General features: G+C 40.7%; 59 protein-coding genes and 2 other annotated features (2 of these 61 cut by a window edge). Of the genes, 52 read left to right on the top strand and 7 right to left on the bottom strand.

Annotation, left to right across the window (positions count from 1 at the left end):
* Positions 1 to 139: the start of a LiaI-LiaF-like domain-containing protein gene (locus FBF83_RS13875; protein ID WP_136947726.1), read on the bottom strand. Its footprint begins 338 nt before the window's first position; 139 of the gene's 477 nt are visible here — the first part of the coding sequence; its start codon is at positions 137 to 139; the stop codon falls past the left edge of the window.
* A gap of 235 nt (positions 140 to 374) precedes the next feature.
* Between FBF83_RS13875 and hemA the strand changes: the two genes are divergently transcribed.
* The 9 genes from hemA to FBF83_RS13830 all read left to right on the top strand — a co-directional run bounded on the left by hemA (position 375) and on the right by FBF83_RS13830 (position 9,689).
* On the top strand, positions 375 to 1,748 hold the full coding sequence (gene hemA, locus FBF83_RS13870; protein ID WP_136947725.1) for a glutamyl-tRNA reductase: 1,374 nt from the start codon (positions 375 to 377) through the stop codon (positions 1,746 to 1,748).
* A 17-nt stretch (positions 1,749 to 1,765) separates the two neighbouring features.
* A complete protein-coding gene (gene ccsA, locus FBF83_RS13865) occupies positions 1,766 to 2,593 on the top strand; it encodes a cytochrome c biogenesis protein CcsA (RefSeq protein WP_136947724.1) in 828 nt (275 codons plus the stop codon).
* Positions 2,594 to 2,621: 28 nt separating this feature from the next.
* Entirely contained in the window at positions 2,622 to 3,554 is a 933-nt protein-coding gene (gene hemC / locus FBF83_RS13860; protein ID WP_136947723.1) for a hydroxymethylbilane synthase, read from the top strand.
* Complete coding sequence (locus tag FBF83_RS13855) at positions 3,551 to 4,306, top strand: uroporphyrinogen-III synthase (RefSeq protein ID WP_136947722.1); 756 nt, start codon at positions 3,551 to 3,553, stop codon at positions 4,304 to 4,306. The genes hemC and FBF83_RS13855 overlap by 4 nt, the downstream gene beginning before the upstream one ends.
* Positions 4,307 to 4,311: 5 nt before the next feature.
* Positions 4,312 to 5,289 carry a porphobilinogen synthase gene (gene hemB, locus FBF83_RS13850; protein WP_136947721.1) on the top strand — a complete coding sequence of 326 codons (978 nt, stop codon included), beginning with the start codon at positions 4,312 to 4,314 and terminating at the stop codon, positions 5,287 to 5,289.
* A 24-nt stretch (positions 5,290 to 5,313) separates the two neighbouring features.
* Positions 5,314 to 6,600, top strand: coding sequence for a glutamate-1-semialdehyde 2,1-aminomutase (hemL, locus tag FBF83_RS13845; protein ID WP_136947720.1), 1,287 nt, complete (start codon positions 5,314 to 5,316; stop codon positions 6,598 to 6,600).
* A 156-nt stretch (positions 6,601 to 6,756) separates the two neighbouring features.
* Complete coding sequence (gene spoVID / locus FBF83_RS13840) at positions 6,757 to 7,785, top strand: stage VI sporulation protein D (RefSeq protein WP_136947719.1); 1,029 nt, start codon at positions 6,757 to 6,759, stop codon at positions 7,783 to 7,785.
* A gap of 66 nt (positions 7,786 to 7,851) precedes the next feature.
* Complete coding sequence (locus FBF83_RS13835; protein ID WP_205665323.1) at positions 7,852 to 8,727, top strand: hypothetical protein; 876 nt, start codon at positions 7,852 to 7,854, stop codon at positions 8,725 to 8,727.
* On the top strand, positions 8,724 to 9,689 hold the full coding sequence (locus FBF83_RS13830; RefSeq protein WP_136947717.1) for a phosphotransferase: 966 nt from the start codon (positions 8,724 to 8,726) through the stop codon (positions 9,687 to 9,689). The genes FBF83_RS13835 and FBF83_RS13830 overlap by 4 nt, the downstream gene beginning before the upstream one ends.
* Here FBF83_RS13830 and FBF83_RS13825 read toward each other — a convergent pair.
* Positions 9,686 to 9,886, bottom strand: coding sequence for a hypothetical protein (locus FBF83_RS13825; protein WP_136947716.1), 201 nt, complete (start codon positions 9,884 to 9,886; stop codon positions 9,686 to 9,688). The two genes, FBF83_RS13830 and FBF83_RS13825, sit on opposite strands and share 4 nt — an antisense overlap.
* Positions 9,887 to 10,040: 154 nt before the next feature.
* Positions 10,041 to 10,266, top strand: a binding site (T-box leader).
* A 109-nt stretch (positions 10,267 to 10,375) separates the two neighbouring features.
* On the opposite strand from FBF83_RS13825, the gene FBF83_RS13820 reads away from it, so the two are divergent.
* The 3 genes from FBF83_RS13820 (at position 10,376) to FBF83_RS13805 (ending at position 16,198) form a co-directional block, all read left to right on the top strand.
* Positions 10,376 to 13,018: a valine--tRNA ligase gene (locus FBF83_RS13820; RefSeq protein WP_136947715.1), complete on the top strand. Its 2,643-nt coding sequence runs from the start codon at positions 10,376 to 10,378 to the stop codon at positions 13,016 to 13,018.
* Between the two features lie 58 nt (positions 13,019 to 13,076).
* A complete protein-coding gene (locus FBF83_RS13815) occupies positions 13,077 to 14,372 on the top strand; it encodes a bifunctional folylpolyglutamate synthase/dihydrofolate synthase (RefSeq protein ID WP_136947714.1) in 1,296 nt (431 codons plus the stop codon).
* A 110-nt stretch (positions 14,373 to 14,482) separates the two neighbouring features.
* A complete protein-coding gene (locus FBF83_RS13805) occupies positions 14,483 to 16,198 on the top strand; it encodes a sensor domain-containing diguanylate cyclase (protein WP_136947712.1) in 1,716 nt (571 codons plus the stop codon).
* Between the two features lie 56 nt (positions 16,199 to 16,254).
* On the opposite strand, the gene FBF83_RS13800 is transcribed toward FBF83_RS13805, so the two are convergent.
* The 3 genes from FBF83_RS13800 to FBF83_RS13790 are packed head-to-tail and all read right to left on the bottom strand — an operon-like array spanning position 16,255 to position 18,977.
* Positions 16,255 to 18,072 (bottom strand): hypothetical protein, encoded by a 1,818-nt coding sequence (locus FBF83_RS13800; protein WP_136947711.1) that lies wholly within the window; start codon positions 18,070 to 18,072, stop codon positions 16,255 to 16,257.
* Complete coding sequence (locus FBF83_RS13795; RefSeq protein WP_169525466.1) at positions 18,062 to 18,550, bottom strand: PulJ/GspJ family protein; 489 nt, start codon at positions 18,548 to 18,550, stop codon at positions 18,062 to 18,064. Before FBF83_RS13795 ends, FBF83_RS13800 begins: the two co-directional genes overlap by 11 nt.
* Positions 18,531 to 18,977: a type IV pilus modification PilV family protein gene (locus tag FBF83_RS13790; RefSeq protein ID WP_169525464.1), complete on the bottom strand. Its 447-nt coding sequence runs from the start codon at positions 18,975 to 18,977 to the stop codon at positions 18,531 to 18,533. Before FBF83_RS13790 ends, FBF83_RS13795 begins: the two co-directional genes overlap by 20 nt.
* A 149-nt stretch (positions 18,978 to 19,126) precedes the next feature.
* Between FBF83_RS13790 and FBF83_RS13785 the strand changes: the two genes are divergently transcribed.
* The 29 genes from FBF83_RS13785 (at position 19,127) to pheA (ending at position 44,903) form a co-directional block, all read left to right on the top strand.
* Positions 19,127 to 20,497 (top strand): hypothetical protein, encoded by a 1,371-nt coding sequence (locus FBF83_RS13785; protein ID WP_136947708.1) that lies wholly within the window; start codon positions 19,127 to 19,129, stop codon positions 20,495 to 20,497.
* A gap of 14 nt (positions 20,498 to 20,511) precedes the next feature.
* Positions 20,512 to 21,321, top strand: a complete 810-nt coding sequence (locus FBF83_RS13780) for a PRC-barrel domain-containing protein (RefSeq protein WP_136947707.1) — start codon at positions 20,512 to 20,514, stop codon at positions 21,319 to 21,321.
* A gap of 14 nt (positions 21,322 to 21,335) precedes the next feature.
* A complete protein-coding gene (locus tag FBF83_RS13775) occupies positions 21,336 to 22,709 on the top strand; it encodes a VanW family protein (protein WP_136947706.1) in 1,374 nt (457 codons plus the stop codon).
* Entirely contained in the window at positions 22,709 to 24,373 is a 1,665-nt protein-coding gene (locus FBF83_RS13770; RefSeq protein ID WP_136947705.1) for a GspE/PulE family protein, read from the top strand. The genes FBF83_RS13775 and FBF83_RS13770 overlap by 1 nt, the downstream gene beginning before the upstream one ends.
* Before the next feature lie 8 nt (positions 24,374 to 24,381).
* Complete coding sequence (locus tag FBF83_RS13765; protein WP_136947704.1) at positions 24,382 to 25,416, top strand: type IV pilus twitching motility protein PilT; 1,035 nt, start codon at positions 24,382 to 24,384, stop codon at positions 25,414 to 25,416.
* Positions 25,417 to 25,420: 4 nt separating this feature from the next.
* Positions 25,421 to 26,629, top strand: coding sequence for a type II secretion system F family protein (locus FBF83_RS13760; protein WP_136947703.1), 1,209 nt, complete (start codon positions 25,421 to 25,423; stop codon positions 26,627 to 26,629).
* Between the two features lie 68 nt (positions 26,630 to 26,697).
* On the top strand, positions 26,698 to 27,120 hold the full coding sequence (locus FBF83_RS13755) for a prepilin-type N-terminal cleavage/methylation domain-containing protein (RefSeq protein WP_136947702.1): 423 nt from the start codon (positions 26,698 to 26,700) through the stop codon (positions 27,118 to 27,120).
* Positions 27,121 to 27,218: 98 nt separating this feature from the next.
* Positions 27,219 to 27,974 (top strand): prepilin peptidase, encoded by a 756-nt coding sequence (locus FBF83_RS13750; protein WP_136947701.1) that lies wholly within the window; start codon positions 27,219 to 27,221, stop codon positions 27,972 to 27,974.
* A gap of 12 nt (positions 27,975 to 27,986) precedes the next feature.
* Positions 27,987 to 28,991 (top strand): type IV pilus biogenesis protein PilM, encoded by a 1,005-nt coding sequence (gene pilM, locus FBF83_RS13745; RefSeq protein ID WP_136947700.1) that lies wholly within the window; start codon positions 27,987 to 27,989, stop codon positions 28,989 to 28,991.
* Entirely contained in the window at positions 28,981 to 29,583 is a 603-nt protein-coding gene (locus FBF83_RS13740; protein WP_136947699.1) for a hypothetical protein, read from the top strand. The genes pilM and FBF83_RS13740 overlap by 11 nt, the downstream gene beginning before the upstream one ends.
* Positions 29,576 to 30,361 carry a hypothetical protein gene (locus tag FBF83_RS13735; RefSeq protein WP_136947698.1) on the top strand — a complete coding sequence of 262 codons (786 nt, stop codon included), beginning with the start codon at positions 29,576 to 29,578 and terminating at the stop codon, positions 30,359 to 30,361. Before FBF83_RS13740 ends, FBF83_RS13735 begins: the two co-directional genes overlap by 8 nt.
* A 156-nt stretch (positions 30,362 to 30,517) precedes the next feature.
* Complete coding sequence (locus FBF83_RS13730) at positions 30,518 to 31,522, top strand: hypothetical protein (RefSeq protein WP_136947697.1); 1,005 nt, start codon at positions 30,518 to 30,520, stop codon at positions 31,520 to 31,522.
* 264 nt (positions 31,523 to 31,786) lie between these two features.
* Positions 31,787 to 32,365 (top strand): Maf family protein, encoded by a 579-nt coding sequence (locus tag FBF83_RS13725; RefSeq protein WP_136947696.1) that lies wholly within the window; start codon positions 31,787 to 31,789, stop codon positions 32,363 to 32,365.
* A 52-nt stretch (positions 32,366 to 32,417) separates the two neighbouring features.
* Positions 32,418 to 33,089, top strand: a complete 672-nt coding sequence (gene radC, locus FBF83_RS13720) for a RadC family protein (protein ID WP_136947819.1) — start codon at positions 32,418 to 32,420, stop codon at positions 33,087 to 33,089.
* A gap of 102 nt (positions 33,090 to 33,191) precedes the next feature.
* Positions 33,192 to 34,229, top strand: a complete 1,038-nt coding sequence (locus FBF83_RS13715; RefSeq protein WP_048312584.1) for a rod shape-determining protein — start codon at positions 33,192 to 33,194, stop codon at positions 34,227 to 34,229.
* Positions 34,230 to 34,245: 16 nt separating this feature from the next.
* Positions 34,246 to 35,124, top strand: coding sequence for a rod shape-determining protein MreC (gene mreC, locus FBF83_RS13710; protein ID WP_136947695.1), 879 nt, complete (start codon positions 34,246 to 34,248; stop codon positions 35,122 to 35,124).
* Positions 35,121 to 35,666: a rod shape-determining protein MreD gene (gene mreD / locus FBF83_RS13705; protein ID WP_136947694.1), complete on the top strand. Its 546-nt coding sequence runs from the start codon at positions 35,121 to 35,123 to the stop codon at positions 35,664 to 35,666. The genes mreC and mreD overlap by 4 nt, the downstream gene beginning before the upstream one ends.
* A 41-nt stretch (positions 35,667 to 35,707) precedes the next feature.
* Positions 35,708 to 36,385 carry a septum site-determining protein MinC gene (gene minC / locus FBF83_RS13700; RefSeq protein ID WP_136947693.1) on the top strand — a complete coding sequence of 226 codons (678 nt, stop codon included), beginning with the start codon at positions 35,708 to 35,710 and terminating at the stop codon, positions 36,383 to 36,385.
* A 19-nt stretch (positions 36,386 to 36,404) separates the two neighbouring features.
* Positions 36,405 to 37,205, top strand: a complete 801-nt coding sequence (gene minD, locus FBF83_RS13695) for a septum site-determining protein MinD (protein ID WP_136947692.1) — start codon at positions 36,405 to 36,407, stop codon at positions 37,203 to 37,205.
* A gap of 363 nt (positions 37,206 to 37,568) precedes the next feature.
* Positions 37,569 to 38,312, top strand: a complete 744-nt coding sequence (locus FBF83_RS13690) for a M23 family metallopeptidase (RefSeq protein WP_136947691.1) — start codon at positions 37,569 to 37,571, stop codon at positions 38,310 to 38,312.
* Positions 38,313 to 38,389: 77 nt separating this feature from the next.
* Positions 38,390 to 39,136 (top strand): M50 family metallopeptidase, encoded by a 747-nt coding sequence (locus FBF83_RS13685; protein ID WP_240688099.1) that lies wholly within the window; start codon positions 38,390 to 38,392, stop codon positions 39,134 to 39,136.
* 32 nt (positions 39,137 to 39,168) lie between these two features.
* Positions 39,169 to 40,317: a ribonuclease E/G gene (locus FBF83_RS13680; protein WP_136947689.1), complete on the top strand. Its 1,149-nt coding sequence runs from the start codon at positions 39,169 to 39,171 to the stop codon at positions 40,315 to 40,317.
* A gap of 88 nt (positions 40,318 to 40,405) precedes the next feature.
* Positions 40,406 to 40,480, top strand: a sequence feature (ribosomal protein L21 leader region).
* A gap of 12 nt (positions 40,481 to 40,492) precedes the next feature.
* Entirely contained in the window at positions 40,493 to 40,801 is a 309-nt protein-coding gene (gene rplU / locus FBF83_RS13675; RefSeq protein ID WP_048312605.1) for a 50S ribosomal protein L21, read from the top strand.
* Between the two features lie 11 nt (positions 40,802 to 40,812).
* Positions 40,813 to 41,145, top strand: a complete 333-nt coding sequence (locus FBF83_RS13670) for a ribosomal-processing cysteine protease Prp (RefSeq protein WP_098444404.1) — start codon at positions 40,813 to 40,815, stop codon at positions 41,143 to 41,145.
* Between the two features lie 13 nt (positions 41,146 to 41,158).
* Positions 41,159 to 41,449: a 50S ribosomal protein L27 gene (gene rpmA, locus FBF83_RS13665; RefSeq protein WP_048312611.1), complete on the top strand. Its 291-nt coding sequence runs from the start codon at positions 41,159 to 41,161 to the stop codon at positions 41,447 to 41,449.
* Positions 41,450 to 41,630: 181 nt separating this feature from the next.
* The gene (locus tag FBF83_RS13660; protein ID WP_136947688.1) at positions 41,631 to 42,164 is read left to right on the top strand and encodes a Spo0B C-terminal domain-containing protein; all 534 of its coding nucleotides are present in this window, start codon (positions 41,631 to 41,633) and stop codon (positions 42,162 to 42,164) included.
* A gap of 9 nt (positions 42,165 to 42,173) precedes the next feature.
* Positions 42,174 to 43,457, top strand: coding sequence for a GTPase ObgE (gene obgE, locus FBF83_RS13655; protein ID WP_136947687.1), 1,284 nt, complete (start codon positions 42,174 to 42,176; stop codon positions 43,455 to 43,457).
* 120 nt (positions 43,458 to 43,577) lie between these two features.
* Positions 43,578 to 44,027 carry an ACT domain-containing protein gene (locus FBF83_RS13650; RefSeq protein ID WP_136947686.1) on the top strand — a complete coding sequence of 150 codons (450 nt, stop codon included), beginning with the start codon at positions 43,578 to 43,580 and terminating at the stop codon, positions 44,025 to 44,027.
* 9 nt (positions 44,028 to 44,036) lie between these two features.
* Positions 44,037 to 44,903: a prephenate dehydratase gene (pheA, locus tag FBF83_RS13645; protein ID WP_136947685.1), complete on the top strand. Its 867-nt coding sequence runs from the start codon at positions 44,037 to 44,039 to the stop codon at positions 44,901 to 44,903.
* Between the two features lie 73 nt (positions 44,904 to 44,976).
* Here the strand turns inward: pheA and FBF83_RS13640 are convergent, their stop codons facing one another.
* On the bottom strand, positions 44,977 to 45,522 hold the full coding sequence (locus FBF83_RS13640) for a transcription repressor NadR (protein WP_136947684.1): 546 nt from the start codon (positions 45,520 to 45,522) through the stop codon (positions 44,977 to 44,979).
* A gap of 39 nt (positions 45,523 to 45,561) precedes the next feature.
* Positions 45,562 to 46,692: an IscS subfamily cysteine desulfurase gene (locus tag FBF83_RS13635; protein ID WP_136947683.1), complete on the bottom strand. Its 1,131-nt coding sequence runs from the start codon at positions 46,690 to 46,692 to the stop codon at positions 45,562 to 45,564.
* A gap of 122 nt (positions 46,693 to 46,814) precedes the next feature.
* Here FBF83_RS13635 and nadB point away from each other — a divergent pair, with 122 nt between their 5' ends.
* From nadB to FBF83_RS13580, 11 genes are all read left to right on the top strand, one after another.
* A complete protein-coding gene (gene nadB / locus FBF83_RS13630; protein ID WP_240688098.1) occupies positions 46,815 to 48,347 on the top strand; it encodes an L-aspartate oxidase in 1,533 nt (510 codons plus the stop codon).
* Positions 48,301 to 49,143, top strand: a complete 843-nt coding sequence (gene nadC, locus FBF83_RS13625) for a carboxylating nicotinate-nucleotide diphosphorylase (protein WP_136947682.1) — start codon at positions 48,301 to 48,303, stop codon at positions 49,141 to 49,143. The genes nadB and nadC overlap by 47 nt, the downstream gene beginning before the upstream one ends.
* Positions 49,140 to 50,243, top strand: coding sequence for a quinolinate synthase NadA (gene nadA, locus FBF83_RS13620; RefSeq protein ID WP_136947681.1), 1,104 nt, complete (start codon positions 49,140 to 49,142; stop codon positions 50,241 to 50,243). The genes nadC and nadA overlap by 4 nt, the downstream gene beginning before the upstream one ends.
* Before the next feature lie 192 nt (positions 50,244 to 50,435).
* A complete protein-coding gene (gene safA, locus FBF83_RS13615) occupies positions 50,436 to 52,622 on the top strand; it encodes a SafA/ExsA family spore coat assembly protein (protein WP_136947680.1) in 2,187 nt (728 codons plus the stop codon).
* Positions 52,623 to 52,710: 88 nt separating this feature from the next.
* A complete protein-coding gene (locus FBF83_RS13610; protein WP_169525460.1) occupies positions 52,711 to 53,514 on the top strand; it encodes a phosphotransferase in 804 nt (267 codons plus the stop codon).
* A 78-nt stretch (positions 53,515 to 53,592) separates the two neighbouring features.
* Positions 53,593 to 54,219, top strand: coding sequence for a YhcN/YlaJ family sporulation lipoprotein (locus tag FBF83_RS13605; RefSeq protein ID WP_136947678.1), 627 nt, complete (start codon positions 53,593 to 53,595; stop codon positions 54,217 to 54,219).
* Positions 54,220 to 54,334: 115 nt separating this feature from the next.
* On the top strand, positions 54,335 to 55,084 hold the full coding sequence (locus FBF83_RS13600; RefSeq protein ID WP_136947677.1) for a YebC/PmpR family DNA-binding transcriptional regulator: 750 nt from the start codon (positions 54,335 to 54,337) through the stop codon (positions 55,082 to 55,084).
* 92 nt (positions 55,085 to 55,176) lie between these two features.
* Positions 55,177 to 55,722 carry a BofC C-terminal domain-containing protein gene (locus FBF83_RS13595; protein WP_240688097.1) on the top strand — a complete coding sequence of 182 codons (546 nt, stop codon included), beginning with the start codon at positions 55,177 to 55,179 and terminating at the stop codon, positions 55,720 to 55,722.
* A gap of 310 nt (positions 55,723 to 56,032) precedes the next feature.
* On the top strand, positions 56,033 to 56,635 hold the full coding sequence (ruvA, locus tag FBF83_RS13590; protein WP_136947676.1) for a Holliday junction branch migration protein RuvA: 603 nt from the start codon (positions 56,033 to 56,035) through the stop codon (positions 56,633 to 56,635).
* A 12-nt stretch (positions 56,636 to 56,647) separates the two neighbouring features.
* Positions 56,648 to 57,646: a Holliday junction branch migration DNA helicase RuvB gene (ruvB, locus tag FBF83_RS13585; RefSeq protein ID WP_136947675.1), complete on the top strand. Its 999-nt coding sequence runs from the start codon at positions 56,648 to 56,650 to the stop codon at positions 57,644 to 57,646.
* Positions 57,647 to 57,648: 2 nt separating this feature from the next.
* On the top strand, positions 57,649 to 57,671 hold the beginning of the coding sequence (locus FBF83_RS13580) for a DUF2905 domain-containing protein (protein WP_136947674.1). It continues 169 nt past the right edge of the window; 23 of the gene's 192 nt are visible here — the first part of the coding sequence; its start codon is at positions 57,649 to 57,651; the stop codon falls past the right edge of the window.

Genomic DNA, 57,671 nt, shown 5'->3' with positions numbered 1-57,671 from the left:
TCATAGCAGCGCCAATAACGATTAAGATCACTTGCCAGTTCATCAGCTGATCTGAATATGGCAAGCTAAGTGTCTGAAAAAGATAATAAAGCCCAATTGCAATAAATAATACACCTGGAAAAACACTTTGACGTTTCAATTCAAATCCTCCTAATGTCAAAAAAACTCATTTTTTGCTATACAATTGATTTTCTGGTACATTAATAGTTGTATGACTACTAATAATATACAAAGAAAATACTTTATTCATCATATCATAATTGCTTTCATAGTCTGTTCACAATTATTGACTCTGTGAGTTTTGTCACATGTTAGAATAAAGGTAGACGATATTCAAAAAAGATGTATTGCTAACAATTTTTGGGGGTGGAACGATGCACATCCTGGTCGTAGGGTTGAACCACAAAACAGCCCCTGTTGAAATACGGGAGAAACTTTCATTTCAGGAGAACGATTTGCCTGAAGCTTTAGATAAGTTGCGTCACTCTAAAAGTATTCTAGAAGCTGTCATTTTGTCGACATGTAACCGTACAGAGTTATATGTGGTAGCAGATCAGCTTCATACAGGGAGATATTATTCAAAGGCTTTTCTATCTGAGTGGTTTGGAATTGAAAAAGAAGAATTCTCACCATATCTCGTTATTCGTGAAAATGATGCTGCAACAGAACATCTTTACCGTGTAGCCTCAGGACTCGATTCACTTGTCATTGGTGAAACGCAAATATTAGGACAGGTTCGAGATGCTTTCTTACTTGCTCAGGAGTCGCAAACGACCGGTACGATTTTCAATCAACTGTTCAAACAAGCGGTTACGCTTGCAAAGCGCTCTCATTCTGAAACCGAAATTGGGGAGAATGCAGTTTCAGTGAGTTATGCAGCTGTTGAACTAGCGAAGAAGATTTTTGGCGGACTAGAGAACAAGCATGTTGTGATACTCGGTGCCGGTAAAATGGGCGAGCTCACAGCAAAGAATTTACAAAGTAACGGTGTTAATCAAGTAACAGTTGTAAACCGAACTCTTGAGAAAGCAACAGAACTAGCTTCACGTTTTAAAGGACAGGCTCGTTCAATGGACGAAGTAAGTGCTGCTCTCCTTGATGCAGATATTTTGATCAGTTCAACTGGGTCAACTAATTACGTTCTAACAGAGGAGAATGTTAAGCCTTTACTTAAGAAACGTAGAGGCCGCCCGTTATTTATGGTTGATATCGCAGTACCAAGAGATTTAGATCCATCGTTAAATAATTTGGATTCGGTTTTCTTGTACGATATTGATGACCTTGAGGGGATTGTTGAAACAAACCTTGCAGAACGGAAAAAGGAAGCAGAGAAGATTGAGCTAATGATTGAAGAAGATCTTGTACAATTTAGAGAATGGCTTAATACACTTGGTGTTGTGCCTATGATTACAGCTCTTCGCTCTAAAGCTCTTTCGATTCAAGCCGAAACCATGAAAAGCATTGAACGTAAACTTCCAGATCTTTCAGATCGTGAACGAAAAGTATTAAGTAAACATACGAAAAGCATAGTGAACCAGCTGCTACGTGATCCTATTGTTCGAGTGAAGGAGATGGCTGCAGAGCCAAATGCTGAAGAGTCGCTTGAAATTTTCACCAAAATCTTTGCGATTGAGGAAGAAATTGAAAGAGAACTTCATAAGCAACGAGTGAAGGAAAACGAAGAGAAAAGACAGCATGAATCCGTTAACTACTCCCCTTTATTACAGGCATCGCAGTTGCGCTCCTAGGAGAGGAGACTTGAGTTGTGACGAACGCCAGCTGGCTTTATGATATAACAATTTTACTTTATTCACTTAGTGTGTTGGGATATTTTATTGATTTCTTGCAAAACAACCGGAGAGCAAATCAGTTTGCTTTCTGGTTGCTTTCTATTGTCTGGGTGCTCCAAACTGCCTTTCTGGTTATGCAAATTAATGCGATTGGCGGGTTCCCAATCTTAACACCTTTTGAAGGGTTATTTTTTTATGCGTGGGTGATTGTGTCCCTCTCGCTACTTATCAATTGGTTTTTCAGAGTAGATTTTTTTGTTTTTTTTGCAAATGTACTCGGTTTCAGTATTATGGCCATTAACTTATTCGCAACGAGAGAACAAGCTTCTAGTTTGCTAACAGAACAGTTAATGTCTGAGCTTTCGATTATTCATATTACAATGGCGTTTCTATCTTATGGTGCTTTCTCGCTATCATTTATTTTCTCCCTTATGTATTTGATCCTCTATCAAATGTTGAAGGGAAAGAAGTGGAGTAAGCGTTTGAGAAGATTTGGGGATCTATCTCAGCTTGAAAAGCTATCGTACTTATGCAGTGTTTTAGGTGTTCCTCTTCTGCTATTAAGTTTAATTCTAGGAATTGTCTGGGCTCTGTTAAAAGTTGAGCAATTTAGCTTACTCGATTCCAAAGTTATTATTTCATTTTTCGTGCTCATAGCTTATAGCACGTATTTATATCAAAAAGTAGCCAGAGATATGGAAGGGAAGTCGCTTGCTATGTGGAACGTTGCCGCGTTTCTCATCGTTTTAGTTAATGTATTCTTCTCAGGTACGTTCTCCGAGTTCCATTTCTGGTATGTATAAGAAACATCCAAAGGTTGGAGGAAAAATCATGCGGAAAATCATTGTCGGTTCAAGAAGAAGTAAACTCGCAATTACCCAAACAAAATGGGTTATCAGCAAACTTAAGGAGTTAAATCCTGGGTTTGATTTTGAAATTAAAGAGATTGTTACACGTGGTGACCAGATTCTCGACGTTACTCTTTCTAAGGTAGGCGGGAAAGGTCTGTTTGTTAAAGAGATTGAAGATGCAATGTTAAAAGGTGAGATTGATATGGCGGTCCATAGTATGAAGGATATGCCGTCTGTTCTTCCTGAAGGTCTCACAATTGGATGTATTCCGGAGCGCGAAGACCATCGAGACGTAATTATTTCTGAGTCTAAGAAACCGTTCCGTGAACTTCCAGAGGGTGCGGTTATCGGAACAAGTAGTCTCAGACGAGGTGCTCAGCTGAAAGCAATTCGTCCGGATGTTGAAATAAAGTGGATTCGTGGAAATATTGACACACGTATCCGTAAGCTTACAGATGAAGATTATGATGCAATTGTTCTAGCTGCAGCTGGTCTTCATCGCATGGGATGGTCAAAAGAGATTGTAACGGAATACCTTGATCCTGATCTTTGTGTACCAGCTGTTGGACAAGGTGCTCTATCAATTGAATGTCGTGAGAGTGACGATGAATTGCTTGGTATTCTTGAGAAATTGAATGATGACGTTACGAAAAAGACAGTTCTAGCAGAGCGATCATTTCTTCATACACTTGAAGGAGGGTGTCAGGTTCCAATTGCAGGACATGCGATTCTTCATGATGATGATTCAATTACTGTAACTGGACTTGTTGGCGAACCGGATGGTTCTGTCATTATTAAAGAAATGGAATCTGGGAACGATCCAATTAAAGTTGGCCATACGCTTGCGCTTAAAATGAAAGAACAGGGTGCTAAAGATATTCTTGATCGTGTGAAAGAAGATTTAGATCAATGAAGTCTCCGCTCTCAGGAAAGCGTGTATTAGTCACGAGGGCTCGGGAGCAGGCAGCGGCTTTTACGAAATTAATTAAAGACCGTGGAGGGTTTTCTTTTGAAATCCCTCTTATTTCATTCGAGCCTAGGAATCACATTCTAAAGTCGATTGAAGTAGAACAGTATCATTGGATTCTTTTTACAAGTGCGAATGGTGTGAAATTCTTTTTTCAACATGCAATCTTACCTCAGAATATAAAGGTTGGTGCAGTAGGAACCAAGACAGCGAAGGTACTTGAGAAATATGGTGTTCAAATTGATCTTCTACCAGAGGATTTCATCGCTGAAGGACTAGTTGCTGCTATGTCTCGTTACACTTACACAGGAGAGAAGATTCTACTTCCAAGGGGGAACCTTGGTCGAGACGAACTTCCTGAGCAGTTAAGCGAATTAGGGTATGACGTAACTGATTTACCTATTTATAATACTGTGATTCCACAAGGTTCTGGAGCGGCATTGAAAAGACTGGTTGATGAATATGCTTTGGATGTTATTACGTTCACATCTTCTTCAACAGTTCATCACTTTATGCAGCTTCTTGAAGCGGAGAATTTGAAAGATCGGTTTAAAGGAATCACAATAGTAGTAATAGGACCCATTACCGCAGAAACGCTAATGTCTTATGGTATTCATCCCCATGTCGTACCAGAAAAATATACAATCGAAGGAATGCTCGAAAGTTTAGAGCAGCACTTTAAACAATTGGGAGGATAACAACAATGGAAAAAAGTGATTTTCGTCGTCATCGTCGTTTAAGACGCTCAGAATCAATGAGGTCCCTCGTTAGAGAAACTTATTTACATAAAGAAGATTTAATATATCCGATTTTCGCAGTAGAGGAAGACAATGTGAAGCGAGAGATCGCTTCAATGCCAGGTGTTTATCATTATTCACTTGATCGCCTAAACGAAGAAGTTAGAGAAGTTGTTGACCTTGGAATTCAGTCTATTATGATGTTTGGCGTACCAAACCACAAGGATGAAGTAGGCTCTGAAGCTTATTGTGATACAGGTATTGTTCAGCGCGCTATTAAGCAAATTAAAGAAGAGTTTCCTGACCTAACTGTCATTGCGGATACATGTCTCTGTCAGTACACCGATCATGGTCATTGTGGTGTGATTGAAAATGGCTATGTCCAGAATGACCAATCTCTAGAATTATTAACACAAACGGCTGTTTCTCAAGCGAAAGCTGGAGCTGATATGATTGCACCTTCGAACATGATGGATGGGTTTGTTGCAGCTATACGCCAGGGACTTGATGAAGCAGGCTTTGTAGATGTTCCTATCATGAGTTATGCTGTTAAATTCTCATCAGCGTTCTATGGTCCATTCCGTGATGCTGCACACAGTACACCTCAATTTGGTGATCGTAAAACGTATCAAATGGATCCTGCGAATCGTCTTGAAGCGATTAGAGAAGCTGAAAGCGACATTGAAGAAGGGGCAGATTTCTTAATGGTGAAACCTGCGCTCGCGTATCTTGATATCATCCGTGAGTTAAAAGACCGTTTTCCACTTCCAATGGTTGCATATAACGTTAGTGGGGAATATTCAATGATTAAAGCGGCAAGTCAAAACGGATGGCTTAACGAGGAAGAAGTTGTACTCGAAAAGCTTACGAGTATGAAGCGGGCAGGAGCAGATCTTATTATTACGTATTTTGCAAAAGATGCAGCTCGAATGCTTAATCAATAGAATCAGTTGAAAGGGGCTTAACGAATGGGTAACTATAATCGTTCAAAAGAAGCGTTTAAGGAAGCATCTAAAGTAATGCCTGGCGGAGTGAATAGCCCAGTGAGAGCATTTAAATCTGTCGGTATGGATCCTATTTTTATGGAAAAGGGAAAAGGATCCAAAATTTACGATATTGATCAGAACGAGTACATTGATTACGTCCTTTCATATGGACCGCTTATTCTAGGTCATGCGGATGATCAAGTAGTAGAAAAACTTAAAAGTGTAACTGAGCTTGGGACAAGCTTTGGCGCACCGAGTAAGTATGAAACGAAACTAGCCGAACTAGTTATTGAACGGGTTCCATCAATTGAAATCGTTCGAATGGTGAATTCCGGAACAGAGGCAACGATGAGTGCTCTACGTCTTGCGAGAGGATACACAGGACGGAATAAAATCTTAAAGTTCGAGGGTTGCTATCATGGGCACGGAGATTCTCTTCTAATTAAAGCAGGCTCAGGTGTCGCTACCCTAGGTCTACCTGACAGTCCTGGTGTCCCGGAAGGTGTTGCTCAAAACACGATTACCGTGCCGTACAATGACCTGGAGAGCCTTCGATATGCGTTCAACGAATTTGGAGATGACATTGCTGGCGTCATTATTGAACCGGTTGCAGGAAACATGGGTGTTGTACCACCACAGCCTGGATATCTTGAGGAAATTCGCAAAATCACAGAAGACAATGGTACATTACTTATTTTCGATGAGGTAATGACTGGATTCCGTGTTGGATATAACTGTGCACAGGGCTATTATAATGTAACACCTGATTTAACTTGCCTTGGTAAAGTAATTGGTGGAGGCCTTCCTGTAGGTGCTTATGGCGGTAAAAAAGAGATCATGGATCACATTGCTCCAACCGGTCCAATTTATCAGGCAGGTACATTAAGTGGGAATCCTCTTGCTATGACAGCAGGATACGAAACGCTATCTCAACTAACACCTGAAAGTTATGAGGAGTTTGAACGTAAAGCAGAGCGTCTTGGAGAAGGGTTATCCAAAGCTGCAGCTAAGTACAATATCCCTCATACAGTTAATCGTGCAGGCTCAATGGTAGGATTCTTCTTTACTGATAAGGAAGTTATTAATTTTGAGACAGCATCTTCATCTAATTTGGCGCACTTTACACGTTATTTTAAAGAAATGCTTGATCAGGGTATTTCCCTACCTCCATCGCAATTTGAAGGGATGTTCCTATCTACAGCTCATACAGAACACGACATTGATGAAACGATCGCAGCTGCTGAAGCAGCCTTTTCTAAGCTAGTATAAATCTAATAAAAAGCAGTCAGCCTAACGTGCTGACTGCTTTTTTATTTGGTGTTTTTTAAGAGTTCATTCCTTACTTTCTAATTTGAATTAGACATATTTCTTCGAATAGTTCATACATGTGTAATGTATGGATAATGTTTGAAAGGAGGAGAAAGCATGCCTGAAGGCTCATATTTGCATTTCTCCGTGGAGGAGCAGGTCTGGTTAAAGAAAGGACAGGAAGTTGAAGAGGTGTTGTCCATCTCCCTTGATCCTGAAATTTCAATTGAAGAGTACGAAGATTATGTTGCTGTTAAAGGCTGTTTATACCTTTCTGGAGAGTATCTTCAACGCGATTACAATGATGATAGCGATGAACCTGAAAATGAGGCATCTGCTTATCGCTCCATTCATGAAGTTCATGTTCGAGAAGATGGTACAGCATCAATCGGTCACCGTTTTCCGGTCGACATTACGATCCCTGCAAGTAGAGTTAGAAGCCTCGAAGAAATTTATGTAACGGTTGATACGTTTGATTATACGTTGAATGAAGCGAACTGCCTTCAGTTGAAAGCGGATATTTCAATTAGTGGAATTCAAGGTGACGAGAAACGAACTGAGTATGAGATGTACAATGAAGAGAATGATTCAGCTGATGAGGATGTTGAAGCTGATGGTGATGAGACGGAAGATACTGTTTGGGAAACCGATGTAAAATACGTTGATGATAGTGAAGAGGAATCTTCAGATCTTGCTTATCATTTACGATCGCCTCAAGTTGACATGAGAGCTAAGGCAGAGCGTTATTTAGCAAATCTTTTGGATCAAGAAAATTATGAAGAGGGCCAAGAGCCTACTTATGACTTTTTAACAAAGATGGCAAGACAAATAGAGGATTCGAATTTCTATCCTCCTGAACAACCTGCTATGGAAGAAACAAACGACTACAATGTTGAGGAAGAAGAAGCTGTGGAAAAACCCCAACGCAGCAGTCGTGAAGAAAACGCACTTTATTTGACGAGTATGCTTACAAAAGAAGAAGAACAGTTTTCAAGAATGAAAATGTGCATCATTCAGCCTGGTGATTCATTAACAGAAATTGCAGAGCGTTATCGTGTGTTACCAAGTCATCTTGCTCGTGTGAACAGACTTGAGGAAGATGAAGTGAAAGAAGGTCAGATCTTATATATTCCTGTAAATCGCTAGCAATCTAAGTTAGTTCAACCCCACCCGTTATCGTTGGAAAAGGGTGGGGGTAAAGGAGCAATGAAGATGGATGTTGCAGGCTTGCTAAAGGAGTTTGGGTTCGAGTATGTAAGTTGGTTAGAGGAACCGAAAACAGTGTTAACCAATGTTGGTAAAAAAAAATTATCATATTGGCGGGAGCGGGATTTGCTTGAGTATCATCTCAACTTCCGTGACCGCTTTTTTTCTCAATATGGTTTACTATGCAATCGTATGATTCGCACGCTAGACGGCAGAGGCTATATTCAATATGGTGATTTCTACATCACAATACATGATTTGATTGAAGAGTCTTATGCTGAAGACCTCTATCCTGAAATGAAAGGTTACTTGCTAGCAGCTTTAGTAGGGACTGCTAAGAGTACTACTTGTTCACCTAAATACGCTTATTCTTCAGAATTTCCTTATAGAGAAACTTTAACAGCGCTCACTACGCTAAAGCCATTGTATCCAAAAAGTTATACACTGCTTGTTAATCTAATTCCAGAAGTTAAGAAAAGGCTATTACTAGATAAACCAAGTAGACTCCCCCCAGCACCATATGGAGGGTATCGTTTAAAGCGAGTCATGGGACAGCTTTTCTTTGAAGCATCCGATGCGCCACCATTACCAGCGTACAAATGGATTGTTAACGAAATACACTCTTGGTTCAAATCGATGGAGACAGAGAGTTTTACTAAAAGCTGGGATGCACTACTAAATGGCGTTGATGATGAGATGCAAGCTCACATTATTCAAAGTGTTATTGAACCATGGGAGTGGCGATCCTGTATTCTCGCTTTACAACAAGCGAGTCATTCTGATCAAAAGATTAAACAGTTTCAAGAAGAGTGGGAAGCGACTAAGAGCATCATTGAAACACTCCAGCTCTCCATTTCAGACAGGAGGGTTTTCGCAAAATGAGTGATCCGGCGCTGTTATTTCAATATGATTTGTATCCTAAACAGGTTGTGAAACATGGAAAGGTAACGCGGATAGAAACAGAACGAGGTACATTTGCGTTAAAAGAAACAAAGCTTAGCAAGGAACAAATGGACTTATTGCTTTATCTTGAAGAGCGGTTTAAACAACTTCATTTCCAGGGGTATGTTCCGTTAATTAAAACGAAATACGGGGATTCCTTCGTATTAATGGACGATAGGGTAGCTTATTTAACACCATGGGTTGAAGAGAATATAGAAAATCCTGCTCAGAAAGAAGAACAAATGATTCATAGTCTAGCTGAATTACATGGATACACTGCGAAAGAACAGGCGTTTTCAGAAGAAGTCATCAAACAATCTTATCAGAAAATGGTTTTTCTAAGGGAAAGTCGTCAGTTTGAGATGGAGAAGTATATTAGTCAAATCGAGAAACGGATCTACCTTTCCCCATTCGAACTATCTTTTGTGACACATTTTCATCAACTAATGAAGTACTGTGATTTAGCTAAAAAAAGACTAGATGATTGGCATGAACAGGTGATCGAGGCGAAACGATACCGAAGCGTTCTATGCCATGGGAAATGCTCCCCTTCTCATTTTGTTACAGTGGACGGAAGAGGGTATTTTATTAACTTTGAACGTTCGGTTATGGATACTCCGATTCGAGATCTCGCTTACTTTGTCCGCTCATCCATCAAGCCATTTCAATACAACCCAGCAACAACCACTTCACATCTCGCTCGATATGAAAATCAATTTGCTTTATATGACGAAGAAAAAGAGCTGCTTGCAAGTTATTTATACTTTCCTGAGACAATTTTCAATAGTGTTACATTGTTTAAAGAGAATCGTCAGGAATGGTCTCATATAAAGCACGTCCGACTTTTAACGAAAAAAATAGAAGTGATGAATGGCATAAGCAATGTACTTCAATCGCTTTAAATCCACTCGAAGTAAAAGCACACTTCTAATGCTACTAAGATCATAAGAATTAATACGTCAACTGAAGTTGGAAATAGAATTGTTCGTATGGTCTGAAAGATAATGAACGGTGGTACGAACTGTGCACATAGATCTCTAAACTTATAAACTGCTGGAGGCAGCTGATAGCGACTCATTCCGCCAAAACGTTTTTTCATTCAAATTCCCCTTCGTGTTGGATGATACTCATAGCGTATGTTCAGTATGGAAATTGGGTGATTAGGTTGTGTGAAGACTGGCTATGATAAGAAAAAGGGCTTTAAGTATCTTGACGGTAATGAATCAAAAAGGTAAACTTGATATACAAATAGTCGACAGGCAAAGATAGGGAGTAGTAGAATGTGACCCCTTCAGAGAGAGAAATCATCTGCTGAAAGATTTCTCAGGATTAGAGCATTCGAAGTCGCCCTTGAGCTGTTTCTCTGAACGTTGAGTAGGAGAGACCGGTAAACCCGTTATTCGAATGAAGCGTACAGCTAAAGGCTTATTTAGCTGTAAATAAAGGTGGTACCGCGAAAATACTTCTTTCGTCCTTTTCCTAAGGATGGAAGAAGTTTTTTTGTTGTCTTTAGGTGGTTAACCTTACATGGTTGACGGGAATCCGGGTTTAATGTCTGAGACTTATTGAATGGAAAGGGAGATAGGCTATGGCGAATAAAGAATTAACAATGCCGACGAAATACGATCCGAAGGCAACTGAGCAGAAATGGTACCCATATTGGGTAGATGGAAAGTTTTTTGAAGCAACAGGAGATAAGAAGAAGGATCCTTATACAATTGTAATTCCTCCACCTAACGTAACGGGTAAGCTACACCTTGGTCATGCGTGGGATACAACACTTCAGGATATTCTTTCACGTGTGAAGCGTATGCAAGGGTACGATGTTCTCTGGCTTCCAGGAATGGACCATGCCGGCATTGCGACACAGGCGAAAGTAGAAGGAAAACTTCGCGAGGAAGGTACATCTCGTTATGATCTTGGTCGCGAGAAATTCCTTGAAAAATCGTGGGAGTGGAAAGAAGAATACGCAGATTTTATTCGGAGCCAGTGGGCGAAGCTTGGTTTATCCTTAGATTATTCAAGAGAACGCTTTACACTTGATGACGGTCTTTCAAGCGCGGTTCGTGAGGTATTTGTTAAGCTTTATGAAAAAGGACTTATTTACCGCGGTGAGTACATTATTAACTGGGATCCTCAAACGAAAACGGCTCTTTCAGATATCGAAGTTATTCACCAGGAAGTAACAGGACATTTCTATCATATGCGATATCCTCTTGCAGATGGTTCAGGATCTATTGAGATTGCAACTACTCGTCCTGAAACAATGCTTGGCGATTCAGGGATTGCGGTTCATCCTAAAGATGAGCGTTACAAGCATCTGATCGGAAAGAAAGCAATCTTGCCAATTGTAGGTCGCGAAATTGAGATCGTAGCAGATGATTACGTTGATAGAGAATTTGGATCTGGTGCTGTTAAAATTACACCGGCTCACGATCCAAATGACTTTGAAATTGGTAACCGTCATAACCTTGAGCGTATTCTCGTTATGAATGAAGATGGATCAATGAATGAGAATGCAGGTAAGTATCAGGGCATGGATCGCTTTGCATGTCGTAAGCAACTTGTGAAAGATTTACAAGAAGCGGGAACTCTTTTCAAAATTGAAGAACATATTCATTCAGTTGGACATTCTGAGCGAAGCGGTGCAGTTGTAGAACCGTATCTCTCAACACAGTGGTTCGTTAAAATGGGCCCACTAGCAGAACAAGCAATTGAACTCCAAAAATCCGAAGATAAGGTTAATTTTGTTCCTGAGCGTTTCGAGAAAACGTACTTGAATTGGATTGAGAATATTCGTGATTGGTGTATTTCACGACAGCTCTGGTGGGGGCATCGTATTCCAGCTTGGCACCATAAAGAAACTGGTGAAATTCATGTTGGTCTTGAAGAGCCTTCAGATATCGAAAATTGGGAGCAGGATGAAGACGTTCTTGATACGTGGTTCAGTTCAGCTCTATGGCCTTTCTCTACAATGGGATGGCCAGACGAAGAGGCAGCTGATTTCAACCGTTTCTACCCGACTAATGTACTCGTAACAGGTTACGATATTATTTATTTCTGGGTAGCTCGTATGATCTTCCAGGGAATCGAGTTTACAGAACAACGTCCATTCAATGACGTTCTCATTCATGGCCTCGTTCGTGATTCTGAAGGTCGTAAGATGAGTAAATCACTCGGTAACGGTGTTGATCCTATGGATGTTATTGAAAAGTACGGTGCAGACTCACTTCGCTTCTTCCTATCAACAGGTTCATCACCTGGTCAAGATCTTCGTTTCTATTGGGAGAAGGTTGAATCGACTTGGAACTTCGCTAATAAAATTTGGAACGCATCCCGTTTTGCCCTTATGAATATGGACGGAATGACGTACGATGAGCTAGATTTAACTGGTGAGAAATCAACAGCAGACAAGTGGATTCTAACGCGATTGAACAATACGGTCGAGCAAGTGACACGTCTAATTAATAATTATGAATTTGGTGAAGTTGGTCGTTACCTTTATAACTTTATCTGGGATGATTTCTGTGATTGGTATATTGAGATGGCAAAGCTACCGCTTTACGGAGAAGATGAAGCTGCGAAGAAAACAACTCGTTCTGTTCTAGCTTATGTACTTGATCAAACGATGCGTCTCCTTCATCCGTTTATGCCATACCTTACAGAAGAAATCTGGCAGCACCTTCCGCATGAGGGTGAATCCATTACAATTGCAAACTGGCCTGTGAAGCAAGAAGAGCTTGATTTCCCTGAAGCTGCAGCAGACATGGCTCTTCTTACTGAAATCATTCGTTCTGTTCGTAACATTCGAGCTGAAATGAATGTAGCACCAAGTAAGCCAATTGAGCTACGAATTAAGCCGAAATCAGAGGAAGCTCAAAAGCAACTGGAACAAAATAGTCAGTATATTGAACGTTTCTGTAATCCTGAAACATTAACGATTTCTGCTGATCTTCAGGCACCAGAGAAATCAATGACAGCAGTCGTATCTGGAGCAGAACTATTCTTGCCACTTGAAGGTTTAATTAACATCGACGAAGAAATCGAACGCCTTCACGGTGAATTGAAGAAGTTAGATTCTGAGGTTGATCGTGTTCAGAAGAAACTTGCGAATGAAAGGTTTATTAGCAAAGCTCCTGAAAAAGTGGTTGACGAAGAACGAGCGAAAGAAAAGGATTATCTCGAAAGAAGAAGTAACGTGGAAGCTCGTATAAAAGAATTACAAAAATAAGGAAATGACGAATCTCTTTCATAGAGATTCGTCTTCTTTTAAGAATAGGAGTGGAAAGATGTTTCATTCATATGATGAGGCTGTCGATTGGATACATGACTTACTTAATCACGGTATTAAGCCTGGTCTAGAACGAATGGAGTGGATGCTTGAGCAACTCGGAAATCCTGAACGTCGGTTGAAGACGGTGCATGTAGGAGGAACGAATGGAAAAGGCTCAACGGTAACCTACATGCGCACAGTTCTAGAGGAAGCTGGTTATGAAGTTGGGACATTTACTTCCCCATATATAGAAACGTTTACAGAACGTATTGCGATTAATGGCAAGCCTATTAGTGAAGAAGATCTTATTGATCTTTGTAACCGTGTTAAGCCGATTGTTGATATAGCTGCAGCATCACCACTTGGCTCACCAACTGAATTTGAAGTTATCACAGTCATTGCCCTACTGTATTTCGGTACAGTAGCCTACCCAGATCTTGTTGTAATGGAAGTTGGCCTAGGGGGACGATTTGATTCAACGAACGTCATTCACCCGCTCGTTTCTGTTATTACAAACGTTGGGTATGATCATACTCATATTCTCGGAAGCGACATTAAACAGATCGCTTATGAAAAAGCAGGCATTATTAAATCTGGTGTTCCTCTCATCACGACTGCTGAAAAAGATGAAGTGTTAACTCTCCTTGGTGAGACAACAAAGATGAAAAACACCAAAATCTATCGGTTATCTAATGAATTTGATGTGAAGCACCTAACGAGTGAAGACGAAGGGGAACATTTTGAGTTTTCCTCTCCATTTCGTACATTAGAGAATTTAGTTATTGAGATGAAGGGCGAGCATCAAGTAAAGAATGCAGCGGCAGCGCTAATGACACTAGACTTTCTACGCGTATTTTATGGACTTCACTTTGAGAAGGAAATGATTGATCGAGGTCTGAAAAGAGCCAGCTGGCCGGGGAGATTCGAAAAGATACAACAGGATCCTTTAGTAATAGTAGACGGTGCTCATAATCCAGAGGGGGTCGAAAGTCTTGCCAAAACCCTTCAGAAACATTATCACGATAAACAGATTCATGTCGTATTCAGTGCTCTAGGAGACAAAGATATTGAGTCAATGCTTCAACCGCTTTATCCTATTGTCGAATCGCTTACGTTCACAACATTCGATTTTCCACGGGCAATTAAGGCTCATTCGTTATATGATCGTTCGACGTTTGGTGAGAAATCATACTATGAGAATTGGCATGATGCGATTCAATCAGTTTTTGATCGATCGAAGAAAGACGACCTAATAATCATTACTGGGTCCCTATATTTCGTGTCAGAATTACGGAATTATCTAAAAAATTAGAATAAAAAACAAAAAACTAGGACTTTTACGCTAATTTTTGCTAAAATAAAACTTAACCATTACAGATATGGAAAATTATTCTTCTAATTGGAAGATGGAGGGGGAAGCAATTGACTGCAATAATGAATCGCTATGTTTGGATTGTCTGGCTATTGTTCTGGCCACCACTCATTTTTGCAACGTTCTATTTCTTTCCCCCTGACATAACCGACAATCTTCCTGATATTTTTGCGCTGTTTGCACTACTTGCAGTTGTTGCAATGATGCCGATTAATGTTAAGGGAACAGATCTTTTCTTTATACAGGGGATTTCTCTTGCGGTGTTTCTGAGGTATGGGTTATTTGTTGAAACCATACTGACCCAACTAGCTATTTTGGTTTTTCTATTAAATCTTCGTGTAACAAAGCATGATAACCATCGTTATCCTGTGAATATGCTAATGTTTTTGCTCGTTTCACTTACTTCAGGGGGCTTATTCTATCTCATGGGAGGTTCTACTGGAGAATTCTCAGGAAATGCAGTTACACAACTCTTACCATCAATGGTGTACGTCTTTTCGCTTATATTTGTGAATCAAATTCTACTTCACTTCTTAAGAATTTACATTTATAAAGAGAAAAACACAAAGTTCTTCGGCAAAGATATGTTGTGGGAAGCAATTTCAACTGGGGTTACGTTGCCTGTAGGATTTCTTCTTTACATGTTACATACATACCTTGGTACAATTGCCATCTTCTTTGTTGGCGTCCCCTTTATTCTTGCTTCATTAATGCTTAGATTGTATTATTCAAGCCGAAAAGTGAACGACCTGCTGCAAAAAACGAGCGAAATTGGTCAGCAAATCACTCAGTCGCTAGATACAGACGAAATTCTACATTTATTCTTAAACGAAGTAACGGATATGTTTGTTGTTGATGATGCGTATATTATGGATGCTGAACACGTCAAAAAACTAACCGTTATCAAAAGCTTTAAACAGGGACGTGGGGTGATAGCTTGTCCTGAAGAGAACGACTTTGCTTTCGAAGAGGGCATTAGTTCGAGGGTATGGAGAAGCGGTAGAAGTAGATTATACACTAAACGCTCTCAGTGGAGAAACCTTACTAAAGGGGTTTTGCCCAAATCGACTAACTCTGTCATCTCAGTCCCGATGAAGCGTAACAAAAATGTAGTAGGCATCATTACACTCGCTACAAACAAAGTCCGTTCTTATGAGAAACATCACATTCTTGTTTTACAAATTCTCGCCAATTATCTTGCAGTAGCGATTGAGAATGCGAAGAACTACGAAGAGACGAAAAGGCGAAGTGAACGATGTCCGTTAACAAGTTTATACAATTTCCGGTTTTTTGGAGAATTGTTAGATGAGAAATACAAGCGTTTCGATGAACGTCCAGATCCATTTTCGATTATCCTTCTTGACCTAGATCACTTTAAGAAAGTGAATGACACGTTCGGACACCATAGTGGCAATGAGGTATTGATTGGCCTTGCCAATCGACTCGTTGAAGAAATTGGTGATCGAGGTACAGTTGCTCGATTTGGTGGAGAAGAATTCATTCTCTTACTTGAAAACCATTCACACGAACAGAGTCTACAAGTAGCAGAAGAATTGCGTTGTGCGATTGCTGATCGTCCATTTGAGATTTTCAACGATCTTGAAAATGGAAATCGACAGGTCATATACGTCACCGCTAGTATCGGTGTAGCGACTGCACCTGATCAAGGTGAAGACGCTCAGACATTGATTCGTAATGCGGACCGCGCGATGTATACTGGAGCAAAGCAGCAGGGGAGAAACCGTGTTGCAAGTTATGTAGGATGACGAAAACCCGCTCTTCACCAAAGGTGAAGAGCGGGTTTTTAATAGTGGAAGAAGATTTACTTTTTCGTACGATTGAGTGGGACTGGGTCTGAGATGACTTTAATAATTGATTCCTGAGGCTTCAATTCTAAGTATGTGTTAACGATATAAGGGTTGTATGTGATCTGTAGGCGAGAAGGCTCGTTTTTTTGATAGATAGGTAGCTGAAAATAGGTAGAATTATATTTTTGATATTGATTGCTGCCAGGATTAGAAGATTTAACTTTCCCTTTAACGGCATTAAGAACGATTTTACGAGCAGATATTCCTCCGTCTATCTTAAAATTAGAATCGACGCCAAACAACTCCAGTTCACCTTTTGAATAAAAATAACCTCGAATGTAACTTGGTGTATCTTCATACTGCGAATTGTTATTAATGTGAATATCCCCTTCTGCAAACACTATTAGAGACCCGGTTTTTCCGTTTTCACTCAGCCCTTTAAGAACAGAATACTCAATAGTCACATCGCCTTTCACATACATTAAAGCGTTGAATTCTACATTCGCTCCTTTTATCGTTAAGTCGTTTCCAACGTAAAAAGGACCGCTAACTTTGAGTTTATCGTAACTGCTCGTGTTATTAGTAGTATTAGAAGGGTTACCGATAATAAGATCATTACCGACGTAAATTCCATTCTTAGAAGACGTGGTGCTGAAAGAGCTTGAATTTCCTGTTAAAGATAAGCTTCCCTCTGTTCCAAAGCGTTTAAATGAATTCGTTTTTTTTAGGATAGTATTATCGAAATTCAGCACATCTTCATATGTCTTATTTCCTTTAGTATAACGGTCTAGGTGATAAGGATAAACGTTCTCGTTTGAAAAATTTGCATCAGTTATGATTGTTTCTAGTGGTTTATCATTACTTGCTGAAAGGGATTTTTTAGCAATCGGCTCACCTTTAATCGATGTATCGTTAAGAGTATACTTATATACACTCTCATTATCGCTAATGACAACAGGGTCACCAAGAGAATCTCTTTTCTCAATGATTGGATAATCATTGCCTTCAAAAGCTTGCTCTGGTTTCACATCGTTGTAATGATTGGCAGTAAAATTGAATTGGTCGATATGACTTTTATAAGGGGGCTCATTCGTAAAATTAATTACTCTTCCACCGAGAACGATTCTAGCTTTGGAGGAAGGATCGGTAATACTTTTAATAGTAGGTAAATACGTGTCGATCCAATAATCGTGATTTCCATAGCGCACATACCCCTGATTCGTTGTAATGAGATCACCATCTACTTTTAAATCCCCTTGTATGGCAACTCCTCCGTGTAAGAAAAGGTTACCTTCCCCTTTAGTATCGCAGCTACCATTGTTTTTCTTTTTTTGACACGTATCGTATGCTCCAACTGCATACTTGAGGACATCAGGAATGACGTTTGGACCAATTTCTAGTTTTTTGTTAATGGTTTTTGACTCGCTATTCACCGTTCCTGTACTTTCTACCTCAATGACTCTTTTTAATTCATTTGTTGACTGATATGAATTGATTACCTTTGCTACCGACACTCCTGTTTGATGGCTAAGGGATGTAATCGATTTATGAGAGTTAATGGTTTGATCAACGAGAGACTTGTAATTATCAATTGTAAGCCCTGATGAACCAATCCCATTGATTAAATCCGTTTGAATCGACTGAACAATTTCATCTACCCCTTTTTCAGCGATGTACGTTGCTTGTACATCATCTTCACGAAGTTCAGTTCGCTTCGTTCCATTTACTGTAGCACTTAAAAGAGAAAGTCCTAGAACAGTAAAAATGAGGGTTACGAGTAATACAAGAACAAGACTTGATCCCTGTTCATTGCGAAATGTATTAAGGTCCATTTGCATCCTCCGTTATGAGCCCTATTTGACTTTTTAGCGTTAAAGACTTAGCATGATTAACTTTCGAGTCAGAGATTGCAATTGTAATCTCGAAATTTCCCTTGGACGTTTCAGTGATTGTTGAGCCTGATAGATTATAGGATTTGTCATTCAAAATACGTCCATTCAGTATTGCTTGACCATTTTGAAAGCCAATCGTGTCGGTGTTATTAATGGTTAGAAGATAAGTATTTGTAGAAGGCTGAAATGTTCGTGACGTTATTTCTGATTCTTTCACTGGGTAAAGTGTATTGATAAAAGACGTCATGATAATATCAGCGTCATCGCGAAAGCCAGTTTCAGCTCGAACTTTTTCATAGGAATGAAGACCATTAAAGAGAAAAGAATAAATGGCAATAGATACAATTGATAGAAGAACGAGTGTAATGAGAACTTCTGGTAGAGTAACACCACGGTTATTACGGCAGTATAGATTCATTTGCGATATACCCCTCAACTGTACTTTTAATAGACTTTTTTGTGTTAGATAAGGATACATCAACCTGAACATCAACTATGTTCAAATCTTTTTCGTTATTATCCTGCGAGAGTGCAATATTTATGAGATATTGATGGTTGTTAATCAAGACCTGAAAGTTCTGACATGATGAACTACCACTACTTTGGCACGACTGAAAAGTATATGGACTCCCTTTGATCCCATTTGTCACGTAAAGATCAGGATTTAGTTGAACCCGTTCTAGTGTAGAGCGCGCGAGGTTAACCGCTACTAGCTTTTGGTTATTATAAGAAGATACTGTATTCGATTGTACAAAAAAATAGGATGCGGTTAAAACGATTGAAGTTAGTAGTGTAAGTGAAACAAGAATTTCTATAAGTGTGAACCCTCTTTCAGTCCGCAGCACTGCTCTGCACCCCCAATATGCAAAAAAAACAAACATTGTTAAAAAATAGTGTTGTTTCCAATTTCCTAATACTATTATACAATAAACTACATAAAATTCTTTTTATTGTGAGATTTTGACAACTTTTTTATTGAGGAGGTGTAAAGCTAGTGCAATATGTATTGGCTTTAATCGGTGGAGGTTTGCTTTTACTTATCCTAACTCTTGTGCCAATGGGGCTATCAATTGTGCAAAAAACGTTGGTGGCGGGAATGGCTTCAGCATTAAGTATATTGCTCTTAGTTTTTAAGGTCATATATCCTCTACCACTTGCTATAATACTAGTTTTGCTTTGTGCATCTATTTTAATGTATGTCATCTGGAAGAAGGCGAATGTCTTGTTCGTTAACGTAGCTGATGAGATGGGTGTAGCGATGCATATCGAAAATGAGCCAGTTTCAGAGAAAAAAGAATCGTTTAGAAACAAATTGATTAAAGAAAGAGAAGAGTATGACGATAATAGTAGTAATAGAGAAACTGATGAAAGCGAAGAAGTTATGCAAGAAGAGGAAGAAAAATATTTTGATGATGAAATGAATCATGAACTACTACTTAAGCTAGAAGAAATAGAAGATCATGAGGAACTTAAAGCGGCAGATGCTAAACCGGTTCTTGAAGAAGTGGACAGTGCAGAAGAATTTAATTTAGACGAACATTTAAATCTATACACAGCCGATCAAAATGATGAAGAGGAATCTTCAGAAGAGCTGATTGAGCTAGAAGAAATTGAGGAAATAGACTTTTCTGCTCGTATGGAAACCGTATATGAAGAAAACGATGAAGAAGAAGAGTTAGAAAGCTTTTTTGATGACTTCATTCGTGAAGCAGAGCAAGAGCAACTGCAGCAGAAAAGCGAAACAGAAACCGCTGGCACTGCAACTTCTTTGCTTGAACAAGAAGGTGATCACTCTTCTTCAGAACAGAACGAGAATCAATTTGAGAATAGACTTGAAGAAATAGAGGATTTGAACGATCGCGTACCAATTCTCTTTGAAGTAGAAAAGAATGGAGAAGTAAAGCAAATTGAAAGTGAAGATACTCTTAAGCCAGAAGAAGACGAATCTCTTATTCTTGAAGATGCATTGAATGAAATGTTAGAAACTACCAATGAGATTGAGCAAGTAGGAAACGAAACAGAATTTCCTGTTGAAACCAAAACCGAAGAAGTGGCTGTGGATCAGTCTTCTGAAAAGGTTGCCACTCAAATGCTTTCTTTGTTACATGAACAAGCACGGAATTATAAAGAAATTGGTTACGTATCAGAGTATGAAAAAATGGTCGACCAGCTTCTCACTAGCAATCTTGATGATGTGATGTACTTCTCAATTGCTGCAGAGTACAGAAGCCATTTAATTGAATCTGGTCAGTGGGCAAAAGTAGAGAAGTTACTTTCTGAGATGGAAGATCGATGCAAGTACCCACTTTTACTTGAAGAAATTCGTTATCTTCAATCAATGATAAAGAACAAAATGATGAAATAGGTGTGTGATGACAGATGAAAAAAAGCAATCAGGTAGTAGGACTTCCGATTATCAGCATTCAAAGCGGTACAGAAATTGGGCATGTAAAATCCCTTGTCATTAATTCTGCGGATAAATCAATCGATTTTCTAACGGTAGATCACCCGGATTGGGATGTAAGCGTTAAAGCTGTTCCATTCCGTAAAGTAATCGGTGTCGGTGAGTATGCAGTGATGATTGAAGAAGAGAAAGCCATATTTGATCTATCAGAAATTCCAATTGCAAATGAACTAGTTAAAAAGAAGATTAGCATTATTGGTACGAAGATCATTGATAGGGGAGGTCAGTTTCACGGAGAAGTAAATGAATTCTTCCTAGATGACAATACTGGTCGTATTCTTGGCCTTCAGTTTAAAAATGCTGATGCAGAACACTTCCTATCGATTGAGCACGTTATTACGTTAGGAAAAGATCTTCTGATTGTTTCGATCGATGCATTTGATCATATTGTTTCACAGCCAGAGGCCTTCCTTTCAAATCAAGAGCAACAGCTATCCGAAGCTCCAATGAAGACAGAGCCAGACAAAAACATTGAAGAAGCAAGAGTAATTGAGTCCGAGCAACTTTCAAAATACGCTGAGGCTAGTGAATCAGGTGAGAGCTCTGATTTTAGAGAAAAACAGGTAGAAATTCTAGAAGGTAAAAAGCTACTGAAAGATATTTATGCACCTGACGGCAATCTACTATTTGCAGAAGGTAGTATTCTAAGTCGAAAAGAGATTGAGAAAGCGCAAAATACTGGCGTAGGCGTCGTGGTTGAACTTTCAATGCATGTCTCAGAATAGAGGTGTTCATCAAGATGAGCGAAGTTGCTCGCAGAGGTTTGATTAAAACGGCTGGACTTATCGTGATTTCAACTATTTTCATTTCTAGTTTTTCGATTTTTGGAACTTCATCCTATCAAAAGGTGTTTGGTGAAGATACACTTCCTGAAAATTCAATAGTAGGGAGTGTATCTGTTTCTGGGTTGCAGTCAGCTGAAGCAAAGGAGAAGATTGAAAACGAAATAGCAACATGGAAAACACTTCAACTTTTGTCATTGCAGCATGATTCAGAGAACATCAAGTTACCGGGTGAGTTATGGGATTTTCAAGTAAGTGAAACTATCGACACTATGGCTATTTCAAATACTGAAGAAGTGCCGCTGCTAGTTACGTTGAACACAGAGATGCTCACTGAACTTATTGCGGAGTTGGGAATGAACTCTGAGTTATTTAGTTTACCACTTCTTTCTGAAGTATTATCGGGCTATGCATCTACTCTTGAGACGGATGAGATACCGATTGATTTAGCAAATTATTACGCGACAAGTGATCGTATCGAGGAGCTAGCAGAGAGTAAGGTGATAGGCACGTCAGATCTTATTCTTGTTCCAAAAGTAGTAGATACGATTAAAAATGTAACAATCGAGCCTGAACAAACGTTTTCGCTTCAAGACTTGTTCAGAGAAGCAAATGTTACGGAAAAGCAGACAGATAGTTTGAACCTGTTCCCATCTGCGATTCTAGAAGTACTTCTTCATACTAATTTTGAATTAAGAGAGAGGCATACAACGCTTGATTTACCAGTCTATGGTGAACCTGGGTTGAACGCTGTCATTAATATGACCAATCAGGATTTCAGTTTCTATAACCCCAATCAGTCATCATACACTATTGAATTTAAATGGGAAAAGGATTCTATCGTAGTGACGTTATTTGGTCCCGCATTTCCGCTAACTTATAAACCAAAGGTGATCAAAGAAATAATTGATCCTGACACAATTATTCAGTATTCAGAAGCGTTAAGTGGAAATGAAAAAGCGGTTATCCAGGAAGGTAAAGAAGGCTACCTTATCACTACGTTCCGCGAGACGTTCGATCAGGATAAACGCGTGATCAATAAGGAAAACCTATTTGAGGATTTTTATTCCCCAATTCATCGTATTGAAAAGAAAGCATATCCTGAGCCTCCTAGTGAAGGTGTAACGACTGATGAAGATGGAAACCCATTGATAGAAGCAGACAGCGAAGGAACAGATGAGACTAAGACGGATGAAAATGGTAGCACTACTGGCAACTCTCAAAATGATGATGCTACAAATGATAGCGAAAATGAAGATAACGAAGATCAAACTGGAGAGGGGAACGATGAAGTTATTAAGGGCTTAGAGTATCAGAAGGAGGGTGAGTAATGAGACAAACAAAGAAACGACTTGGAGACCTCCTTATTGAATCTCACGCTATAACAAAAGAGCAGCTTGATGAAGCTTTGTCTCAGAAACCGAATGATCTTAAGCTTGGTGATGCTTTAATTCAGCAGGGAATCATTACAGAACAACAGCTTATTGAAGTACTTGAATTTCAGCTCGGCATTCCACATGTTAGTTTGTATAATTACCCAGTTGAAAACCATGTGATTGATCTTGTACCGAAGGATATTGTGAATAAATATCATCTCATTCCACTCAAAATTGAGAATAATCGTCTTTACGTCGCCATGTCGGACCCAATGGACTTCTTTGCGATTGACGATCTTCGTCTTTCCACAGGCTTTTTGATTGAACGAACAATCGCAACGAAAGATGATATTGCGAGAGCCATTAGTAAGTACTACGAAATTGATGATTCAATGGACGAGTTACTAAGTGATATAAAAAGTGAGCGAAACGATCTTGAAGAAGAGCAAATAACAGATGAAGAATCACCAGTTGTTAGGCTTGTAAACCAGATTATTCAATTTGCGGTTCAAAATCGGGCAAGCGATATTCATTTCGATCCTCAGGAAACAAAGCTTCAAATTCGATATCGAGTTGATGGTCACTTAAGGACAGAACGTAGCCTTCCAAAGCATATGCAAAAAGTTCTCACAGCTCGAGTGAAAATCATGGCCAATCTTAATATTACGGAAAGCCGCGTTCCGCAGGACGGAAGAATTAAGATCAATATTAATTTGAAGCCTGTCGATCTGCGAGTATCAACCCTGCCAACTGTGTATGGCGAAAAAATGGTTCTTCGTGTCCTAGATATGAGTAGTACATTGAATCAATTAAATAAGCTTGACCTTCATCCAATAAACGATCGTAGATTTCGCAAAATGATTGAGCAGCCGAATGGCATTATTTTAATTACAGGTCCAACAGGATCCGGAAAATCTTCAACGTTATATGCCACATTAAATCATTTGAACGATGAACAAACGAATGTGATTACTGTAGAAGACCCAGTCGAATATCGCTTAGAGGGCATTAATCAGGTACAGGTAAATAGTAACGTTGGGCTTACATTTGCAAAAGGTCTTCGTTCCATCTTAAGACAAGATCCAGACATTGTGATGGTGGGAGAAATTCGTGATACGGAAACCGCAGAGATTGCAGTCCGCGCTTCATTAACTGGTCACCTTGTTCTTAGCACGCTTCATACGAATGATTCGATCGCAACAATTGCGAGATTAATAGATATGGGAGTAGAACCTTTTCTTGTAGCAGCTTCCCTTGCTGGTATCGTGTCGCAGCGTCTTGTTCGTCGTGTTTGTCGAGACTGTGGAGAGGTAGAGCAAGCAACCGAGCGTGAAAAAGAGATTTTCAAGAAGCGTGGCATTTCCATTGCTAAGGTTAATCGTGGCAAAGGATGCGGGAACTGCAACATGACAGGGTATAAAGGTAGAATTGCCCTTCAGGAAGTGTTAGTGATGGATGACGCCATTCGAAAGAAAATCATGAATAATGAACCGATGACAGCGATTCGTCAATACGCCATTAAAAAGGGAACGATTTTTCTAATTGATGACGGATTACTTAAAGTGAAGCACGGTCAAACAACGACAGAAGAAGTTCTTCGAGTCGCTTTTAATGAGTAGGTGAGAACATGAAAGAGCAAATGGAAAAGCTTTTAAAAGCGGCTTTTCAGCTTGGTGCCTCTGATTTACACCTTACAGTAGGCGTCCCACCAATTGTGAGAGTAAACGGTGATCTTAAGCGTTATGGGAATGAGCAATTAACTCCAGAAGTTACAGAGCAAATGGCAAGAATAGTCATACCCGAAGAAATGTGGTCCGCGTTCGTTGAGAAAGGTGATCTTGATTTTTCCTACAGTTTACCGGGAGTTTCAAGGTTTAGAATGAATGCGTATTATCAGCGCTCATGTATCAGTCTTGCGATCAGAATTGTGCCAACCAATATTCCTACGATGGAAGACTTGCATATCCCTCCAATTATGAGAAAACTAGCATTAAAACCGCAAGGACTCATTCTTGTTACTGGTCCAACTGGATCTGGAAAATCAACCACGCTAGCTTCGACAATTAACTACTTAAATCATACTGTCCAAAAGCATATTATTACGCTTGAAGACCCGATTGAGTATTTGCACAAACACCGTAGCTGTGTCATTGATCAGCGTGAAATTGGAGCAGATGCTAAAAACTTTGGTCATGGTCTGCGTGCAGCACTAAGGCAGGATCCCGACGTTATTCTCGTTGGAGAGCTTCGCGATCTTGAAACAATTCAAACCGCTGTTACTGCCGCAGAAACGGGACATCTTGTTCTAGGAACGCTTCATACAAGTAACGCATCGGCGACAATTGATCGGATTATCGATGTATTTCCTCCAAATCAGCAGTCACAAATTCGTGTGCAGCTTGCATCTGTTCTCGTTGGGATTTTATCTCAGCGGTTATTTCCAACACCAGACCGGAAATCAAGAAAACCTGCTTTTGAAGTACTAGTAAACAATTCCGCAGTAGCGAACTTAATTCGTGACGGTAAGGTGTATCAGATTCCTAACGTCCTTCAAACGAGCAGAGCACTTGGTATGGTTGCGCTTGAAAGCTCTATTAAACAATTGTTAAGTGAGAGTGCGATTTTAAAAGAAGCTGCTGAGCCGTATTTACAGGGGGAGTAGAACAATGAGTCAGTTCCAGTATGTTGGTAAGACAGCAAAAGGCAGAATGAAAAAGGGTAGCTTGACGGGAGAATCGAAGCGTGAAGTTATTCTAGAGCTCCGTGAAAAAGGCATTGCTGTAATGGAAATCCAAGAAGTTAACGCTTCCCTATTGGCGAAGGATATCTCAATTGGAAACCCTGTTAAACTACGAGACTTTGTTGTCTATCTTAGACAGTTCGCTACGCTACTTCGAGCAGGTATATCGATTGTAGATGCAACAGCTATTCTGTCAGAGCAAACAGAAAGCAAAGCGCTTGGACGAGCACTGAAAACCATTGAAGAAGAGCTTCGGACAGGTAATCCGTTTTCCGAAGCTGCAGCCAAACACCCAAAAGTGTTTCCGCCAATGTTTACGAACATGGTTTATGCTGGCGAAGTAAGCGGCGGCATGGATGAGGCACTCGAACGACTTGGCGAGTATTTTGAGAAGCAGCATAAAACAAAACAGAAGGTTATTTCAGCCATGACCTATCCCGTTATAGTAGGGATCGTGGCAATTGGGGTAGTAATTTTCTTACTCGCTTCTGTTGTCCCGACATTTGCGGACATGCTTGAAGATTTAGGCGGGGACTTACCAGCTATTACGCAGTTTGTAATGGGTGCAAGTAACATTGTGCAAGTCTATTGGTGGTTGATTATACTGGTAATTGTGCTAATAGTAGGATTTATTTCTATTATTAGACAAAAATCATATAGTAAGTATTATTTCGACTATGCTATACTAAAATTACCGTTATTCGGGAAAATTTTACAAAAAGCGACGCTTGCGCGAATGACGCGAACGCTAAGCTCCCTTTTCTCGAGCTCGGTCCCCATTCTGCAGTCTCTAGCGATTGTAGAAAAGGTTGTAGGAAACGAGGTGGTGGTTAGAGTTCTGCGTGATTCAAGAACATCGCTTGAACAGGGAAAGCGTTTGACAGAACCAATGAAAAAGCACTGGATCTTCCCGCCTTTAGTTACGCAGATGATTGCGATTGGAGAGGAAACCGGTTCACTCGATGCGATGCTCGCCAAAGTAGCCGATTTTTATGAAGATGAAGTCGAAAATGCAACGGATCGATTAAAAGCAATGATCGAACCGCTAATGATCGTATTTCTTGCAAGCATTGTAGGCGTCATTGTTCTTTCCATCATCGTGCCAATGTTTGAAATCTACAACAACGTGGGGTAGTAAAGAAGTTTAATAGACATCATAGTAAGTCATACATAGTAGAAAATAGAAATCAAGGGGGAAAACACATGTTTAAACGTTACTTGAAGAATGAGAAAGGTTTAACGTTGATTGAATTACTTGTGGTTATTGTCATTCTAGGGATTATTGCAGCGATTGCAATTCCGGCTGTAGGTAATCTAATTAATAACTCGAAGATTGATGCGCATATTGCAAATGCTAAACAGGTAGCAAGTAGTGCTAGATTAGCTAAAGCACAGGAAGGAACTGCAACAACTGAATACACTCTTAAAGCACTAAAAGATGGAGGTTTTTTAGAAGGTATTCCTAAAAGTCCTGGTAATACTGGTTCTTATAGCCCTACTGCTTCTAAAGTAGTATTTGCAACTGACGGAACTGTTAATGTTACGTTGATTGGTGATAATAACCATCAATATCTAAGTGGGGATATCAATACTTTAGATAAAACTTCTGTAAAATTAAAACCATAATAATATATTAGGAAGAAAACCCTCCTCGGAGGGTTTTCTTCCTAACTACATACCGATGCACTTAATCTATTAAACTATTTCGAAGAAGGATGAAACATATGGGGGTCATATTACATAGTTATTTGTTTCTAGTTGGGCTCGCACTTGGGTCTTTTTATAATGTTGTAGGTCTTCGGGTACCTGTCAAACGATCGATTGTGGCCCCTCGCTCATCCTGTCCAAATTGTAAGCGGGAACTTTCAGCGATCGAGCTGGTTCCGGTTTTCTCTTATTTAATCCAGCGTGGGAAATGTAAAGGGTGCTCATCGCGAATATCGCCAATCTATGCAGCTGTTGAGTTTGTGACCGCATGTCTTTTTACGATAACACCGTTTTTGGTAGGATGGTCAAAAGAATTGCTAGTCTCATATGGGTTGATTTCCCTTCTTGTTATTGTGTTTGTATCTGATATTTCATATATGCTGATTCCAGATAAAGTTCTATTGTTTTTTACAGCTTACTTTATCGTAGCAAGAATCATTGTTCCAATGAACCCATGGTATAGCCCTTTAATTGGAGCAGCTGCTGGTTTCTTACTACTTTTACTCATAGCTGTTATTAGTAAAGGGGGAATGGGGGGCGGAGATATTAAGCTGTTTGCGGTGCTAGGTTTTGTATTCGGCTTTCAGGATGTACTTCTTGTTTTCTTCTTCTCAACACTTTGCGGATCGGTTATTGGTATTACTGCTTTACTCAGTGGAAAAGCGAAACGAAAGCAGCACATTCCGTTTGGTCCATCAATCGCGCTAGGTGCAATTATTACATATTTTTATGCTGAACCAATCTTAGACTGGTATTTTAGTTTTCTGTCATGATGGAGGGAATGGATGATGGTTTTTTTTCGTTTTAAGCCACAATCAAAACAAATTAGTATGATTTTACATGATCACGTGATCAGAATGGTTGAGCTATCTCATTCGACAATGGAAATTCGTTCTTACCGTGAACGATTTCTTCCTGAAGGGATTATACGTGATGGCAAAGTAATCGAACGAGATACCCTTTCTGTTATTTTAGAAGAGTGTGTAGAAGAATGGGGGATTAAAGGAAAGAGAGTTGTGTTTCTAGTTCCTGATACCTATCTTGTCCTAAGAAACGAGAAGATCCCTCTTTCAGTTGCTGATGAAGATATTAAAGGTTACCTTTACCTTGAAATTGGCACAAGTATTATGCTTCCTTTCAAAGATCCTGTGTTCGATTATGAATTAATTGGACAAAAGAGTGAACATAAAGAAATTCTTCTTTTTGCAGCTCCTGAAGAAATTGTTAATGATTTATCTTCCTTACTTGAATCCGTTTCCCTTCATCCGGAAGCCGCTGATGTTACCGCACTATCCCTCTATAGACTTTATTATCATACCGATCAGATTGACTCACAAAAGCCAACGCTTCTCATTCATTGTGGCGTTCGGGCCATTAATGTTAGTGTCTTCTATCAGCATAAGCCTGCATTTATTCGCCAGGTCATGATGGATGCACCTCAGTCCAACTGGGATGTCGTTCAAACAACCCGATCGTCGAGCACAATGAGATGGATCGGTGATCGTGAAGAACTGATTGAAATGGTTGATGAGAGTGTTACAGAAATTGAGCGAGTGATTAATTTCTATCACTATTCGATGAACAAAAGCGGGCAAAAGATACAGCGTGTTTTCTTATCAGGAGACTTTCCAGAGCTTCCATTATTAAAGAAACGCCTTGAATCAACTGTGGAAGTAGCTGTTCAAAATGCTGAAACGAATGCAATTAAAGATGAGGAAGGGAATGTACTTCCACTTCCTTACTACGGAGCTTATGGTCTTTCATTGAAGGGGTGGAAAAATGTTAATTGATATTAACCTTCTTCCTAATAAGCCGAAGCGATCTTTTTCGTTTATCCTCATTCCTATTTCAGCAGGTACGGTTATCCTAGCTATTTTTCTTTGGATGCTCTTTAGCTCACACCAATTAAAATCCGAACAAGTGACGTTAACAGATCGGCTAGAAAAAACATCGGAGCTTATGATCGCACTCCAGTCAAATGACGTTGCGGCAGCTTCTTCTGGCCAAACGTTACAAGAGTATGTTGACTGGCTTGATGGCGTGGAGTTCTCGACTGTTAAGCTATTAGATGATCTTGTAGCGCGACTTCCGAAGCGTGGTTACTTTATGAACTACGATTTTGATGGAAGCGAAACAGTAACGTTAACGGTACAATTTGATCAGATGAAAGAAGTCTCTCAATATTTAAGTGAACTTAATTTATCTGAAAATGTTCTTTCTGCGAGTGTTCTCACTGTAACAGCCGCTGATTTAACGGAAGAAGAAGCAGAAGAAGATGGTCGCATTCTTCCTCGGTATGTAACGGAATATGAAATTGTGATTAATAAAGCAAATTTAAGAATAGATGAGAATGAGGTTGTAGAGGAGGGCTCTGATGGATAATCGTACGAGAAACTTACTAACGGCAGTTGGTCTGCTTCTTCCGATTCTAGGTCTTGTGCTTTTCTATATGTTCTCCGTTCTTCCACAAAAGCAAGAAGTTGAAAGGCTAGAGGCTCAGGTCAGTCAGAACGAGGATGTGATCCGGGTGCTCGAAGAAAAAGAGAATAATAAGCAGGCTGAATCTTATGATACGAATGCACTACAGCGCATGGTTCCCGTAAAACCACTAGTTGATCAGTTTATCCTTGATCTGAACCAGGCTGAACTCGTATCTAGAAGTAAGATTCAACAGCTCGATTTTGTAGACGAGGTTCTTAATCCTGACCAATATGCTGAAGAAAGCACCTCAGAAGAGACTAGCGAGGACGGGCAAGAGAATCCACCTGATGAAGAGACTGAAGAAACTAACGAAGAAGCTCCTGAAGCGCCACCAACTGAAACAGTGCCTGGGCTTCCGGAAGGTATTCAGTCCGTGAACGTAAGCATGGCGATGGCTTCAGATAACTATCCATCTCTTAGAACATTTCTAAAATCCATTGAAGGTTTACCACGAATGGCGATGGTTAGTGGTCTATCTTTTACAGGAAAGCCTGAAGCTGTTTCGTTAGATGAAGGTGAAGAGACAAATGAATTATTGTATACAGCGGATGTGTCAACCTTCTACATTCCTTCCTTAACCGATCTTGCAGAACAAACACCAAGTATTGACTACCCTGAACCTGCGGGTAAAGAGAATCCTCTTTATGAGACGGTAACAGACGAAGAAGTGAAAGAGTAGTTTCTTCTATAGTCTATGAGAGAAGCTTCTATTATAGAGGCTTCTTTTTTGTGATTAGCTGTTAATAGAAGAAAGCCTCAAATCTAGTAGTTTCTGTTCTAGCATTTCCCCTCATTTCATAGACTATAGTACAAGCCGGTATCAAGGAGGATGGTTATGGACAGGGAGAAACGAACAATTTCAATTCGTTTAAATGGGGAGGACGTGAATAAGCCTTCCGAAACACATAAAGAGGAAAGTGCTGCAGCAGAAGAAAAAGAATTTGAGTGGATTTTACCCGAACGGCGTGACGCTAAGAAAATAGTAGAGATTCGAAAGCGTCATATTCAAAAGAGACCTCGTCCATTATATGAACCTACTACAAAACGATCAAAGCTTCCAGTCGGACGAAAGAAGAAATCTTCTTTGATGAAGGGTAAACCGGTGATTACGATACAGAAAAAGGTGGTAGCTTCTGCAGCTTTTGCTATTGTTATTGGCGTATTGTTTGGACTGAGTTTGTTAATGGTTTTCTCAGGAAACAATGTGGCATTACCTGCTAGTAGTGAACAGAAATCAATACCAGCTTCAACGACAGGAGCTGATTTATCACTTGATCTTCATGTCGTTCAATCTGGAGCTTACGAAACAGAAGATGCAGCAAAGGAATTTCAACTGAAATTTAAAGAGCAAGGCTTTCCTGCTACTATATTTAAAGGTGAGAAGTACTATTTACTGATTGGCGTTTCTTCTTCTGTTGAAGGACAGGACGCGCTTGGAAGCTACTTTGAAAGTAAAGGGCAGGATGTTTATAAAAAGGTTTGGACAATCGATGGTAAAGGAACTCAAGCAGATCCTGTAGTGGCTCAGCATATTCAGGAAGGAAGAGATCTTCTTGAGGAACTTACCACAATTGACTTAGCTGCACTATCCGATAAAAAGGTTACAGACAAAGAAATTGAAAAAATAGCAGAAACCATTGAGAGTTGGAACGATAAGGGAACAAAGATGAGTGAATGGGAGAAAATTGATGGACAAAAATTCGCAGAAGATTTGAACGGAGCTATGAAGGAAATTCAATCGTATTCTTCTGAGGAAAAAGTTCCTTCTCTTTGGATCGCGCAGCAGCATCTACTAGATGGAATGTCATCTTATCAAGACATGGTGGAAAGTGTGAAATAGTCAGATATTTGCGGTGCGAATCATTTAACGGTAGGATAAGGAAGGAGGATCTACCCTCCTTAACTATCGTGATGAAACGAATAGAAATAGGAAATTTCAGTTTATCGTTAACAAATTTATTCTGTATGCACATACATGATCAAAACATGACGAAAAATGTAAAGGAACGTCAGAAAAATAAATTGTGGAAAGAAAAGGGATTTGATAAGCTGTTATCAAGCCCTTTTCCCACTTGTGAATCATTTACAAAAAAAGGGTGGTATTATGAAGCGCCTCGTGTTAGCCTCTGGATCTCCACGAAGAAAAGAACTTCTAGAGCAAATGAACCTCCATTTTGACATTATCGTAAGTGGCTTTGAAGAACATCTCTCTTTATCTGTTTCTCCTTCTGAACTTGTGGAACAGCTTGCCTTTGGTAAAGCAAATGATGTACTTGCGAACGTATCAGATGCTATTGTGATTGGGGCTGATACTGTCGTTACACTTGATCACAATGTACTTGGAAAGCCAGAGAGCCGAGAGCATGCGAGGCAGATGCTTAGAGCACTTTCTGGTCGTACGCACATTGTTTATTCAGGTGTGTCCATTCTTTCACATAACAAGAAAGTTGAATTTCATGAAGCAACTGAGGTTACTTTTTGGGAGTTAACTGATGAAGAAATTGAGACCTATCTCGATACAGGAGAGTCTTTTGACAAAGCGGGAGGTTATGGCATACAGGGTTTCGGTGCCGCCTTTGTGAAACGTATTCATGGTGATTATTACAGTGTGGTAGGGCTTCCGATTGCAAGAACGCTAAGAGAACTTAAGGCGTTCGGCATAGTTCCGGAGATTCAGCATTAGTCAGGCATGAAGATGAATCCAGGGAGGAAGCGTGTTGCTGAAAACACCTTTAATGATTCGTGATTATCCTGAAGAAGAACGCCCGAGAGAGCGCCTTGTGAAGGACGGTCCTGAAACGTTATCCAATCAAGAGTTATTGGCTATTATTCTCAGGACAGGAACAAAGCAGGAGTCTGTCCTTCAGCTTTCTTATCGCATTATCCAGTACTTTGAAGGGCTTCGACTTCTAAAAGATGCAAGTATTGAAGAGTTAACTTCTCTAAATGGGGTTGGGACTGCGAAAGCCGTACAGCTAATCGCAGCAATGGAGCTCGGGAGAAGAGTTAGCCGCCTTCAATTAGAAGAACGCTATACGATTCGTTCACCAGAAGATGGTGCGAACTATGTGATGGAAGATATGCGTTTTCTCTCACAGGAACACTTTGTTTGCTTATACTTAAATACGAAGAATCAGGTGTTACATCGTCAGACCGTCTTTGTCGGTAGTTTAAATGCGTCGATTGTACACCCACGTGAAGTTTTTCGAGAAGCGTTTAGGCGCTCGGCTGCTTCATTGATTTGTTTTCACAATCATCCAAGTGGTGATCCTACACCAAGTAGAGAAGATATTGAAGTCACAAAACGCCTTGCGGAATGTGGGAAGATGCTTGGAATAGATATGCTTGATCACATTATTATTGGAGATCAAAAGTTTGTTAGTTTAAAAGAAAAGGGTTACGTTTAAAACGGACACGGGATAGCACGTTTTCCCACTACCGTTTTCAATACTGATGCAGTATAATCATACTTATGAGTTTTGGTTGAATTGAAGGGAGATTTAACATAAATGTTTGGTGGATTTTCAAGAGATATGGGAATAGATTTAGGTACAGCTAATACGCTGGCATATGTAAAAGGTAAAGGCGTCGTTGTAAGGGAGCCTTCAGTTGTTGCGCTTCGTACAGATACGGGTTCAATTGAGGCAGTAGGTAATGACGCGAAGAATATGATCGGTCGTACACCAGGAAACATTGTTGCGCTTCGTCCAATGAAAGACGGAGTCATTGCTGATTTCGAAACGACAGCTACAATGCTGAAGTACTTCATCCAGCAAGCACAGAAAAACCGTTCAGTCTTTGCGCGAAAGCCAAATGTAATGGTCTGTGTTCCTTCTGGAATTACGGCTGTTGAGAAAAGAGCAGTAGAAGATGCTACGCGTCAGGCAGGCGCGCGTGAACCTTATACGATTGAAGAGCCATTTGCAGCTGCGATTGGTGCTGATTTACCAGTTTGGGAGCCTACTGGTAGTATGGTTGTAGATATTGGTGGAGGTACGACAGAAGTTGCGATTATTTCTCTAGGTGGTATTGTAACGAGCGAATCGATTCGTATTGCTGGAGATGAAATGGATGAGTCCATTATTCAATACGTGAAGAAGACGTACAACTTGATGATCGGTGAACGTACAGCTGAGCAACTTAAGCTTGAAATTGGTTCAGCAGGAACAACAGAAGGTATTGAAGCGATGGACATTCGTGGACGCGACCTCGTAACTGGACTTCCGAAGACAATCAGTGTGTCTGCTGATGAAGTATCTGGTGCTCTTCGTGACACAGTGAATAGTATTATTGAAGCTGTTAAAGTAACCCTTGAGAAAACTCCTCCAGAACTAGCTGCAGATATTATGGACCGTGGGATTGTACTAACTGGAGGCGGCGCTCTACTTCGAAACCTTGATCAGGTGATTAGTGATGAAACGAAAATGCCTGTCATTGTAGCTGAAAATCCGCTTGAGTGCGTTGCTATTGGCACAGGGCGTGCGCTAGAAAATATTCATCTGTTTAAATCTAGAGCTGGTATTACCTCCCGCTCAAAACAGAAGTAGTTAGAAGGTGTAAGGCATGCCACAATTTTTCTCGAATAAACGACTAGTTGTCCTACTTGTTAGTATAATTGTTCTCGTAGCACTCATTGGAACCTCGATGAAAGAGCGTAACGCTCTTACGATGCCGGAGCAATTTTTCAAGGATTCAGTTGGCTGGATTCAGTCAATCTTTTATAAACCCGCTCATTCAGTAGCGGGTTTATTTGAGAGTATTGGTGATATGAAGGACATGTACGAGGAGAATGAGCTCCTAAAGTCCAGACTCAATGAATTTGTTGCCTTATCTGAAGAATTGAAAACCGTTAAGAAAGAAAATCAAGAATTAAAAAGCGAGCTTAATATTGAACCGTCTACAGGCTTATCTAATTACCAGACGTTCCATGCCAATATGATTGCTCGTTCTCCAGACAGATGGAATGATTTGCTCACCATTGATAAAGGGAAGCAAGATGGCGTACAAGTGAACATGGCAGTTGCTACTCCAAACGGTCTTATTGGTAAAGTGAAAAATGTTCAACCGTTCTCTTCTACTGTTCAGCTTGTTAGTGATGTTGACAGAACAAACCGAATTGCTGCAATGACACAGGAAGATAAGAATGTTTTTGGTACAATTGAAGGATATGATACTGAGAAAGAAGTTCTCTTATTTTCAAAAATCCCTGTAGATATTAAGGTGAAAAAGGGTCAGACGGTAATTACTGCAGGAAATGGCGGGATATTCCCACGCGGGGTCGTCATTGGTGAAATAGTTGATGTGGAAACAGATAATGTAGGTACAACACAAACGGCGCATGTTAAACCTGCCGCTGACTTGTATGACATTAATAACGTTATGGTCATTGATCGCGGAGCACAGAACGTAGTACCTGATGATGGAGAAGGTGAAGAGGAATGAGGCGCTTTCTTCTAATTGGTACTCTTTTCGTTCTTTTTTTAATCGAGGGAACTGTCTTCCAAGTGTTTGCACCTGAGCACTACGGATTTGGTTTTCAGCTGATTCCACGTTTTGTCACGGTAATTGTTGTTATGATTGGCATGTTTATGAGTCCAGCATATGGCGTTATTTATGGGATTGGTTTTGGACTATTACATGATTTGATTTATACAGACCTTGTCGGTGTGTATATGTTCGGAATCTCGGTTGCAGCCTACATAATCGGTTATTTATCGAAGGTTTTTCAACTTAATTGGTTTACAGTGCTCGTACTTGGACTTCTCGGTGTCTCGTTGGTTGAATTCTATGTATATGAACTTTTTTCACTAATTAACGTAACGGATGTTTCATTTCATGCCTTCTTCTATGACCGTTATCTTCCTTCGTTAATTCTTAATGGTGTCTTTCTACTTGTTATTTATTATCCTGTGAAGCAGTTATTGGAAGGATTATCTGAAAGCCGTAGACAAGAAAATCAGGCCAAAAGAAGGAGTTTCCTTTAGCAGCGTTGAATTATTCTATGTTGAGGTGAATGAAATTGTCTATGGCACAAAAGCAAACGCAGCAGTTTGTCACGATTAAAGGGACGAAAGATGGCTTGAATCTGATTTTAGACGATTCCTGCGCTTTTCGTGATGTTATAAATGAATTAGATGAAAAGCTTTCCGCTCGTCATATCCAGCAAACGGAAGGAAATGTGATCACCGTTACATTGAAACTAGGATATCGTTATTTAACTAGTGATCAAGAAGAAACCCTTCGATCAATGATACAATCAAAGCAGAACCTTGAAGTAGATCGTATTGATTCAAATGTGATTTCACGCGAAGAAGCAGAAGAAGAGCGCAAACGAACTACTGTTACATCCGTAACAAGAACGGTTCGTTCAGGACAGGTTCTTGAAGTGGAGGGTGACCTTCTTTTAATTGGAGATGTGAATCCTGGTGGTACTGTGAAAGCAGCGGGTAATATCTTCATTATGGGATCACTTCGCGGGGTTGCACATGCTGGCGCAAATGGGGACATCAACGCTGTCATTACAGCAGCTGTTATGAAACCTTCACAGCTCAAGGTTGCTGATCTAATCAGTAGACCGCCTGATCAAGCAGGTACTGCAGTTCATGAAGCAGAATGTGCATTCGTCAGAGAAGGTTATTCAGAAATTAGCGTAGATCGTATTCAAGTACTAACTAAAGTTAGACCGAATTTGACAAGGTTGTAGACAGAAAGGGGAATGTTGTGTGGGAGACGCTATCGTAATTACTTCCGGAAAAGGTGGTGTGGGTAAAACCACAACGACAGCAAACATCGGAACAGCTCTTGCACTATCGGGGAAGAAAGTATGTCTGGTGGATACGGATATTGGACTACGAAACCTCGATGTTGTCATGGGACTCGAGAATCGCATCATCTATGACCTCGTCGATGTAGCGGAGGAAAGGTGCCGCCTTCATCAGGCTTTAATTAAAGATAAACGCTTTGAAGCTCTCTATATGCTTCCGGCAGCACAGACGAAGGATAAGTCGGCTGTTCAGCCAGAACAGATGAAGAGAATTATTGATGAATTAAAGCAGGATTATGATTACGTATTAATTGATTGTCCTGCAGGAATTGAACAAGGATTTAAAAATGCAATTGCAGGTGCAGATAAATCGGTTGTGGTTACAACACCTGAAACATCAGCAGTGCGAGATGCAGACCGTATCATTGGTCTTCTTGAGAAAGAAGAAAATATCGAAGCACCAAAGCTTGTCGTCAATCGAATACGAAATCATATGATGGAAAGCGGAGAAATGCTAGACGTTGATGAGATTGTTTCGATCCTTGCTATTGATTTGCTTGGTATCGTAGGAGATGACGATACAGTTATTCGAGCATCAAATAAAGGAGAGCCAATTGCTCTTGATCCAAGCTCTAAAGCCTCCCTTGCTTACCGGAATATTGCACGTAGAATTCTAGGTGAGTCTGTTCCTCTTCTTTCTCTTCAAGAAGAACGAGGCATGTTAACTAAGATGAAAAAGTTTTTTGGAATGCGTTCATAATCTCGGCCAACTGGCCGGGATTTTTTTGTTTATAGCTTTCTTTTTGAATGACTGTTCTCGTTCTTAAAGGCTCTTTTCTAAAAGATTGTTGCTTTTGAAAGAAGTTTTGTATAAAGAACTCCACTTAGCTAATTGGAGCGGAAGGATGCTCGACTCCTGCGGGACAGGTGAGCCCCCCAGGCGCAATGTTTTAGTGCGCCGAGGAGGCTCAAGCGGCCCGCCCCGCGGAAAACGAGCATCCTGGAGCGGAAATCCCTCTCACTCTTATAGCAACAATGTTTACGAAAACAGCATTCTTAAAAGACATAACTCTTCCGGACAAGTCATAAACTGAATACTACTTATAGGAAGGATGGGTGAGCAATGGGGAACGATCTGGATGAGATTCGAAAAAGGCTGAATTCTAGGAAAAAACAGCGCCAGCCTGTACGCTCTGTTGTGCGCAATGATCGAATGAATGACAAAGTTTCATCCTCCTCGTTTCAAGATACGGAGGTAAAAATTCATCCGCTATTTAACAAGCAAAGTTTTATGATTCGTTCGATGATTGCTGCGTGTTTGTTCCTTAGCGCTGGGATTCTATTTAAAGCAGACAGTGAGCGAGTTGCACCAATCCAAGGGTACGTATCAGATTTAATGGTGCAAGATTTTCAGTTCGCAACAGTAAAAGAATGGTATGAAGGGAAATTTGGGAATCCAGTAGCGCTCTTTCCTACTGCTCCAGAATCAGAAACTGCTGGAGAAAAGCCTGTATATGCCCTACCCGCTAGTGGGAAGGTTCTTGAGGATTTTGAGACGACAGGTAAGGGGATCATGGTAGAGACGGTTCTAAGCTCAGAGGTAGAAGCGATTAATGCTGGAGTCGTAACTTATGCAGGTAATAAAGACGGGACTGGTCAAACAGTTGTCGTTCAGCATACCGATGGAAGCGAATCGTGGTATGGCATGTTGGATTCGATCGATGTATCGCTTTATGACTTTGTTCAAACGAAGGACAAACTTGGAAGTGTAACGAATTCTGAAGACGGGGAAACAGGAACTTTCTATTTTGCCATAAAGAAGAACGAAGCCTTTATAGACCCTCTTCAAGTCGTACCGATTGAATAATGCTTCGTCTCATAACAATCCATCCATTGTTCTGGATGACAATAGGACTCTCTCTTCTAACTGGTAGATTCAGAGAGATGTTACTGCTGTTCGCAGTTGTACTTATCCATGAAATGGGCCATGCAACAGCAGCTCGTTATTTCGGGTGGCGAGTTAATGAAATCATTCTGCTGCCTTTTGGTGGTGTTGCAGTTGTTGATGAACACGGCAATCGTCCATTAAAAGAAGAGTTGGTTGTTATTCTAGCAGGACCATTCCAACATATCTGGATGATGGGAGTAGGTACACTTTTTCACTATATGGGGCTATGGCATGAGATGTATGAACTTTTTATGCTCCATAACATGATGGTTCTTCTATTTAATTTATTACCAATATGGCCTCTTGATGGAGGTAAGCTCCTTTTTCTCTTATATACCTCAATTTATCCTTTTAAAGCTGCTCATCGTACAATGATTCGTTCTTCACTGTTTTTTCTTCTACTTCTTATCATATTGACAGCTAGTGCCTTTCCCCTTCATCTAAATTTATGGATGGTTATTATCTTTCTGTGTGTTGCGCATTTCAAAGAGTGGAGACATCATCAGTATATTTATCTCAGGTTTTTGCTTGAACGATATTCCAAGAAGTATAATGGACCGAATCAGGTTCTTTCTGTTATGCCAGATATGAAATTAAATGATGTTTTAGCTACTTTTTCGAGGGGCAAACAATATCAAATTTTTATACAGAATCTGAATGTCGAAACAAATGAACACGTATTGCTTGAAGCGTACTTTAAGAAAAATCAAATCGGATGTGCAGTAGGCTCGTTATTTCGGTAGAATAGAGAAAAACGGGCAAAAGGAGAACGGTTATGCAGTTAATTGTCCTTGAAAAGAAAGAATGGCTTGCAGTCGCGATTGAAATAGATAATGAAATTACGGATATTTGGGTTGAGCCAATAAATGATAATAAACCAGCGCAAGGTGATGTGATCCTTGGAAAAGTTTCTAACGTTTTGGACGGTAAGAGTGCTGCATTCATTTCCCTTGGACGTGGAAAGCCTGGATTACTTAATGGAAGTGAATTAGCGCAAGCTCAATATCGTAAGACAGCCGGAGGAGTGCAACCGGCTGTTTCTGAATGTCTTGAGGAAGGACAGGCTATCCTTGTTCAGGTAAAGTATCCGAGTGTTGACCGAAAAGGACCAATTGTAACAGAACTCGTAACGTTTACGGGAGAGACGCTTGTTTACATGCCTTATGCTGGTTATTCAGCGGTTTCAAAACAGCTTCATCTGAAACGGGAAGAGCTACTAGCCTTTGCCAATACGCATTGTATTGAACAAGAAGGTCTTATTTTTAGGACAAGCGCAGGCTACGTGGATGAAGAGCAATTGTATACTGAGCTTCAACATCATCGAAAAGAATGGCAATGTCTTGTGGAGAAAGCGTCTACCAAACGAGCTCCATTCACAATCAAGAAAGCAAAAGGTTTAAGTGAACAAGTTAGCAAGGTCTTTCCTTTGCAGCGTGTCACAGGTATTGTTTCCAATTCCGCTTCTTCTATTGAAGAATTCCTGCCTTATCTAAAAAGTAATGTGCAAGTATCCATAGCTCCACATCAACAGAAGAAAGTAAGCAAACTTGAAGAGACAATAGCAAGTATGGAGAAAACCATTAAGATCGGGAAAGCGAACCTACATATTGAAGAAACAAATGCTGTAACTGCTATTGATGTGGATACAGGCGGAGCAAAATACGGAACGAAGAGTCAAACACACTATGAAGTGAATGTCTTAGCTATTGAAGAAATCACAAGGCAGTTAAGACTGCGAAACATTAGTGGCCTAATTGTCGTAGACTTTCTTCGAGTGGATGAACAAGACCAACGTAAGCTACTTAGTTTACTCAAGAGCAAGGAAAAAGAAGATCCTCGTCTAAAAGTAGGGGGCTTTACTAAGCTCGGTCTTTTTGAAATGCAGCGGAAAAAGGCCGGACTACCGCTAAGTGCTCTGGTATAAAAACAGTGATAAGAAGTAATATATATTACATTGACACGATAATTTTAGCTGTGGTATGATTTAGTGGTTAGTTCGTTTGGAAGCACCCAAAGAGCTACAACCGCTCAAAAACAGGTTTTTAAGCTAGTCACTAGCACCTGCAATGGCGAGTCTTAGTATTAGAGGAGGTGCACGTATGTACGCAATTATTGAAACTGGTGGTAAACAAATCAAGGTTACTGAAGGTCAAGAAATCTACATCGAGCTTCTTAACACTGAAGCTGGTGAAACGGTTACTTTTGACCGTGTGCTAATGGTAGGTGGAGATGACATTAAAGTTGGTTCTCCAATGCTAGATGGCGCTACTGTAACTGGTAAAGTTGACAAGCACGGTAAAGGTAAGAAAATCACGGTTTACAAATATAAGCCTAAGAAAAACTACCGTCGTAAGCAAGGACACCGTCAACCTTACACTAAAGTAGTTATCGACAAAATTAACGCTTAAGGATAACAACGATGATACGTTTCAACTTGAAGCGCGATTCTGACAATCGCATTATTTCCTTTTCTCTATCTGGACACGCTGAGTCTGGCCCGTATGGGTATGACTTAGTATGCGCAGGTGTTTCTGCCGTGTCGATTGGGACTGTGAACGCGATTGAATCCCTTTGCGATGTACATCTAATAGTTGACATGGAGGATGAAGGTGGCTATCTCAGCTGTACCGTTCCAGCTCGTCTGGATCAGCGTACGGATGAGAATATCCAGCTTCTCCTTCAAGGAATGGAAGTTTCCATTTCAGCAATTGCCGAAGAATATGGCAAGCATATCCAAATTACTCACACATAGGAGGTGGGACAATATGTTGAAAATGAATCTACAGTTTTTCGCATCGAAAAAGGGTGTAGGTAGTACAAAAAACGGCCGTGATTCAATCTCCAAGCGTCTTGGCGCGAAGAGCGCAGACGGCGAGTTCGTATCCGGCGGTTCGATTCTTTTCCGTCAACGCGGAACTAAGATCTACCCTGGAGCAAACGTTGGCCGCGGTGGAGACGACACTCTATATGCAAAAATCGATGGCGTCGTTAAATTCGAGCGTCTTGGACGTGACCGTAAACAAGTAAGTGTATATCCAGTTGCCAAAGAAGCATAAGCAGCTTAAGAAAAACTCTAACCGAACGGTTAGAGTTTTTTGATATAATGGATTTTATTGAATAAACAAATGACGATGCACAAATAATTCGCATAAGATTGTTTTCTTTTAGGGGAAGTAACATACGGAATATATATATTGTTATAATGAAGGAAATGGTTAAAGCATTGGGAGTGCAATTATGTCTAAAAAGTGGAATACCTTTGACGTTCTGCGCCATTCTCGTCATGATTGGTTAAATCGTTTGCAGTTGATCAAAGGCAACCTTGCACTGGATCACGTAGACAGGGCAAAGGAAATTATTGAAGAAATTATTATTCAGTCGAGACAGGAAGCAAAATTATCGAATTTAAATGCTCCGAAACTTGCAGAATATATATTAACGTTTAACTGGTGTAACCATTTATTTCAGTTGGATTTTGAAGTGATCGGGGACGAGTATGATATTTCCACTTATGAAGCTGATTTAGTTGAGTTGCTAACGCAATGTACAAAAGTGCTTGATTCAATGGTAGAAATACCTTCAGATCATCACTTACTATTGACGCTTCAGTTGTACCATGAAGAAATTCATCTTGTTTTTGATTTTCAAGGTGAAGTTTCCGATCAAAACAAGCTCAAGCTGGCGTTCGAAAATCCTGATGTGAAAAGCGCTAAATTGATTGAATTAGAGCAAAATAATCAGGAGCTAGTTAGCACGTTTTTGATTAAATGAGGTGAAAGAATGTTTGTAGATCAGGTCAAAGTATTTGTAAAAGCAGGCGATGGCGGTAATGGTATGGTTGCATTCCGTCGTGAGAAGTATGTACCGGATGGTGGCCCAGCAGGTGGAGACGGAGGAAAAGGCGCAAGCGTCATTTTCGAAGTAGAAGAAGGTCTTCGTACGCTGATGGACTTCCGTTACAATCGTCATTTCAAAGCCAAAACGGGTGAGCATGGTCGCTCGAAGAATCAGCATGGTCGTAATGCAGAGGATATGGTTGTTAAGGTTCCACCTGGTACAATTGTTTCCAATGCAGAATCTGGAGAAGTGATTGCTGACTTAACTGAGCATGGTCAGAGAGCTACTGTAGCACGCGGTGGTCGCGGTGGTCGAGGAAACTCTCGTTTTGCATCACCATCAAACCCCGCTCCGGAGCTTTCTGAGAATGGAGAGCCAGGAGAAGAGAAAGATGTTACGCTCGAACTTAAAGTTCTTGCTGACGTTGGCCTAGTTGGATTCCCTAGTGTAGGTAAATCAACGCTTCTTTCTGTTGTATCTGCAGCTAAGCCCAAGATCGCAGCGTATCACTTTACAACAATTGCACCCAATTTAGGTGTGGTTGACACGAAAGATAATCGTAGCTTCGTGATGGCGGATCTTCCAGGACTAATTGAAGGCGCACACGAGGGTGTGGGACTTGGACATCAGTTCCTTCGCCATATCGAGCGTACACGTGTTATCGTACACGTTATTGATATGTCTGGGATGGAAGGGCGTGACCCTTACGAGGACTATCTAAAAATCAATGATGAGTTAAAGCAGTATAAAATGCGTCTGATGGAGCGTCCACAGATTATTGTTGCAAATAAAATGGACCTTCCAGATTCAGAGGAGAACCTTGAAATCTTTAGAGAAAAACTCGAAGATGATTTCCCGATTTATCCGATATCTGCTGTAACACGACAAGGTGTACAGGAAGTCTTGTTTGAAATTGCAGACAAGCTTGAAACAACGCCTGAATTCCCTCTTGATGAAGATAAAGAAGAGGAAACACGTGTGATGTATCGTCATGAAAAAGGTGCACCAGAATTCTTTGTGACGCGTGACAGTGATGGAACATTTGTTGTCAATGGACCTCGAATTGAAAAGCTATTCAAGATGACAGACTTTAACCGAGAAGACAACGTCAAAAGATTCGCGCAACAAATGCGTAGCTTAGGAATTGATGATGCGCTAAGAGAGCGTGGAGCTGAAGATGGAGACGCGGTTCGGATTCTGGAGTTCGAATTTGAGTTCGTAGACTGATGAACGGAGAAGACTGTCCTTAAGAAAGGGCGGTCTTTTTTGTCATTACATACAGTGAAGGACGAAATCCATCCTAAATTAAATGGCCATTAGCTGGCCACGATAGAGGTGAGGGGAAGAATGAGCAATGAAGACAAGAATTTCTATCTCGTTCGCGAAGATGTATTATCTGACTCAATGTTGAAAACCCTTGAGGCTAAGCTACTGCTTGAGAGTGGAACGGTTGAGTCGGTCCGAGAAGCGATTGATCAGGTTGGGGTCAGTCGAAGTGCATTTTACAAATACCGTGATACCATTCTGCCGTTCCATACAATGATTATTGAACAGATTGTAACACTCTCAGTTCATCTAGAAGATCGTTCTGGAGCACTTTCGAGGGTGCTTAGCACGGTGGCTTCTCTCGGTTGCAACTTACTCACAATCAACCAGACGATTCCCCTCCAGGGCTATGCGACGGTTATTTTAACAATGGAAATTGGCGAATCAAACCTTAAACTAAGCAGTTTACTTGAGAAAATAAAAGAAATTGAAGCAGTGAACAATGCTGAAATTATCGGATCGGGAGCATAGGGGGAGAAGATGGATACTCACAAAAAGATAGGATTTCTAGGACCTGAAGGAACATTCACAGAAATTGCTACAAAGACGCTTTTTCAAGAGGAGGAGCGAATCCCTTTTCCAACAATTCGCGCTTGCCTGGAAGCTGTAGAAAATGGGAAAGTTGATTATGGTGTAGTTCCACTAGAGAATACCATTGAAGGCTCGGTTAACATGACGCTTGATCTTCTCTCCCACCAAGTATCGCTTCCGATCGTTGGAGAGCTTGTTTTGCCAATTCGACAGCACCTATTAATTCATCCCGAACAGAGTGACTGGAGACGAGTGAAACGTGTACTGTCACATCCTCATGCCATTGCACAATGTCACGTATTTCTTCAGAAGGAGCTATCGAAAGCTGAACTTAGCAATGCTGCGTCGACAAGTGCAGCTGCTGAATATGTTCAAAATGATGGGAATATAGAGCAAGCTGCGATAGGCAATGAGCTTGCAGCTGAGAAATACGGATTAACGATTGCAAAGTCTAACATTCACGATACGGAAGATAACGATACGCGCTTTCTCGTTCTACATAGAACACCACAAGCTCTTCCGCGTACACCGTTATTTAGAGAAGACCGTGTCACGTACAAAATTATCCTTCCATCAGACTATCCAGGTGCTCTTCATCAAGTATTAGCGGCATTTGCTTGGCGAAACCTTAACTTAACGAAAATTGAGTCAAGGCCGATGAAGACTGGTCTTGGGAATTATTTCTTTATTATTGATGTTGAAAGGCCGAACAGTGACGTTCTTCTGAAAGGCGTTATGGAGGAAATACAAGCCCTTGGAATTGGTATTTCTGTGCTTGGTGAGTATCCGTGTTTTGTTGTTAATGGACAGGCTTAGCAATAATTGCAGTTAGCTATAGTTTGGTAGTAGACATAAGTAAGAACGGCGGATGATTCCGCCGTTCTTTTTTCTAGTCTTGTTCTAAAAGAAACCCTTGTTCTTTTAATGCTCGACAAACGGCATCAAGCTGTGATTGGGAGCTCGCTTCAATGGTGTGCAGATGTACACCTGATGTGAGCTCGGAGAGGAGCGATGCATTTGTTACAGAAAGCTTTGCAAGAAATTGATCAGCTTCAAGGCGATTACTTACGAAAAGGGAAGCAGTAAGGTCTCCGTAGAGGGGATGCTCAACTGTAACACCTTTAACAGTTCCGCCGTTATCTACGATTGTATAAAGTTCATTTTTGGTGTCATCTGGTGAGTGCTGACAGGCGATAACCTGTTCTAATCGTGATTCTTTTCTCTCTGCATCAAATATAATATACCCCTGTGAGGTAGCAATAATCGGTTCATTTCTTGCTTTTAATAATGAAATATCCTGGACAATAACCTGTCGACTTACGTTTGTTCGCTTGGATAAATCACTTCCGGTTAATGGTTTATCGCTCTCTTTTAACCATTGTAAGATGAGTAGCCTCCTGTTTTCTCCAAGGATTTTTGCTCCTTCTTGTCCCATTCTACAGAACCCCTTTCCTTTGCCACATGTGTATTCCTATTATATCTTTGTTGCGGAACAGCGTGTAAGGATTTCTTGAAAAACGTCCGCAGTTTTTTTAAGATCCTCCTCAGTCGTTTCTCTTCCAAAACTAATTCTAATCAGCTCACGTGCTTCATCCTCATTGCGTCCCATAGAGAGAAGCGTCTTCGATGGTTTTTGTTGCCCAACTGAGCAGGCAGAGCCAGTAGATACCGCAATACCCTTTCGATTGAATTCAAGCATAGCATATTGTCCTTCGAGTCCTTTAATACGAAGACCGATAATATTGGCTAATCCCGGCTGCTCCTGGCCTTCGATTACAATATTCGGATGAACGATTCTATTGAGGAGGTAGGATCGTAAGTTTTGTAGCCTTTTTTGTTCAGGTTCCATTCGTTCGAATGTTTCTTCTACAGCTGCGGTGAAAGAGCAAATGCCTGGGACGTTAACTGTTCCAGGTCTAAATCCTTTCTCGTGGACAGTTCCAGGGATTAAGGGATTCCATGGAACGGAGGGATTGATGTAACAGGCACCGACTCCTTTTGGCCCATGAAGCTTGTGAGAGGAAATAGATAGTGCAGATATGTTCAATTTTTGCACATCTATAGGCATTTTCCCAAAAGTTTGAACGGCATCAGTATGAAAAAGGATGTTGCGTCTGTAAAGTTCTCTCCCAATCTCTTCAATAGGCTGAGTTGTTCCGGTTTCACTGTTTCCGCTTGCAATAGAAACGAGAATGGTATCTTCTGAGATGACTTCTAACAACTGCTCAACTTCAATTTTGCCTTCATGATTGTATGTAAGGTAGCTTACTCGATACCCTTCTTCTTCTAGTTTTGCAAAAGTGTGAAGAACAGATGAGTGCTCTCCTTGTGTAGTAATGAGATGTCCTCTTGGATAACGTTTGATGAGGCTTGTAAGTGTTAGAATATTTGCCTCCGTACCACCAGAAGTGAAGTATACACCTGATGGATCTCCATTTAAATGTGTTGAAATAGTAGTGCGTGCTAATTCAAGGAGCTGAGAGGCGTTGGTACCTGAATCATGTGAACTTTGTGTGTTGCCGAAGTATTCTTTAGCTGCTTTTGTATAAGTCAAAATCGCTCGATCTGACATAGGGGTAGAAGCCGCATAGTCTAAATAAATCATTTTGATCTCCTCATTAATTTTCAGTCTTGTTATTTATTTAAATATATGTAAATATAGGTGTCAAGACACATGTTAAGTTAAGACTAGTTATTTTAATATCGTGAAGTGAGAGAAGGGATTTCGTGGATACTGAAGTACTTGTGATTGGAAGTGGTTTAGCAGGGCTGATGGCTGCAGATCTTCTTTCGACGGAAAAGAATGTGACTATTATCACAAAGTCTGAACTTGGTCAAAGCAATTCGCTCTTAGCTCAAGGTGGAATCGCAGCTGTTACAACAGCGGATGATAGCTGGACAAATCATTTCTTCGATACCATTCGCGCAGGGGTTTTTCATAATAATGAGGAACTAACTGAACTGCTCGTTCGACAGGGACCGAAACAAATACAACAGCTAACCCAGATGGGCGTTCAATTCGATGCAAATCCTAATGGTCAATATGAAAGAGGCATGGAAGGAGCTCATAGTGTATCGCGCATTCTTCATTCAGGTGGTGACGCGACTGGTAAGGAGTTAGTTAACACCTTAATTAGTCGTGTGAAAGAGCGCTGTACGATACTAGAGAATCATCTAGCGATTGATTTACTCATAATGGAAGAGGAATGTTATGGCGCACTCGTTATGAATGATATAGGTGAGACGGTTACGATTTCAGCGACTTATACGATTTTAGCTACTGGTGGAGCAGGTCAGCTCTACTCCGTTACGTCTAATGATATTTCCGTTACAGGTGATGGTATTGCGATCGCTTACCGGGCTGGAGCTATCTTGTCTGATCTTGAATTTATGCAGTTCCATCCAACAATGTTTGCGGGTGAGGGTTCACAACCTTTTCTTATTTCTGAGGCAGTACGAGGAGAAGGTGCCATTCTTCTAACACGTGACGGAAAACGTCTAATGGAAGGAATTCACGATCAGCTAGACCTTGCACCACGTGACGTTGTGGCGAGAACAATTGCCAAGCAAGAATCAGAAGTTTATCTCGACATCTCAATGATCAAACATTTCAATGAGCGATTTCCAACAATCGCTACGCTATGTGAACAGAACGAGGTACCGCTTGGGAGGATTCCAGTAAAAGCAGGTGCGCATTTTCTAATGGGCGGCGTCGCGACAGACCGCTATGGTAGAACATCAATTCCTGGGTTGTTTGCTCTTGGTGAAGTGGCAAATACAGGTGTACATGGTGCGAACAGACTGGCCAGTAACTCACTTTTAGAAGGAGTTGTGTTTGCAAATGAGTCTGCAAATTGGATTCTGCAAGGTGATCCGAAGTTTAAAACGTACTTCAAAATAGACAAGAAGTTGAATGTGTCCGAGAACAGGCTATTAATCAATCGTTTACGAGAAGTAATGGATGGTCTAGTCGGCATTAGTCGATCGAATGAGGGTTTGACAACAGCTATTCGGCAGCTTGAGTGGCATGGAAAGTTCGTAGAAGCGTGTACGAAAGAAGAAATAGTGCACCATAACATGTTACAAACGAGCTGGCTTATGGCGACTTCGGCATTGATGCGTACAGAAAGTAGAGGGGGGCATTATCGAGAGGATTACCCTTATCAAAAACAAAGTTTTAAGCAAAAACGGATAACCAGGAGGATAACACAGGATGATTGGGTTGAAACTCAAGAACGATCTCGAGCAATTTCTCATTGAAGATATTGGTAGTGCTGATTTGTCTAGTGAGTTATTATTTCATGCAGAAGACTACGGAGAAGCGGTTTTCATTGTGAAGGAAGATGGCGTTTTCTGTGGCAAAGAAGTAATTGAAGTAGGTTTCAATCTAATCGACAAAGATCTTCTTGTAGACGTTTATGTTGAGGATGGAGATGCCGTTCTTCAAGGAGATGTAATCTCAAAAGTAAAAGGTCGCGTTCGCGCTATTTTGACTGGGGAACGAGTGATTTTAAACATGATTCAGCGAATGAGTGGGATCTCAACAATGACTGCACAATCTGTTGAGATTCTAAACAGCTCTCAAACTAGAATTAGTGATACGAGGAAGACCACTCCTGGTCTTCGTATGTATGAGAAGTATGCTGTACGTTGCGGTGGTGGATATAATCATCGTATCACTCTTGATGGGGGCGTCATGTTAAAAGACAATCATATTGCTCAATTTGGAAGTATTGAACGAGCGGTTGAACACGTCAGAAAACGTATAGGACATATGACAAAAGTTGAAGTGGAAACGAATTCCGAGATGGAAGTAAGGGAAGCGGTAAGAGCTTGTGCAGATATTATCATGTTTGATAATTGCACACCATTAGAAGCAGCTAGCTATCGTAGTTTAGTGCCTGACAACATCATTACAGAAGTATCTGGAGGTATTTCACTTCAGAATTTGGCTTCTTTCGCTGAAACAGGAGTGGATTACATTTCACTTGGTTGTTTAACCCATTCTGTTAAAAGTCTTGATATAAGTGTACGGATGAAGGGAGTAGGAGAATGAGTATTTTAGATGCCTTAACTGTTACAAATGGTTTACCTGCTCATTATAAAAATTTAAATGAAGAGGAAATGGTTAAAAGAATTACTGCAATTAAAAACGAAATGGGAGACAGGTTGTATCTTCCTGCTCATCACTATCAAAAAGACGAAGTTGTACAATTTGCTGATGATACCGGTGATTCTCTCCAGCTCGCACAATTAGCTGCGCTAAATAAACAAGCAGAGGTTATTGTGTTTTGCGGTGTACATTTTATGGCTGAAACAGCAGATATTCTGACGGAAGACGATCAGGTCGTTATTTTACCAGATATGCGAGCAGGCTGTTCAATGGCTGATATGGCAAATATTCATCAAACAGAACGTGCATGGAATGAACTCATTAGCTTCTTTGGTGATACGATTCTTCCCCTTACTTATGTCAATTCAACAGCAGCGATTAAGGCATTTGTAGGTAAGTACGGAGGAGCTACGGTCACCTCCTCAAATGCAATGGAGCTAGTAGAATGGGCATTTACAAATAAAGAGCGTATTCTCTTTTTACCCGATCAACACTTGGGGCGAAATACGGCGTACGAACTTGGTGTTCCACTTCAAGCCATGGCGATTTGGAATCCCATTACTGATACCCTTGAATATGAAGGGAATTATGATGACGTAAAAGTCATTCTATGGAAGGGACATTGCTCTGTACACGAAAAATTCACTTTGCAAAATATTGAGGATATACGAGATAAGTTTAATGATGTCAACGTCATTGTACATCCTGAATGTAGTTTTGAAGTGGTAGAAGCCTCTGATTATTCAGGATCAACAAAAATGATTATCGAAACCATTGAACAAGCGGAAAGTGGTTCGAAATGGGCAATAGGAACGGAAATGAATTTAGTGAACCGTATTATTCAGCAGCACCCTGATAAAACGATCGTTTCGTTAAATCCTAATATGTGCCCGTGTCTTACAATGAATCGAATTGATCTACCTCACTTATTATGGGCGCTTGAAGAGGTTTTTCATGGAAAACAAACAAATCGTATAGTGGTTGACCCTGAAACATCTTTATTTGCATCTAAAGCATTGGAGCGAATGCTACATAGAGTTTAACGAATTAAGAATCAGACAGGCTGTCTGATTCTTTTTTCTGTTTTATCGCAAGGACGGCATACATAGGTAGTGAATTTCCTGCATATTAATGTGATGATATTTGCCTTTAAAAAAGGTAGCAATCTGCCCAGTCACGCATACACTGTACTGAATTTCATTGTACTGATATTGTACAGGAGGGAGTTTTTTAGCTTGAAAATACATGTCGTTCAAAAAGGCGATACTTTATGGAAAATCGCTAAAAAATATGGTGTGGATTTTGAACAACTGAAAGCTGTTAATACGCAGCTTAAAAACCCAGATATGATTATGCCAGGAATGAAAGTGAAAATTCCTTCAGGCGGTGTGCCTGTTAAAAAGAAAGAAATGCAGATCAAAGAAATGAAAAAGGAAATGCCTAAGAAAAAAGAATCGCCTATGATGAAACCGAAAGAGAAGCCGTCAATTAATATGCCTATTAATAATGAATTAAATATGGGTTTAAACATGAACATAATGCCTAAAGAAGAAAAACCAAAAAAAGTTAAACCGAAATCAGTGGAAAAGAAAACAAAGCCTGTAGAAAAGAAAGCTGAAGCGCAAAAACCTGCACAAAAGAAACCAGTTGAAAAAGCAAAGGGCAAGGCAGAGAACTTATTTTATCCAATGAATGATGAGGATGTGCTAAGCGAATTTGAATCCTCTTCAATGCAAATGCCTCCTCCACCATCTATGCCGATGAATCAAGGATATCCAGGACCTGTAGGTGGTGTTCAAGGGTATGCGAATAAAGGAAACAACAATGGGTACCCTGGTTATCCGAATTCAGTTGGGGGAGCTCATATGGGTAACCCAAATAATCAGAACGTAGCTGGTGCTTACGGGGACTATGGTAACAAAGGTCAATACCCTGGCTACCCAGGGTCTGTAGCGGGAGCACAAGATTATGGTAATGGCTATCCAAATCAGAATGTAGCAGGAGCTCATCAAGGTTATGGAAACAAAGGAAATAATGGTTATCCCGGATCCGTAGCAGGAGCAGAGATGAACCAGTATGGTCAAAAAGGGGAAGAGAGCTCAGATGTAGCGGGAGCAAGTTCTGGAAACCAAGGCTATGGCGGAATGCCTGGTTACCCAGGCTCTGTAGCGGGAGCACAAGATTATGGTAACGGCTATCCAAATCAGAATGTAGCCGGCGCTTATCAGGGTTATGGAAACAAAGGAAATAATGGTTACCCTGGATCCGTAGCAGGAGCAAGTTCTGGAAACCAGGGCTATGGCGGAATGCCTGGTTACCCAGGCTCTGTAGCGGGTGCGCAGGATTATGGTAACGGCTATCCAAATCAGAATATAGCAGGAGCACATCAAGGTTATGGAAACAAAGGAAATAATGGTTACCCTGGATCCGTAGCAGGAGCAGAGATGAACCAGTATGGTCAAAAAGGAGAAGAGAGCTCAGATGTAGCGGGAGCAAGTACTGGAAACTATGGGTATGGTGGAATGCCTGGTTACCCAGGCTCTGTAGCAGGTGCTCAAGATTATGGTAACGGCTATCCAAATCAGAATGTAGCCGGCGCTTATCAGGGTTATGGAAACAAAGGCAATAATGGTTACCCTGGATCCGTAGCAGGAGCAGGGATGAACCAGTATGGTCAAAAAGGGGAAGAGAGCTCAGATGTAGCAGGAGCAAGTACTGGAAACCTGGGGTATGGTGGAATGCCTGGCTATCCAGGATCTGTAGCAGGTGCGCAGGATTATGGCAACGGCTCTTCAAATCAGAATGTAGCCGGCGCTTATCAGGGGTATGGAAACAAAGGCAACAATGGTTACCCTGGATCTGTAGCAGGGGCAGAGATGAACCAGTATGGTCAAAAAGGGGAAGAGAGCTCGGATGTAGCAGGAGCAAGTACTGGTAATAAAGGCTATGGCGGAATGCCTGGTTATCCAGGGTCTGTAGCTGGAGTGCAGGATTATGGTAATGGTTATCCGAATCAGAATGTTGCAGGAGCTTCGGGAGGCTACCCTCAGCAGATGAATATGGGCTATCCGGGAAATGTAGCAGGTGCATCTATGAATGGTCATGGTAATCCAGGCTATCCAGGAAATGTCGCCGGAATGCAATCACCGTATGCCCATAAGGGTAACGAGGAATACCCAGAAGCTATAATGGGTGCATATGGGAACAGTCCGAATCAAAATGTAGGCGGTATGATGTCGCCATATCCGAACCAACCGATGGTTTCACCGTATCATCAACAAGACTGCGGATGTGGTGGAAACCAGGTATCCCCTTATCAACAAATGCCTCAATACGCTAACCCAGGTTATGTACAGGGAGCAAATAAAGCGCCTATGATGGATTACATGGGCATGGAAAGCAGCTATGCAGAATCACGTTAGAACAGAACTGGACGGTATCCTGAACGGGATCCGTCCTTTTTTCCATCAAATAAATGTCATCAAGCCCTTAGTATGCGAAGGGACTAACTTGATTGGGTGTAAAGTCATTTTAAAAGGTGCTCTTAATCGAGATGTACTCGTCAAACAGGTCTATCTATCTAAGTGTTGTCCAGCCTCATTCGTATCGTTTATCCCATTTCTCGATGGTGAATGGGTAAAGGAAAGTAATGGTGTTTACTGGGCTTGTATGGAATTTATACCAGGAAGAAGTCTCCTTTATTCAATTAAAGAAGAACGTCAGCTGGCAAGTGAAAAAGTTGCTCAGTTCCATCAGGAAGCAACTGGGCATAAATTCCGTAACATACCTATAATTTCACTTAAGCAAAAATGGACGACCCGTTTTTTTCGCTTTACCAACTCTGTGCAACCAGATTTATTTTCTGCAGAACAAAATTTACTTATTCAACGGTATATCAAAATTGGTCAAGATGTTCTTTCGGAAATGAATGTGGATGACCTTGAAAAGGATGCTTTTCACAGGGGATACATTGTTCATGGTGATCCTGCACATCATAATTTTATCTTCAATCAACATAGCCTTTTTTTAATTGATGGTGATCTAGCTGTTTATGCACCTAAGGAATACGATTATATACAACTGATCAACAGGATGCTTCCTTTTTGTAACTGGTCGCTTGAGGAATGGGGGAACTATAGAATCCCTGCTTTAAATAGTTGCCTAACGAATTCCTCCCTTCGTAGGTTACTTGCCTACCCAGCTGACTTTTATCGTGAGTGGTTAATGGAACCTAGTGGAAGAAAAGAATTGTTGATTAAAACGGCTCAACAAGACGGCGATAGAACTGCCTTTATGAACTTAGTTCTTAAATAGGTACCAGCGTTACCTAGATATAACAGATTAAAACAGACGACCTCCTGACATTCTAATGGTGAAAGGAGGTTTTCAAATATGAAAAAATCAATTCTAACGCTTTCGACGATGATGCTTGCGGGTGGTCTAATCGGATGTACTGCAGACAATGAAGCAATGGATACGCGTTACAATGATTCCAGTCGTCCAATCGGCTATTACACGAGTGAAGATAATAATGGTGACTACCGTGAAGGTGCAGTTACCGATATGATTGATCGTGACTATAATAATGGGGTAAAAGCTCCAGATAAAAAGCAGATGGATCGACGTAACGGAATGAATGGTCCAGGGTATATGAGAACAGATGACAACTATTCTGGGTATGATAATGAGCTGTCGACTAGACTTTCAAAGCGTATTGAAAAGCTGAAGAACGTCGAGGATGCACGTGTTATTGTTTACGGCGACCAAATTATGATTGCTGTTGATACGAATGATCGAAACGATGCTGACGTTAAAGACAGCGTTCGTAGCGAAGTTGCAAAAGTGACAAAGCAGAAAAACATTACCATTTCTACTGATGAAGATGTTTTTGGACGTATGGGTGATGTGAACAATCGTCTTGAAGATGGAGATGCTTTCAAAGAAGTTCAGTCTGATGTTAATGCGATTCTAGATGACGTAGGCAATGCTGCGAAGCGTCCATTTGAAAACAACAAATAGCTTCTCACAAAAAGCAGGCGCATGCCTGCTTTTCTACATATGCATGACTCTTTTCTGCCTCTCATTCCCTATGCTATAGTTGGAAAATGAGATAAGTGGAAAGGAGACATTTGAGATGGCAGGACATTCAAAATGGAAAAATATTCAGCGTAGGAAAAACGCACAGGATGCGAAGCGCGGAAAAGTATTTATGAAGTTAGCGAAAGAAATTTTTGTTGCTGCGAAAAGTGGAGGAGGCGATCCGGAAACAAATCCTTCACTAAGATTAGCTGTGGACAAGGCTAAGTCGGCAAATATGCCAAATGAGAATATTGAACGTGCCATTAAGAAGGCGACAGGGGACCTTGATGGCGTTCAATATGAAAACGTCACTTATGAAGGCTATGGTCCTGGTGGAGCGGCTGTTATGGTGAATCTTCTCACAGATAGCAAAAATCGTGCGGCTGCAGATGTTCGCCATGCGTTTAGTAAAAATAAAGGCAACATGGGCGAAAATGGCTGTGTGTCATTTATGTTTAATCGTAGGGGATCGCTCGTAATTGATCGCTCAGAAATAAACCTAAACGAAGAAGAGCTAATGCTTCAAGTAATTGAAGCGGGAGCTGAAGAGATGGAGACGCATGAAGAATCTTTTGAGATTTATACTGACCCGCAAGAATTCCAAAATGTAAAAGATCAATTGGAGGAAAGCGATATTCATTTTGCTTCCGCTGAAGTTACGATGATACCAGAAACGTATACACATTTAGAAGAGCAAGATAGCCTCAATATGCTCAAGCTTCTGGATATGCTTGAAGATAATGATGATGTCCAAGATGTATTCCATAATGCAGATATTGATGACGACGTGTATAACCAGATGTAACATTGTTTTAGTTTCTATGCATAGTTTGCTTTAGTATGGGGACGCTAACGAAATGAACTTCTTTATAATGGAAGAAAGGTGATTGAAGCGATATGAAAAACCTTTATCCGATTATTTGGTTAGTGCTTCTCATGACCATCGGCGGAACTTCGGTGTTAGCCAATGAAGAAAATGGTACTGGTCCAAAAAACAGCAAAGCTCCTTTACAGCATGAAGTGAACGGGCCACTTGAGGTTGAAGTCATTCTTCGGACAAATTATGCGGATGGGGTTTCAACTAAGCAGACTGTTAATGAAACAATATGGGCAATGGAAGATTTCTGGAATGAATATGCTGACTGGCAGCTTGTTAATCAAGAAGAGGGACGCATGATTTTTGAGCGAAACATTGAAGATATTTCTCCTGCGAGTAAAGAAAGTGGCCACTTCGGCTTAACAGAAGATGGTATTCTCTCTATTTTTGATGGTAGTCCAGCTGATGAAAAAGTTATCCAAACGTTTTTTCAAATCGATGTTGGCAAACTCGAAAGCTCAAGACGTGAACAGTTGATGGATGGAATACCAGTGGAATCATGGTATCAATTTGAAAGTATGCTACAAACATTCTATAAGGTTAAAACAGCGAAACCTGTCCAATGAGGACAGGTTTTTGTTGTTAAGGACTACATCGACGGTCACTTCACCATCCAACCCGAACACAAAAAGCGTGTTCGTTTTGGATGGTTCCAGTGCCTTTCGGGTCTAACCGGTCGCTTCCGCTTTTCTGATCCAGCTGCAACGACCAGATCCTCGAACGCTTCACCTTTCGACCTGAACACAAAGAGCGTGTTCATTTCGAAAGGCTCCAGCGTTTTTTGGACCCAAACGGTCGCTTCCGCTTTTCTTTCATAGTGTGGTAGAATGGAGAGATAGAAATACACGTTCGTATGTATGTAGGGGAGAGAGAGCTTTGATTGAATATATTAAAGGCACGGTTGAATATATTGATACGGAGTATATTGTAGTAGAGTCGAATGCTATTGGCTATAAAATATATTGTGGTAATCCTTTTGAGTTTCAAAAGTATCGAAATCAGTCGATACAAATTTTTACTCATCACTACGTAAGAGAAGATTTAATTGCGCTCTACGGGTTTCCTACTCGAGAAGAGCGACTATTATTTGAAAAGCTGTTGAATGTATCAGGGATAGGTCCAAAAGGGGCTGTCGCTATTCTTGCTACCGGAGAACCTAATAAAGTTGTAAATGCTATTGAGATGGAAGACGAGAAGTTTCTTACAAAGTTTCCTGGAGTAGGTAAGAAAACAGCAAGACAGATCATTCTTGATTTAAAAGGAAAGTTAAAAGGATTTGGCGAACCAACAGAAGGACTCTTTGCTGTAGAAGAAAGTCCTAAAGAGGGTTCTCATGAACTTGATGAAGCGATGGAAGCACTTAAAGCGCTCGGGTATGCTGAACGCGAGATTAAGAAAATTAAACCAAAGCTAGATGGTGAAGTTTTAACAACAGATCAATACATTAAAAAGGCACTTCAGCTTATGCTGAAGCAATAGGGAGGGAGTAGAGTGGAAGATCGAATTCTATCAGGAGAGCAGGTCGGTGATGACTCATCCGTAGAATATAGCCTCCGTCCTCAGCGTTTAAGTCAGTACATCGGACAAGAAAAGGTGAAACGTAACCTTGAAGTGTTTATTGAAGCAGCAAGAATGCGAAATGAGCCGCTAGATCATGTGCTTCTTTATGGACCACCAGGTCTCGGGAAAACAACACTTTCTGCCATTATTGCAAATGAGATGGAAGTAAACTTAAGAACAACATCAGGACCAGCTATTGAACGCCCAGGGGATCTTGCGGCGATTTTAACTGCGCTTGAGCCTGGAGATGTTCTATTTATTGATGAAATCCATCGTTTACCTAGAAGTGTTGAGGAAGTGCTGTATCCGGCGATGGAAGATTATTGTCTAGATATTGTAATTGGTAAAGGTGAGACAGCACGGTCGGTGCGTCTGGATCTACCGCCATTTACCCTTGTAGGGGCGACAACTAGAGCAGGTCTTTTAACAGCTCCTTTAAGAGATCGATTTGGCGTATTAAGTCGCCTTGAATATTATCTTGAAGATGAGCTTCAAACAATCGTTATGCGAACAGCAGACATTTTTGAAGTTGAGATGGAAGATTCAGCTGCAGTTGAGCTTGCACGTAGATCACGCGGAACCCCACGTATCGCCAACCGATTGCTTAAACGAGTGCGAGATTTTGCTCAAGTTAAAGGCGACGGCGTTATTTCTCAAAGCCTTGCTTCTCAGGCTCTTGAAATGATGCAGGTCGATCCGCTTGGACTTGACCATATTGATCATAAGCTTTTACTAGCTATAATTGAGAAGTTTCGTGGTGGACCTGTTGGCCTTGATACCATTGCAGCTACGATTGGGGAAGAAAGCCATACGATTGAAGATGTATACGAGCCGTACCTTCTCCAAATAGGGTTCTTACAGCGAACACCTCGAGGTAGAATGGTAACGCATCAGGTTTATCATCATTTTGATATGGAGGTACCTGAATAGTTATGTCTAAACTATTTATTGTCCT

The sequence above is a fragment of the Guptibacillus hwajinpoensis genome (genome assembly GCF_005144865.1).
In the GTDB taxonomy this organism is placed as follows: Bacteria; Bacillota; Bacilli; order Bacillales; family Guptibacillaceae; genus Guptibacillus; species Guptibacillus hwajinpoensis_A.
This window is presented reverse-complemented; position numbering and strand designations above follow the sequence as displayed.

Excerpts from the sequence above, each read along its gene's own strand:
- hemA (WP_136947725.1), top strand. The coding sequence starts at position 375 with ATGCACATCCTGGTCGTAGGGTTGAACCACAAAACAGCCCCTGTTGAA.
- hemC (WP_136947723.1), top strand. The coding sequence starts at position 2,622 with ATGCGGAAAATCATTGTCGGTTCAAGAAGAAGTAAACTCGCAATTACC.
- FBF83_RS13855 (WP_136947722.1), top strand. The coding sequence starts at position 3,551 with ATGAAGTCTCCGCTCTCAGGAAAGCGTGTATTAGTCACGAGGGCTCGG.
- hemB (WP_136947721.1), top strand. The coding sequence starts at position 4,312 with ATGGAAAAAAGTGATTTTCGTCGTCATCGTCGTTTAAGACGCTCAGAA.
- hemL (WP_136947720.1), top strand. The coding sequence starts at position 5,314 with ATGGGTAACTATAATCGTTCAAAAGAAGCGTTTAAGGAAGCATCTAAA.
- spoVID (WP_136947719.1), top strand. The coding sequence starts at position 6,757 with ATGCCTGAAGGCTCATATTTGCATTTCTCCGTGGAGGAGCAGGTCTGG.
- FBF83_RS13835 (WP_205665323.1), top strand. The coding sequence starts at position 7,852 with ATGGATGTTGCAGGCTTGCTAAAGGAGTTTGGGTTCGAGTATGTAAGT.
- FBF83_RS13830 (WP_136947717.1), top strand. The coding sequence starts at position 8,724 with ATGAGTGATCCGGCGCTGTTATTTCAATATGATTTGTATCCTAAACAG.
- FBF83_RS13825 (WP_136947716.1), bottom strand. The coding sequence starts at position 9,886 with ATGAAAAAACGTTTTGGCGGAATGAGTCGCTATCAGCTGCCTCCAGCA.
- FBF83_RS13820 (WP_136947715.1), top strand. The coding sequence starts at position 10,376 with ATGGCGAATAAAGAATTAACAATGCCGACGAAATACGATCCGAAGGCA.
- FBF83_RS13815 (WP_136947714.1), top strand. The coding sequence starts at position 13,077 with ATGTTTCATTCATATGATGAGGCTGTCGATTGGATACATGACTTACTT.
- FBF83_RS13800 (WP_136947711.1), bottom strand. The coding sequence starts at position 18,072 with ATGGACCTTAATACATTTCGCAATGAACAGGGATCAAGTCTTGTTCTT.
- FBF83_RS13795 (WP_169525466.1), bottom strand. The coding sequence starts at position 18,550 with ATGAATCTATACTGCCGTAATAACCGTGGTGTTACTCTACCAGAAGTT.
- FBF83_RS13780 (WP_136947707.1), top strand. The coding sequence starts at position 20,512 with ATGAAAAAAAGCAATCAGGTAGTAGGACTTCCGATTATCAGCATTCAA.
- FBF83_RS13775 (WP_136947706.1), top strand. The coding sequence starts at position 21,336 with ATGAGCGAAGTTGCTCGCAGAGGTTTGATTAAAACGGCTGGACTTATC.
- FBF83_RS13770 (WP_136947705.1), top strand. The coding sequence starts at position 22,709 with ATGAGACAAACAAAGAAACGACTTGGAGACCTCCTTATTGAATCTCAC.
- FBF83_RS13765 (WP_136947704.1), top strand. The coding sequence starts at position 24,382 with ATGAAAGAGCAAATGGAAAAGCTTTTAAAAGCGGCTTTTCAGCTTGGT.
- FBF83_RS13760 (WP_136947703.1), top strand. The coding sequence starts at position 25,421 with ATGAGTCAGTTCCAGTATGTTGGTAAGACAGCAAAAGGCAGAATGAAA.
- FBF83_RS13755 (WP_136947702.1), top strand. The coding sequence starts at position 26,698 with ATGTTTAAACGTTACTTGAAGAATGAGAAAGGTTTAACGTTGATTGAA.
- FBF83_RS13750 (WP_136947701.1), top strand. The coding sequence starts at position 27,219 with ATGGGGGTCATATTACATAGTTATTTGTTTCTAGTTGGGCTCGCACTT.
- pilM (WP_136947700.1), top strand. The coding sequence starts at position 27,987 with ATGATGGTTTTTTTTCGTTTTAAGCCACAATCAAAACAAATTAGTATG.
- FBF83_RS13740 (WP_136947699.1), top strand. The coding sequence starts at position 28,981 with ATGTTAATTGATATTAACCTTCTTCCTAATAAGCCGAAGCGATCTTTT.
- FBF83_RS13735 (WP_136947698.1), top strand. The coding sequence starts at position 29,576 with ATGGATAATCGTACGAGAAACTTACTAACGGCAGTTGGTCTGCTTCTT.
- FBF83_RS13730 (WP_136947697.1), top strand. The coding sequence starts at position 30,518 with ATGGACAGGGAGAAACGAACAATTTCAATTCGTTTAAATGGGGAGGAC.
- FBF83_RS13725 (WP_136947696.1), top strand. The coding sequence starts at position 31,787 with ATGAAGCGCCTCGTGTTAGCCTCTGGATCTCCACGAAGAAAAGAACTT.
- radC (WP_136947819.1), top strand. The coding sequence starts at position 32,418 with ATGATTCGTGATTATCCTGAAGAAGAACGCCCGAGAGAGCGCCTTGTG.
- FBF83_RS13715 (WP_048312584.1), top strand. The coding sequence starts at position 33,192 with ATGTTTGGTGGATTTTCAAGAGATATGGGAATAGATTTAGGTACAGCT.
- mreC (WP_136947695.1), top strand. The coding sequence starts at position 34,246 with ATGCCACAATTTTTCTCGAATAAACGACTAGTTGTCCTACTTGTTAGT.
- mreD (WP_136947694.1), top strand. The coding sequence starts at position 35,121 with ATGAGGCGCTTTCTTCTAATTGGTACTCTTTTCGTTCTTTTTTTAATC.
- minC (WP_136947693.1), top strand. The coding sequence starts at position 35,708 with ATGGCACAAAAGCAAACGCAGCAGTTTGTCACGATTAAAGGGACGAAA.
- FBF83_RS13690 (WP_136947691.1), top strand. The coding sequence starts at position 37,569 with ATGGGGAACGATCTGGATGAGATTCGAAAAAGGCTGAATTCTAGGAAA.
- FBF83_RS13685 (WP_240688099.1), top strand. The coding sequence starts at position 38,390 with ATGTTACTGCTGTTCGCAGTTGTACTTATCCATGAAATGGGCCATGCA.
- FBF83_RS13680 (WP_136947689.1), top strand. The coding sequence starts at position 39,169 with ATGCAGTTAATTGTCCTTGAAAAGAAAGAATGGCTTGCAGTCGCGATT.
- rplU (WP_048312605.1), top strand. The coding sequence starts at position 40,493 with ATGTACGCAATTATTGAAACTGGTGGTAAACAAATCAAGGTTACTGAA.
- FBF83_RS13670 (WP_098444404.1), top strand. The coding sequence starts at position 40,813 with ATGATACGTTTCAACTTGAAGCGCGATTCTGACAATCGCATTATTTCC.
- rpmA (WP_048312611.1), top strand. The coding sequence starts at position 41,159 with ATGTTGAAAATGAATCTACAGTTTTTCGCATCGAAAAAGGGTGTAGGT.
- FBF83_RS13660 (WP_136947688.1), top strand. The coding sequence starts at position 41,631 with ATGTCTAAAAAGTGGAATACCTTTGACGTTCTGCGCCATTCTCGTCAT.
- obgE (WP_136947687.1), top strand. The coding sequence starts at position 42,174 with ATGTTTGTAGATCAGGTCAAAGTATTTGTAAAAGCAGGCGATGGCGGT.
- FBF83_RS13650 (WP_136947686.1), top strand. The coding sequence starts at position 43,578 with ATGAGCAATGAAGACAAGAATTTCTATCTCGTTCGCGAAGATGTATTA.
- pheA (WP_136947685.1), top strand. The coding sequence starts at position 44,037 with ATGGATACTCACAAAAAGATAGGATTTCTAGGACCTGAAGGAACATTC.
- FBF83_RS13640 (WP_136947684.1), bottom strand. The coding sequence starts at position 45,522 with ATGGGACAAGAAGGAGCAAAAATCCTTGGAGAAAACAGGAGGCTACTC.
- FBF83_RS13635 (WP_136947683.1), bottom strand. The coding sequence starts at position 46,692 with ATGATTTATTTAGACTATGCGGCTTCTACCCCTATGTCAGATCGAGCG.
- nadC (WP_136947682.1), top strand. The coding sequence starts at position 48,301 with ATGATTGGGTTGAAACTCAAGAACGATCTCGAGCAATTTCTCATTGAA.
- nadA (WP_136947681.1), top strand. The coding sequence starts at position 49,140 with ATGAGTATTTTAGATGCCTTAACTGTTACAAATGGTTTACCTGCTCAT.
- FBF83_RS13605 (WP_136947678.1), top strand. The coding sequence starts at position 53,593 with ATGAAAAAATCAATTCTAACGCTTTCGACGATGATGCTTGCGGGTGGT.
- FBF83_RS13600 (WP_136947677.1), top strand. The coding sequence starts at position 54,335 with ATGGCAGGACATTCAAAATGGAAAAATATTCAGCGTAGGAAAAACGCA.
- FBF83_RS13595 (WP_240688097.1), top strand. The coding sequence starts at position 55,177 with ATGAAAAACCTTTATCCGATTATTTGGTTAGTGCTTCTCATGACCATC.